Annotated in this window: 51 protein-coding genes, 1 riboswitch and 2 other annotated features (1 of these 54 running past the window's edge); of the genes, 3 read left to right on the plus strand and 48 right to left on the minus strand. The window is 37.8% G+C overall.

The window, feature by feature from the left end; genetic code table 11:
• Positions 1–162: 162 nt before the first annotated feature.
• From racE to DF281_RS04170, 6 genes are all read right to left on the minus strand, one after another.
• Positions 163–957, minus strand: coding sequence for a glutamate racemase (gene racE, locus DF281_RS04145; protein WP_109348984.1), 795 nt, complete (start codon positions 955–957; stop codon positions 163–165).
• A gap of 11 nt (positions 958–968) precedes the next feature.
• Entirely contained in the window at positions 969–1,439 is a 471-nt protein-coding gene (locus DF281_RS04150) for a MarR family winged helix-turn-helix transcriptional regulator (RefSeq protein ID WP_109348985.1), read from the minus strand.
• A 128-nt stretch (positions 1,440–1,567) separates the two neighbouring features.
• Positions 1,568–2,005 carry an acyl-CoA thioesterase gene (locus DF281_RS04155; protein ID WP_109348986.1) on the minus strand — a complete coding sequence of 146 codons (438 nt, stop codon included), beginning with the start codon at positions 2,003–2,005 and terminating at the stop codon, positions 1,568–1,570.
• Positions 2,006–2,413: 408 nt separating this feature from the next.
• On the minus strand, positions 2,414–3,181 hold the full coding sequence (gene sdhB / locus DF281_RS04160; protein ID WP_109348987.1) for a succinate dehydrogenase iron-sulfur subunit: 768 nt from the start codon (positions 3,179–3,181) through the stop codon (positions 2,414–2,416).
• Positions 3,182–3,183: 2 nt separating this feature from the next.
• Positions 3,184–4,935 carry a succinate dehydrogenase flavoprotein subunit gene (sdhA, locus tag DF281_RS04165; protein ID WP_109348988.1) on the minus strand — a complete coding sequence of 584 codons (1,752 nt, stop codon included), beginning with the start codon at positions 4,933–4,935 and terminating at the stop codon, positions 3,184–3,186.
• A gap of 65 nt (positions 4,936–5,000) precedes the next feature.
• Positions 5,001–5,612: a succinate dehydrogenase cytochrome b558 subunit gene (locus DF281_RS04170; protein ID WP_109348989.1), complete on the minus strand. Its 612-nt coding sequence runs from the start codon at positions 5,610–5,612 to the stop codon at positions 5,001–5,003.
• A gap of 270 nt (positions 5,613–5,882) precedes the next feature.
• Here DF281_RS04170 and DF281_RS04175 point away from each other — a divergent pair, with 270 nt between their 5' ends.
• Entirely contained in the window at positions 5,883–6,308 is a 426-nt protein-coding gene (locus DF281_RS04175; RefSeq protein ID WP_109348990.1) for a YslB family protein, read from the plus strand.
• A gap of 156 nt (positions 6,309–6,464) precedes the next feature.
• On the opposite strand, the gene DF281_RS04180 is transcribed toward DF281_RS04175, so the two are convergent.
• The 13 genes from DF281_RS04180 to zapA form a co-directional block, all read right to left on the minus strand.
• Positions 6,465–7,700, minus strand: a complete 1,236-nt coding sequence (locus DF281_RS04180; RefSeq protein WP_109348991.1) for an aspartate kinase — start codon at positions 7,698–7,700, stop codon at positions 6,465–6,467.
• 114 nt (positions 7,701–7,814) lie between these two features.
• Positions 7,815–7,992, minus strand: a riboswitch (Lysine riboswitch).
• Between the two features lie 54 nt (positions 7,993–8,046).
• Positions 8,047–9,822 (minus strand): excinuclease ABC subunit UvrC, encoded by a 1,776-nt coding sequence (uvrC, locus tag DF281_RS04185; protein WP_109348992.1) that lies wholly within the window; start codon positions 9,820–9,822, stop codon positions 8,047–8,049.
• A gap of 129 nt (positions 9,823–9,951) precedes the next feature.
• A complete protein-coding gene (gene trxA, locus DF281_RS04190) occupies positions 9,952–10,266 on the minus strand; it encodes a thioredoxin (RefSeq protein ID WP_109348993.1) in 315 nt (104 codons plus the stop codon).
• Between the two features lie 193 nt (positions 10,267–10,459).
• Positions 10,460–11,437, minus strand: coding sequence for an electron transfer flavoprotein subunit alpha/FixB family protein (locus DF281_RS04195; protein WP_109348994.1), 978 nt, complete (start codon positions 11,435–11,437; stop codon positions 10,460–10,462).
• Between the two features lie 44 nt (positions 11,438–11,481).
• Positions 11,482–12,255 carry an electron transfer flavoprotein subunit beta/FixA family protein gene (locus DF281_RS04200; protein WP_109348995.1) on the minus strand — a complete coding sequence of 258 codons (774 nt, stop codon included), beginning with the start codon at positions 12,253–12,255 and terminating at the stop codon, positions 11,482–11,484.
• 22 nt (positions 12,256–12,277) lie between these two features.
• The gene (locus DF281_RS04205) at positions 12,278–13,042 is read right to left on the minus strand and encodes an enoyl-CoA hydratase (RefSeq protein WP_109348996.1); all 765 of its coding nucleotides are present in this window, start codon (positions 13,040–13,042) and stop codon (positions 12,278–12,280) included.
• Positions 13,043–13,109: 67 nt separating this feature from the next.
• Positions 13,110–13,691 (minus strand): TetR/AcrR family transcriptional regulator, encoded by a 582-nt coding sequence (locus tag DF281_RS04210; protein ID WP_109348997.1) that lies wholly within the window; start codon positions 13,689–13,691, stop codon positions 13,110–13,112.
• A gap of 96 nt (positions 13,692–13,787) precedes the next feature.
• Positions 13,788–15,473, minus strand: coding sequence for a long-chain-fatty-acid--CoA ligase (locus tag DF281_RS04215; protein WP_109348998.1), 1,686 nt, complete (start codon positions 15,471–15,473; stop codon positions 13,788–13,790).
• Positions 15,474–15,914: 441 nt separating this feature from the next.
• A complete protein-coding gene (locus DF281_RS04220; RefSeq protein WP_109348999.1) occupies positions 15,915–16,325 on the minus strand; it encodes a DUF350 domain-containing protein in 411 nt (136 codons plus the stop codon).
• A gap of 21 nt (positions 16,326–16,346) precedes the next feature.
• A complete protein-coding gene (locus tag DF281_RS04225; RefSeq protein ID WP_109349000.1) occupies positions 16,347–18,710 on the minus strand; it encodes an endonuclease MutS2 in 2,364 nt (787 codons plus the stop codon).
• A gap of 13 nt (positions 18,711–18,723) precedes the next feature.
• Positions 18,724–20,430: a DNA polymerase/3'-5' exonuclease PolX gene (gene polX, locus DF281_RS04230; RefSeq protein WP_109349001.1), complete on the minus strand. Its 1,707-nt coding sequence runs from the start codon at positions 20,428–20,430 to the stop codon at positions 18,724–18,726.
• A gap of 74 nt (positions 20,431–20,504) precedes the next feature.
• Positions 20,505–21,044 (minus strand): CvpA family protein, encoded by a 540-nt coding sequence (locus tag DF281_RS04235; RefSeq protein WP_109349002.1) that lies wholly within the window; start codon positions 21,042–21,044, stop codon positions 20,505–20,507.
• Entirely contained in the window at positions 21,037–21,309 is a 273-nt protein-coding gene (gene zapA / locus DF281_RS04240) for a cell division protein ZapA (protein ID WP_109349003.1), read from the minus strand. Before zapA ends, DF281_RS04235 begins: the two co-directional genes overlap by 8 nt.
• Before the next feature lie 88 nt (positions 21,310–21,397).
• Between zapA and rnhC the strand changes: the two genes are divergently transcribed.
• Positions 21,398–22,330 carry a ribonuclease HIII gene (gene rnhC / locus DF281_RS04245; RefSeq protein ID WP_109349004.1) on the plus strand — a complete coding sequence of 311 codons (933 nt, stop codon included), beginning with the start codon at positions 21,398–21,400 and terminating at the stop codon, positions 22,328–22,330.
• A gap of 149 nt (positions 22,331–22,479) precedes the next feature.
• Here the strand turns inward: rnhC and DF281_RS04250 are convergent, their stop codons facing one another.
• From DF281_RS04250 to hmpA, 16 genes are all read right to left on the minus strand, one after another.
• A complete protein-coding gene (locus DF281_RS04250; protein WP_109349005.1) occupies positions 22,480–24,264 on the minus strand; it encodes an oligopeptide ABC transporter substrate-binding protein in 1,785 nt (594 codons plus the stop codon).
• Positions 24,265–24,282: 18 nt separating this feature from the next.
• Positions 24,283–25,188, minus strand: coding sequence for an ABC transporter permease (locus DF281_RS04255; RefSeq protein WP_109349006.1), 906 nt, complete (start codon positions 25,186–25,188; stop codon positions 24,283–24,285).
• A gap of 27 nt (positions 25,189–25,215) precedes the next feature.
• A complete protein-coding gene (gene opp4B, locus DF281_RS04260) occupies positions 25,216–26,181 on the minus strand; it encodes an oligopeptide ABC transporter permease (protein ID WP_109349007.1) in 966 nt (321 codons plus the stop codon).
• Between the two features lies 1 nt (position 26,182).
• Positions 26,183–27,130, minus strand: coding sequence for an ATP-binding cassette domain-containing protein (locus DF281_RS04265; RefSeq protein WP_109349008.1), 948 nt, complete (start codon positions 27,128–27,130; stop codon positions 26,183–26,185).
• The gene (locus tag DF281_RS04270) at positions 27,111–28,139 is read right to left on the minus strand and encodes an ABC transporter ATP-binding protein (RefSeq protein WP_109349009.1); all 1,029 of its coding nucleotides are present in this window, start codon (positions 28,137–28,139) and stop codon (positions 27,111–27,113) included. Before DF281_RS04270 ends, DF281_RS04265 begins: the two co-directional genes overlap by 20 nt.
• A gap of 399 nt (positions 28,140–28,538) precedes the next feature.
• The gene (gene pheT, locus DF281_RS04275; RefSeq protein ID WP_109349010.1) at positions 28,539–30,947 is read right to left on the minus strand and encodes a phenylalanine--tRNA ligase subunit beta; all 2,409 of its coding nucleotides are present in this window, start codon (positions 30,945–30,947) and stop codon (positions 28,539–28,541) included.
• Between the two features lie 12 nt (positions 30,948–30,959).
• Positions 30,960–31,997 (minus strand): phenylalanine--tRNA ligase subunit alpha, encoded by a 1,038-nt coding sequence (gene pheS / locus DF281_RS04280; protein ID WP_109349064.1) that lies wholly within the window; start codon positions 31,995–31,997, stop codon positions 30,960–30,962.
• A gap of 80 nt (positions 31,998–32,077) precedes the next feature.
• Positions 32,078–32,309: a binding site (T-box leader), on the minus strand.
• Between the two features lie 54 nt (positions 32,310–32,363).
• The gene (locus DF281_RS04285; RefSeq protein WP_109349011.1) at positions 32,364–33,122 is read right to left on the minus strand and encodes a TrmH family RNA methyltransferase; all 759 of its coding nucleotides are present in this window, start codon (positions 33,120–33,122) and stop codon (positions 32,364–32,366) included.
• A gap of 17 nt (positions 33,123–33,139) precedes the next feature.
• Positions 33,140–34,117, minus strand: coding sequence for a zinc-binding dehydrogenase (locus DF281_RS04290; RefSeq protein ID WP_109349012.1), 978 nt, complete (start codon positions 34,115–34,117; stop codon positions 33,140–33,142).
• 109 nt (positions 34,118–34,226) lie between these two features.
• Positions 34,227–35,192, minus strand: coding sequence for an ornithine carbamoyltransferase (gene argF / locus DF281_RS04295; RefSeq protein ID WP_109349013.1), 966 nt, complete (start codon positions 35,190–35,192; stop codon positions 34,227–34,229).
• A 342-nt stretch (positions 35,193–35,534) separates the two neighbouring features.
• Complete coding sequence (locus DF281_RS04300; RefSeq protein ID WP_109349014.1) at positions 35,535–36,620, minus strand: M42 family metallopeptidase; 1,086 nt, start codon at positions 36,618–36,620, stop codon at positions 35,535–35,537.
• Positions 36,621–36,665: 45 nt separating this feature from the next.
• Positions 36,666–37,151 (minus strand): dUTP diphosphatase, encoded by a 486-nt coding sequence (locus tag DF281_RS04305; RefSeq protein WP_109349015.1) that lies wholly within the window; start codon positions 37,149–37,151, stop codon positions 36,666–36,668.
• A 13-nt stretch (positions 37,152–37,164) separates the two neighbouring features.
• Entirely contained in the window at positions 37,165–37,419 is a 255-nt protein-coding gene (locus DF281_RS04310) for a DUF1294 domain-containing protein (RefSeq protein WP_109349016.1), read from the minus strand.
• Between the two features lie 100 nt (positions 37,420–37,519).
• Positions 37,520–39,022, minus strand: coding sequence for a DUF5776 domain-containing protein (locus DF281_RS04315; protein WP_166636079.1), 1,503 nt, complete (start codon positions 39,020–39,022; stop codon positions 37,520–37,522).
• A 238-nt stretch (positions 39,023–39,260) separates the two neighbouring features.
• Complete coding sequence (locus DF281_RS04320; protein WP_109349018.1) at positions 39,261–40,748, minus strand: DUF5776 domain-containing protein; 1,488 nt, start codon at positions 40,746–40,748, stop codon at positions 39,261–39,263.
• Between the two features lie 239 nt (positions 40,749–40,987).
• Positions 40,988–42,148 carry an NO-inducible flavohemoprotein gene (gene hmpA, locus DF281_RS04325; protein ID WP_109349065.1) on the minus strand — a complete coding sequence of 387 codons (1,161 nt, stop codon included), beginning with the start codon at positions 42,146–42,148 and terminating at the stop codon, positions 40,988–40,990.
• A gap of 172 nt (positions 42,149–42,320) precedes the next feature.
• Here hmpA and DF281_RS04330 point away from each other — a divergent pair, with 172 nt between their 5' ends.
• Positions 42,321–42,758: an RrF2 family transcriptional regulator gene (locus DF281_RS04330; RefSeq protein ID WP_109349019.1), complete on the plus strand. Its 438-nt coding sequence runs from the start codon at positions 42,321–42,323 to the stop codon at positions 42,756–42,758.
• A 265-nt stretch (positions 42,759–43,023) separates the two neighbouring features.
• On the opposite strand, the gene rplT is transcribed toward DF281_RS04330, so the two are convergent.
• The 13 genes from rplT to pnpS all read right to left on the minus strand — a co-directional run.
• Positions 43,024–43,383, minus strand: coding sequence for a 50S ribosomal protein L20 (gene rplT / locus DF281_RS04335; RefSeq protein ID WP_109349020.1), 360 nt, complete (start codon positions 43,381–43,383; stop codon positions 43,024–43,026).
• A gap of 51 nt (positions 43,384–43,434) precedes the next feature.
• Positions 43,435–43,635 (minus strand): 50S ribosomal protein L35, encoded by a 201-nt coding sequence (gene rpmI / locus DF281_RS04340; protein WP_109349021.1) that lies wholly within the window; start codon positions 43,633–43,635, stop codon positions 43,435–43,437.
• Between the two features lie 35 nt (positions 43,636–43,670).
• Positions 43,671–44,174: a translation initiation factor IF-3 gene (gene infC, locus DF281_RS04345; protein WP_109349022.1), complete on the minus strand. Its 504-nt coding sequence runs from the start codon at positions 44,172–44,174 to the stop codon at positions 43,671–43,673.
• A 297-nt stretch (positions 44,175–44,471) separates the two neighbouring features.
• Positions 44,472–45,245 carry a GH25 family lysozyme gene (locus tag DF281_RS04350; protein WP_166636080.1) on the minus strand — a complete coding sequence of 258 codons (774 nt, stop codon included), beginning with the start codon at positions 45,243–45,245 and terminating at the stop codon, positions 44,472–44,474.
• Between the two features lie 83 nt (positions 45,246–45,328).
• Positions 45,329–47,263 (minus strand): threonine--tRNA ligase, encoded by a 1,935-nt coding sequence (gene thrS, locus DF281_RS04355; protein ID WP_109349024.1) that lies wholly within the window; start codon positions 47,261–47,263, stop codon positions 45,329–45,331.
• A gap of 84 nt (positions 47,264–47,347) precedes the next feature.
• Positions 47,348–47,582, minus strand: a binding site (T-box leader).
• Positions 47,583–47,632: 50 nt separating this feature from the next.
• The gene (dnaI, locus tag DF281_RS04360) at positions 47,633–48,571 is read right to left on the minus strand and encodes a primosomal protein DnaI (protein ID WP_109349025.1); all 939 of its coding nucleotides are present in this window, start codon (positions 48,569–48,571) and stop codon (positions 47,633–47,635) included.
• A gap of 12 nt (positions 48,572–48,583) precedes the next feature.
• The gene (locus DF281_RS04365) at positions 48,584–50,299 is read right to left on the minus strand and encodes a DnaD domain protein (RefSeq protein ID WP_109349026.1); all 1,716 of its coding nucleotides are present in this window, start codon (positions 50,297–50,299) and stop codon (positions 48,584–48,586) included.
• A 33-nt stretch (positions 50,300–50,332) separates the two neighbouring features.
• The gene (gene nrdR, locus DF281_RS04370) at positions 50,333–50,800 is read right to left on the minus strand and encodes a transcriptional regulator NrdR (RefSeq protein WP_109349027.1); all 468 of its coding nucleotides are present in this window, start codon (positions 50,798–50,800) and stop codon (positions 50,333–50,335) included.
• 195 nt (positions 50,801–50,995) lie between these two features.
• Positions 50,996–52,015, minus strand: coding sequence for a glyceraldehyde-3-phosphate dehydrogenase (locus DF281_RS04375; protein ID WP_109349028.1), 1,020 nt, complete (start codon positions 52,013–52,015; stop codon positions 50,996–50,998).
• Between the two features lie 158 nt (positions 52,016–52,173).
• The gene (gene coaE / locus DF281_RS04380) at positions 52,174–52,767 is read right to left on the minus strand and encodes a dephospho-CoA kinase (protein WP_109349029.1); all 594 of its coding nucleotides are present in this window, start codon (positions 52,765–52,767) and stop codon (positions 52,174–52,176) included.
• Positions 52,768–52,778: 11 nt separating this feature from the next.
• Complete coding sequence (gene mutM, locus DF281_RS04385) at positions 52,779–53,651, minus strand: bifunctional DNA-formamidopyrimidine glycosylase/DNA-(apurinic or apyrimidinic site) lyase (RefSeq protein WP_109349030.1); 873 nt, start codon at positions 53,649–53,651, stop codon at positions 52,779–52,781.
• Positions 53,652–53,662: 11 nt separating this feature from the next.
• Positions 53,663–56,290, minus strand: a complete 2,628-nt coding sequence (gene polA, locus DF281_RS04390) for a DNA polymerase I (RefSeq protein ID WP_109349031.1) — start codon at positions 56,288–56,290, stop codon at positions 53,663–53,665.
• Positions 56,291–56,529: 239 nt separating this feature from the next.
• A protein-coding gene (pnpS, locus tag DF281_RS04395; RefSeq protein WP_109349066.1) for a two-component system histidine kinase PnpS crosses the window boundary here: on the minus strand, positions 56,530–57,671 show its 3' portion. 400 nt of this gene lie beyond the right edge of the window; 1,142 of the gene's 1,542 nt are visible here — the last part of the coding sequence; the start codon falls outside the window, past its right edge; the stop codon is at positions 56,530–56,532.

Consider the following 57,671-nt stretch of genomic DNA (forward strand, 5'->3'; position numbering starts at 1 on the left):
TTTATTCTATAGGGAAACTCACTTGTTTTCTATTTTTTTGAATAAAAATAACGTTCATGAAGTTTCCGCACCGATCTGATTAGAGATCGGTGCTTTTTTCTTCACCAACGTTATTTATTGTAGAACCCAAAAAAGAACCTCCAAAATAGGAGATTCTTCATTTTATAAGTTGATTTTTTCTGCCTGAATGTTCGGTAACTCAATCCAATTGGACAGAATTTGTTGGAACATCGGGACGGATCCTGTTGCAAAAAAACGATGCTTTGGTACTTCTTGTTCTGTATTTTCAAGATTGTAGAATTCAAGTAAGTCACGCGCATTCTTCGCAGTTTCTGTTGCGGAAGATACGACGTGAACTCCCTCCCCTACTACCTTTTCAATTAAATCTTGGATGATGGGATAATGTGTACAGCCTAAAATCATCGTATCATATGTAGCCTCTTTTAAAGGAGCTAAAGTTTTCTCAACGAGTTCAAGTGCAAATGGGCCGTCATACTGGCCACTTTCGACCATTGGTACTAGCGCTGGACAAGCCAATGAGTGAATCTTGCTTTTTGAGAAAAGTGAGTAAATCGCTTCCTCATATGCCCCACTCTTAACTGTACCTGCAGTAGCGATGACTGCAATTTCATGTGTCTTAGTCTCTTTAATTGCGGCTGTAGCACCTGCATTGATGACACCAACTACCGGAAAATCACATACCGCTTGCAACGGTTCTAATGCAACCGCAGTAGCCGTATTACACGCAATAACGAGCATTTTAATATTCATACTTGCGAGTTTTTCCGCCATCTCTGTAGTAAAAGTTAATACTTGTTCACCCGTACGTGGACCATAAGGACATCGAGCAGTATCGCCAATATAGTAAATCGTCTCGTTCGGTAAGTAACGCAGCATCTCTTTTACAACGGTTAATCCACCCACGCCAGAATCAATCACTCCGATGGGAGCATTCACATTAACCGCCTCTAATCTTCGTTCATTTCGTCGCTCATACGCACGTAGAGCTTTTGTAAAAGGACTGACAGTGTTTCGATCTCATCCTTCTCAAAATCGCTAACAATGTCTCCTAAATACATTTGTCGCATCTCAATAACTTCTTTAATGATCTTTTTACCTTCCGAAAGAAGATGAATACGTACAACACGTCGATCCTCTTCATCACGAATTCGTTGAACTAAGTTGTTCTTTTCCATACGATCAATTAAATCTGTTGTCGTGCTAAATGCTAAGTACATTTTATTCGATAAATCACCAATTGTCATGTCACCAAGCTCATCTAACCATTGTAAGGCGATGAATTGAGGTGGTGTAATTGTATAATTGTTTAAAATCTCGCGACCCTTTTGTTTAATAATCGCAGAAATATGACGCAGCTCTTTTTCAAGAATTGCAATTTCTGGACGATTAGCATTTGTATTTAACTCTTCTCCTGCCATATCGTATTCACTCCTACTTCGTAAAAAGTCCTTCAATTTACGAATTACTTTAATTAACTAATGTATTAATTATATTGTGAATGTAATTGAACAAATTGGCAAGTATTCTGGCAAAATTCTATGGAAAATTACTGCATTTGAAGGATTTGTGACTCGCTCCACTTAACTGCTTTGCCCGTTTTTGCATCAACTTGAACAAGCGCACCTCGTCCCGTTAATCGCACTTCCCCATTTACAACGCCCATATAATGAATATCCATCGACGAGCTACCGTACTTTGCGACTTTCGCATATAGTTGGATTGTCTCACCGAAGAAAATTTGTCCGAGGAAATCACATTGTAAATCTGCCACAATTGGAATTTTTTCTGAAGTTGTAGATAATCCTGCGCCCATCAATTTTTGATCGTTCATTAAACCGATTCTTGCCTGTTCAAAATATACAAACGGAACGGTATTATTCAAATGCCCAAATAAATCCGTTTCAGAAAAACGAACTTCAATATCGATCGAAAACGAAAAATCATTTTGCCATGCTTCAAAATCTTGAATGTATGCTTCTTTCATGTGATTTCCCCCTAAAAATGAATGATTATTCATATTGTATCAATTTGGAAGAAGAATGGGAAGTGAAAACGATTTCACTTAATAATCACAAGAACTCCTTCAAATAAAGTTTTTGTGAAAATTAGTTATTATTTCTTTCTAAGTTTCTCTTTGAACTTCTCATTCGATCAAAGTAAAGCTACCCCTTTGCTACACAACCTTCATTTGTTTAAGCAATAACGAGGACTCCTGCCGAAAAACAAGTGTGTAGCAATCCTTTATTTCCACCCATAGTGGAAATAAATAGTGCGACACTTGTCGGCGGAAAGCATTCGTTATTGCTCTAAATCACTAATTCTTTAAATCTCTCTGGTTAATCAAAAAACCAGCATTACCTCGGAAGGCAATACTGGTTTGAATTTTGCTTTATTAGTCAACCATGTGGTCAGAACCGAAGAAGTTCTTGAACATTTGAACTGTTGCTGCACGGTTAAGTGAAGCGATTGAAGTTGTTAAAGGAATACCTTTTGGACAAGCTGCAACACAGTTTTGAGAGTTACCACAGTTAGCTAGGCCACCGTCTCCCATGATTGCGTTTAAGCGTTCATCTTTATTCATCGCACCCGTTGGGTGAGTGTTGAATAGACGAACTTGTGATAATGGAGCAGGACCCATAAATGATGAACCTGAGTTTACGTTAGGGCAAGACTCTAAGCAAACACCACAAGTCATACATTTAGAAAGTTCGTAAGCCCATTCGCGTTTGCGTTCTGGCATACGAGGACCTTCACCAAGATCGTAAGAACCATCGATTGGAACCCATGCTTTAACTTTTTTAAGTGAATCGAACATACGAGAACGGTCGATTTGTAAGTCACGGATAACAGGGAAAGTACTCATTGGTTGTAATTTCAATGGTTGTGGTAATTGGTCAACAAGTGATGAACAAGATTGACGCGGACGACCATTAATAACCATTGAACAAGCTCCACATACTTCCTCAAGACAGTTCATGTCCCAAGCTACTGGAGAAGTTTGTTTACCTTCAACAGTTACTGGGTTTTCACGAATCGCCATAAGGACAGAGATTACGTTCATATTTGGACGGTAAGGTACTTGGAATTTCTCCCAGTAAGAAGGAGAATCAGCACTATCTTGACGTTGAACTTCAACGTCTAACATTTTTTGTTCAGCCATGATTAGTGTCCACCTCCTGTATAGTCACGTTTACGTGGTTTAATCATTGAGCAGTCTACTTCTTCATAAGTGATCGTAGGATCGAATGAAGGTGTGAACTGAGCAATTGTTGTTTTTAGGAAGTTGTCATCATCACGTTCTGGGAAGTCTGGTTTGTAGTGAGCACCACGAGACTCATCACGTAATAATGCACCTTTCGTAATAACGTAAGCAAGAGCGATCATATTTTTCAATTGACGAGTGAATTGAACACCTTGGTTAGACCATTTAGTCGTATCGTTAATGTTAATGTTGTTCCAACGTTCTCTGATGTCATCTAGTTTAACTAGAGTTTGTTCAAGACGATCGTTGTGACGTACAACCGTTACGTTTTCAGTCATTAATTCGCCAAGCTCTTTGTGAAGTAAGTAAGCATTTTCAGTACCGTTTAGAGATAGTACTTCATTCCACTTAGCTTGTTCTTCTTTAACAGCGTTGTCGAATAATTCAGTTGAAAGATCTTCAACATGATTATCTAAGTGTTTAATGTATTCAACAGCGTTAGGACCAGCTACTGAACCACCGTAAATTGCAGAAAGTAATGAGTTAGCACCTAGACGGTTACCACCGTGTTGTGAGTAATCACATTCACCGGCAGCGAAACATCCTGGAATAGTTGTTTGTTGATCGTAATCAACCCACAGACCACCCATTGAATAGTGAACCGCTGGGAAAATCTTCATTGGTACTTTATGTGGATCGTCACCAACGAATTTTTGATAAATCTCGATGATACCACCAAGTTTAATATCTAATTCGTGTGGATCTTTGTGTGATAAATCAAGGTAAACTACGTTTTCGCCGTTTACGCCTAATTTTTGGTTGATACATACGTCGAAGATTTCACGAGTCGCAACATCACGTGGTACTAGGTTACCGTACGCAGGATATTTTTCTTCTAGGAAGTACCAAGGTTTACCGTCTTTGTAAGTCCAAATACGGCCACCCTCACCACGAGCAGATTCTGACATTAGACGTAATTTGTCATCGCCAGGAATTGCAGTTGGGTGAATTTGAATGAACTCACCGTTTGCATATTTAGCACCTTGTTGGTAAACAATTGATGCTGCAGAACCAGTGTTGATCATTGAGTTAGTAGATTTACCGAAGATGATACCAGGACCACCTGAAGCCATGATTACAGCATCCGCTGGGAACGCTTTAATTTCATGAGTTGTTAAATCTTGTGCTTTAATACCTTTACATACGCCGTTTTCATCTAAAACTAGACCTAGGAATTCCCAACCTTCGTATTTAGATACTAGACCTTCAACTTCCCATTTACGAACTTGCTCATCAAGTGCGTATAGAAGTTGTTGACCTGTAGTTGCACCAGCAAATGCTGTACGGTGATGTAAAGTACCGCCGAAACGACGGAAATCAAGAAGACCTTCTGGAGTACGACTGAACATAACGCCCATACGGTCAAATAAATGAATGATACCAGGTGCAGCATCACACATTGCTTTTACTGGCGGTTGGTTCGCTAAGAAATCCCCACCGTAAACTGTGTCGTCAAAGTGGATCCAAGGAGAATCCCCTTCACCTTTTGTATTTACTGCACCATTAATTCCGCCTTGCGCACATACTGAATGTGAACGCTTAACAGGAACTAATGAGAATAATTCTACTTCTGTGCCAAGTTCAGCAGCTTTCATTGTAGCCATTAGGCCGGCAAGACCGCCACCAACAACTATAAGTTTGCTTTTCGCCATGTTTTTTCTCACTCCTCGTTCAATTAGTAGTCAAGCGCTTTCATGCATATCGTATTAATGTGATATTAAACGAATGCTAAGATCGCCATCACGCCTACTACTGATAACAATACAAAGAAAATCATTGTAATGTAAGTTGTAACTTTTTGTGATTTTGGAGATTGGATAAGTCCCCAGCTTACTAAGAATGACCAAATACCGTTTGCTAAATGGAATGTTGTAGCAATGATACCAGCGATGTAGAATGCAAGCATTCCTGGATTAGAAACAATATCAGCTACAAGGTTGTAGTCGATTTCAACATCGTTGATTGTTTTTTGCAGACGAGTTTGGAAGATATGCCATGCGATGAAAATCACAAGGAAGATACCTGTAACACGTTGCATCATGAAGAACCAGTTACGTGTTGTACCGAAACGGTTCAAGTTTGGTTTTGCAGTGAACGCAATGTATACACCGTATAATGCATGGAACATTAATGGGATATAGATTACTACCCACTCAACGATTGGTAAGAATGGAATGCTTTCCATTAAACCTGAAGCTTTGTTGAATGACTCTTCACCATTTGTAGCTGAATAGTTGATTAACAAGTGCATCGTAACGAACAGACCTACAGGGATTAGACCTAGTAGTGAGTGCAGACGACGCCAGTAAAACTCTCGATCTTTCGACAAGACTGTTACCCCCCTTAGTACTTAAAGTAGCTCGCGTCAAATTTGTCAGCGGGAAAACGCGTGACGTATTGGACTGTCTACTTTATCATGGTACAATATTATGACAAGTTCAATTGTACTCTCACTGGAAATGAACGTCAAGGTTGCTAACAGTTTGTAAAGTAATAAACTTGCATGAAAATAACAACCCTACGTTTACTTTTAGCTATTTAAAGAACAATTCTTCTTTAAAGGACAAAAAATAGACAAAATTAAGAAAGCAGGATGACGATGACTACTGTTGAAATGAAAAATGTAACCGCTTTTGGTTACGAACTGATGCGAGACCATATCCTATCAGCGATTGTAGGTAAGAACGAAGAAGATATTCTATACTGGTGTGGAAAAGAAATCGCACGTAAATTCCCATTACTGGAGCTTGAAGAAGTCGTTCCGTTTTTCCATGAAGCTTCATGGGGTTCGCTAACTTTAACGAAAACAACTAAATCAGAAGTATTCTACACTTTGACTGGTGATCCAGAAATTTTAAAATTCGACCAAAGATGCTTCCGTTTAGAATCAGGCTACTTAGCTGAGCAACATCAAAAATACAATGGCTTCATGACGGAATGTTTTGAAGAAGTCGATGTAAAAAATAATTGTGTGAATTTCCAAGTAAAATGGGACGCAAAAGATCCAGTGTTGCTTGCAGAGTAAACAATCATACATAACTACTTTTCTATACCCTAAAATCCAAAAGATGAGCGCTGTTCTTTAACAGTCTCATCTTTTTTTATTTTAATAGTACAAAGCCATGATAAAATGAAGAAAACCCTATAGAAATCAGTCAATTTCAATAGGGTCTATTTTACATTACTGTGCTAGTTTTTCTGACATTACACCAAGCTCAAATTGATCATGAAGAGCATTTGCAGCAAGAAACATTTCTTCTTCAGGGACAACAACCGACACTTTAATTTCTGATGTGCTAACCATTTTCACCGGAATGCCCGAACGGAATAAACAGTCGAACATTTCTGCAGCTACCCCTGGATTCGATGCCATGCCCGAACCAACAATGGATACTTTCGCTAAATCGAGTTCATGATCGATATGGTCATAGCCTAAAACTTCTTGATGATCCGCTAGAACTTGCAGCGCTTCTTTCAATTGTTCTTTTTTAACAGAGAAAGATACAGTTGGTGCTGCATTTGGGATCACAGACTGTACAATAATGTCCACATTGATGTGATGTTTCGCCAATGTTGTAAAAATATTCGCTAATGCGCTATTGTAGGTTTCACCAAAATACACCGTTAAACGGACAATCTCCCCTTCAAAAGCTACCCCTCTCACAACTAAATCTTTCTCCATTTGCACTTCCTCCTTTAAAATTGAGCCTTCTGTATAGATCGTACTTGAACGAATAGACATTGGCATTTGATAGTTTTTAGCCAATTCAACCGCTCTTGGATGAATGACACCCGCTCCTAAATGTGCCAACTCCAACATTTCATCAAAGCTAATTTCATCTAATTTCCGCGCATTTTTGACATGGCGAGGGTCGCTCGTAAAGAAACCTTCCACATCTGTGTAAATATCGCATCTCTCCGCTTCTAAAGCAGCTGCAATTGCGACAGCTGTCGTATCGGATCCACCTCTACCTAGTGTCGTAATATTGCCATGTCGATCCACCCCTTGGAAACCGGCGACGACCGCTACTTTCCCTTCCGCTAAACATTTCTTCAATGCTTCTGTATCCACCGTTTCAATTCGCGCATTGCTCGGGATATCCTCCGTCACCATACCTGCTTGCCAACCTGTGAAAGACATCGCGTTAATTTTCAATTGCTGTAAAGCCATCGTTAATAAAGCGATTGTCACTTGCTCACCCGTCGATAAAAGAACATCCATCTCACGTTTCGAAGGTGCTTCAGACAATTCCTTCGCCATCGAAACAAGTTGATCCGTCGTTTTCCCCATCGCAGATACAACGACGACGACTTTATTGCCACATTCCGTTTCACATAATACGCGTTTTGCTACATTTTGAATTAATGCTGGTGTTGCGACGGAAGTTCCGCCGAATTTCATCACATACGTACCCATCCAATCTCTCCCCTACATATTGTTGTATGCGGGTTCTCTCATTAAAAAAAGCAGCACTCCATCTCATAATTGGATGCAGGGCTGCTTGGTCATGTATATTCAAAAAGAACATTCATGTGAGATAGCCCTCCAGAGTTACGAACTCTGACAATCCCACATCTCTTAAATGTAGAACCAGCAAATATACCGTAGAAAGTAAATTTACTTCGGCAGTCTCCCCTTTCACCTTTAATCAATGAGCTTCTACACTCTCTTAAAAGTTACTGATGAAACCTGCGCCTCTATCATCACTATTTCAGTGATTTTCAATTGTTTTTACTTTATCATAAAATTTCCCAAAAGACAATTATTTTTTCTGAAAATACTCAATTGTCGTAATTGCTAGATTTTTCGGCATTCCAGCTTCAATTAATTCATCATAAGTCGCTTCTTTAATTTTCTTCATCGTGCCGAAATGTTTCAATAATTGCTGTTTACGTTTAGGGCCGATTCCTGGAATTTGATCCAATTGTGAGGTTAATGCATTTTTCTCATGCAATTGTCGATGAAATGTAATGGCGAATCGATGCACTTCATCTTGAATTCTTTGCAGTAAATAAAAGGCTTCACTCGTTCTTTTCAACGGAATCACTTCAGGGGGATTGCCGTACAACAGTTGCGACGTTTTATGTCGATCATCTTTCGCAAGTCCCGCAATCGGAAGATCCAAGCCTAATTCATCTTCTAAAATCTCACGCGCTACTTCCATTTGCCCTTTACCACCATCTGTTACTAATAAATCAGGCAATGGTAATCCTTCTTTTAAAACACGTGTATAACGACGTCTCAACACTTCTCGCATCGCACCATAATCATCATGTGCCGCTGCCGTTTGAATTTTGAATTTACGATAATCCTTTTTACGAGGGACACCATCTTCAAATACGACCATCGCGGAAACCGTATCTGCTCCAAAAATATGCGAGTTATCGAATGCTTCAATTCGCAATGGCGTTTGAATATTCATCGCATCGCCTAATTGTTCACATGCACCAATTGTTCGCTGTTCCTGTCTCTCAAGAATATTGAACTTCTCATCAATTTTTTGATGTGCATTTTTCGTCGCTAAATCGAGTAATTCTTTTTTATATCCTCGATGTGGCGTATGAATTTTGATTTTCAAAGCTTCTTGCAATAATTCATGATCCACTTCTTTCGGCACGATGACCTCTTTCGGTGGGATATGGTTGGCCATCTCATAAAATCGCGCTACGAAAGTAAGAAATTCTTCCAACGGATCTGCATAGGTTGGGAAAAGGGATACTTCACGCTCAATCAACTTCCCTTGGCGAACGAAGAACACTTGTACACACATCCAGCCTTTATTCACCGCAAATCCGAAAATATCACGATTCGTAAAGTCCGTTGTTGTGATTTTCTGCTTCGTCATCGTCGTTTCGATATTGGCGATTTGATCGCGGAATTCCTTTGCACGTTCAAAATCAAGCACTTCAGCTGCCGCCATCATTTTTGATTCAAGCTCTGCCTTCACCTTCTCATGCCCGCCATTTAAAAAGGCTGTAATTTCTTGAATAATCGGTTCATAACGAGAAGATTCAATCTCTTTCACACATGGAGCGAGGCACTGACCCATATGATAATACAAGCAAACTCTATTCGGCATAGAATCACATTTACGCAATGGGTAAAGCCTGTCGAGTAGTTTTTTCGTATCATTTGCAGCATACACATTCGGATAAGGCCCAAAGTATTTCGCCTTGTCCTTCTTCACTTTGCGTACCATTAAAAGTCGAGGATGCTTCTCGTTCGTTATCTTCAAATAAGGATACGATGAATCACCTTTCAACATAATATTGTATTTCGGATCATGCTTTTTAATTAGATTTAATTCGAGTAAAAATGCCTCCATATCGGAAGAAGTAATGATATAGTCAAAATCGACAATCTCACTTACTAAGCGAGCCGTCTTCCCTTCATGTGAGCCATTAAAGTAGGAGCGTACACGATTTTTCAATACTTTTGCTTTACCGACATAGATGACGACATTTTGGCGATCCTTCATTAAGTAACAACCCGGTTGATCTGGTAGTACAGCTAGTTTTTGTTTTATTGTGTCATTCATTTTTGTTCTCACCCTCTAAAAAAGAGGTTGGAGCTTCCTCAAAAATGAATCGAACCAACAATAAATGATTGTCTAGGCGATTATTTTGTGGAAAAACTCCAACCTCTATACTATTTTACTAAAGTAAAATTAGATGTGTTTAGCTAATAATTCTGCAAGAGCTTCTTTTGGTTGGAAACCTACAGTTTTATCAACTGGTTGTCCATCTTTAAATACTAATAAAGTTGGAATTGACATGATACCAAATTGAGCTGCTGTTTCTTGGTTTTGGTCTACGTCTACTTTTACAACTTTCGCTTTACCAGCTAAGTCTGCATCTAGTTCTTCAAGAACTGGAGCGATCATTTTACAAGGTCCGCACCAAGTAGCCCAAAAGTCTACTAATACTACGCCTTCTTCGATATCATTTGTGAATGTTGCATCTGTTGAATGTACAATTGCCATGATTAAATTCCTCCTTGTTATCTAAACCATATGTTTGGATTATAGCACGGATATTTAGATATGCGTAAAAATATGCTTACAACTCCCAATTTCATTAGTAAAGTAAAGAAATAAGCGCATTTTTACATTGAAATTGCTATATCTCCATATAAAAAACACTCCGACTGTGCGCACAATCGAAGTGTCCTATTTATTAAACGCTCGCTTTTAAAGCTTTAACTTCTTCAATTAATAGTGGAACGACTTCGAATAAGTCTCCAACAATACCGTAGTCTGCAACTTTGAAAATATTCGCTTCAGGATCTTTGTTGATCGCTACGATTACTTTCGAGTTTGACATACCTGCTAAATGTTGGATTGCTCCTGAAATTCCAGCTGCAATATATAGGTCTGGTGTAAGAACTTTACCTGTTTGACCAATTTGTAATGAATAATCACAGTAATCAGCGTCACATGCACCACGAGATGCACCAACAGCGCCGCCTAATAAATCTGCTAATTCTTTAAGAGGTGCAAAACCTTCTGCACTCTTCACGCCACGACCACCAGACACAACTACTTTCGCTTCTGAAAGATCTACACCGTCTGTCGCTTTACGAATTACATTTTCAACAATTGTACGTAAATTCGTAATATCAACAGATAATGACTCTGCTGAACCTGATTTACCTGCTTGTTGTTCAAGAGGTGCGATGTTATTTGGACGAACCGTTACGAATAAAGGTGTGCTCTCTGATTCGACACGCTCAAATGCTTTACCAGAATAGATTGGACGAACGAATTGAACACCATCGCCTCCACCTTCGATTGCAGTAACATCTGAAATTAAACCAGTTTGTAAACGACTTGCAACTTTTGGAGATAAATCTTTACCAAGAGCTGTGTGACCGATGACAATCGCATCTGGACTTTCTTGTTCAACTACTGCAAGTAAAGCTTGGTTGTATCCATCAGCAGTATAGAATTTCAAATGTGGATGTTCCACAATTACGACACGATCTGCACCGTATTCGAATAGTTCATTCGCTAATGACGATACATCTGTACCGAATAATGCTACGACAACTTCGCCACCATCAGAAATTTGTTTTGCTGCTCCGATTGCTTCGAAAGAAACGTTACGAAGTGTATTTTCTCTAGTTTCTGCAAGTACTACAACTTTTTTAGACATCTTTTTTTCCTCCAATCAATTTCTCGTAATATTCTGACGTTTCACTAAATAACTTTTGCTTCTGAACGTAGTAATGAAATTAATTCTCTCGCTTGATCCGCGATTTCACCTTCAAGAATACGACCAGCTTGTTTTTGCGGCGCTAGGAATACCTCGACAGTTTTGATTTTTGGTTCAACATCATCTTCATCGATGTCTAAATCATCTAATTCTAATTCTTCTAAAGGTTTTTTCTTCGCTTTCATAATCCCTGGTAGAGATGGGTAGCGAGGTTCATTTAACCCTTGTTGTGCTGTTACTAGTAAAGGTGTTGAAGTCGAAATTTCTTCCGAATCCCCTTCTACGTCACGCACGATTTTAATGTCGCTTCCAGAAATCTCGAAGCTCGTAATTGTTGTTACATAATTTATATTTAGTAATTCAGCTAAACGAGGACCTACTTGGCCTGAGCCACCGTCAATCGCTACGTTACCGCCGAAAATTAAGTCTACTTCTTTGTCTTTTAAGTATTCTGCTAAAATTGTTGCAACTGAGAATTGATCTAAGTCATCAACATCTTCTTCAGCATTGATTAATACTGCTTTGTCAGTGCCCATTGCTAGTGCTGTACGCAGTTGTTTCTCAGACTCTTCACCACCAACAGTGATGACAGTCACTTCGCCACCTTCTTGATCGCGAACCTTAATTGCTTCTTCGATGGCATACTCATCATATGGATTGATGATGAATTCTGCCCCGTCTTCTTGAATAGCGCCACCTGAAATAACGATTTTTTCCTCTGTATCAAAAGTTCTTTTAACTAATACGTAGATGTTCATAATGTAAACCTCCTAAATAGTATTATTTTCCTTTAAATACTGCTTGACGTTTTTCAACAAAGGCAGTGATACCTTCTTTAGCATCCTCTGTTGCGAAAACTTGCCCAAAAGTTGCTGCTTCGGCATCAATACCGTCGTAAAAACGTGTTGATTTTGAATAAGCGAGCAGATCGATTGTAGCTTTTAATGCAATTGGTCCTTTTAATGCGATTTTCTTGGCAACTTTTAGCGTTTCTTCTAAAAGGTCTTCTTCTTCAAATGCTGCGTTAGCCAAGCCTAAGTTTACAGCTTCTTCACCAGTTACTGGGTCGCTCGTAAATATCATTTCGGCAGCCTTTGCTGAACCTACATAGCGCGGAAGACGTTGTGTGCCTCCGAAGCCAGGAATTAATCCCAATGAGAGCTCAGGTAATCCAAGCTTAGCCGTTTTAGATACATAGCGCATATGACAGCTCATCGCTAATTCTAATCCTCCACCTAAAGCTGCACCATGGATCGAAGCGATTACAGGTTTTGAGAAACTTTCGATTCGTTCAAATACTGCTTGTGCCTCCGTCGCATGTTGCTGGATGTTTGGGACAGAAAGGAATTCTTTAATATCTGCACCTGCAGAGAAGAATCTTCCATCTCCATGGATTACAACAACCCTCGTTGCTGAATCAGCTTCGATTGATTTAAATGCTTCGTCTATTTCTTTTACAAGTTGTTGACTCATTGCGTTTGCGGGTGGTCGTACAATCGTAATAATCGCGACACCGTCTTCTTGTGATAATTTTAGAAATTCCATGTTGCTCCCCCTTATAACTATGTAGTTGAGATGTGGCTACCTTTCTATAAAGTAGCCTACATCCATTTTAAGCCTTAATACCATTTAATAACAATTGATATACTTTCGACGATTGGGAATTTAAGTCGAACTTGTGATCTTTCATAACCCAAGATGTCGTCACTTCATCAATTGTGCCAAAAATTAGCTGACGCGCTAGACGTAAATCCATGTCTTTTGCAAAGAGTCCCGTCTGCACACCTTCTTCTAAAATCGCATCTAGTTGATCTAGATATTCTTTTAGAACAGCATTTATCTTTAGTCGTATATCTCGGTTCGACTGACGTAACTCAAGTTGTGTAACTCGTGCTAAGTACTTGTCTTTTGAAAGTACGCTAAAGTGGTTCGTAATCATAAATTCAAGTTTTTCTGATGCCGGTGCTTCCTTCACGACGATCTCTTGCAGACCTTCGATAAAGACTGACATCTTCTCTTGGAAAACAGAAATTAATATATCTTCTTTATTTTTAAAATAAAGATAGATCGTACCATCTGCAACCCCTGCTTGCTTAGCTATTTTTGAAACTTGCGCTTGGTGATAGCCATTATCTGCGATTACTACTACAGCCGCATCGATAATCTGCTTATATTTAGGCTTTTCTTTTTTCATTTTGTCACCACCAGTTATCGCATGAAATATGAATGGTCATTCATTCATGATTTTATAATAGTATCCAGCGATTATATTGTCAAGCAATGGATTACATTACGCTTCAATTTGTTTCTGTTTTTCTTCTTCAATCAGCGTCCTTCTTAATATTTTGCCAACCGCTGTCTTCGGAAGTTCTTTTCTAAACTCGTAGATGCGGGGTACTTTGAATGCTGCAAGGTTTTCACGACAGAATTTATTTAGTTCTTTCTCCGTCACGGTTGCGCCTTCTCGTAAAACGATGAATGCTTTTACAGTTTCACCACGATATGGATCAGGTACACCAGCCGCTACACATTCCACAATATCGGGATGCTCATATAATACTTCCTCGACTTCACGTGGATAAATATTGAAGCCACCAGCGATAATAATATCTTTTTTGCGATCTACAACGAAGAAGAATCCATCCTCGTCCACATAGCCTAAGTCGCCTGTTCTAAGCCAGCCGTCTTGTAATGACATCGCCGTTTCTTCTGGGCGATTCCAGTAACCTTTCATTACTTGAGGACCTTTTACTACAATTTCACCAATTTCGCCAACAGGTGTTTCGTGATCAATATCGCCATCAATCACCATTGAATCAGTGTCTGGCCAAGGTATGCCGATCGAATTCTTTTTACGAATATTTTCGTAAACTAAATTCGCATGTGTAACCGGCGATGATTCTGTCAGGCCGTATCCTTCAACTAACTTCCCACCCGTTAATTTCTCAAATTTCTCTTGAACTTCAGCAGGCAGTGAAGCGGAACCACTAATACAAGCTTTGATCGATGATAAATCATAGTTTTCGATATTCGGATTATTAATTAACCCAATATAAATCGTAGGCGCTCCAGGGAATAGTGTTGGCTTTTGCTTCTGAATCGTTTTCAAAGTTGTTTCAGGATCAAATTTCGGTAATAGTACCATTTTATTCCCTTGCATGACTGTCAATAATAAAACAGTTGTCATGCCATACACATGGAAGAATGGTAGAACCCCTAGAATAACGTCATCCGTTGGTGAAGGTTCAATGAGCCAATCCTGACACATCTTCACATTTGAAAGAAGGTTTTTATGCGTCAGCATAACACCTTTCGGAAACCCTGTCGTCCCACCCGTATATTGCAATAGTGCAATATCTTCTTCAAAATCGAACGGAATGTCGAGTGGTGTGGCAGATGCTGTTTTGAAAATTTCCATCAATAGATGACTCACACCACTGTGAGATACTTCTACTTTAAAGCCGTACTCCTTCTTCTGTACCATTGGATAAAGAAGATTTTTAGGAAATGGTAGGAAATCTTTAACGCTTGTAACAATTACATTTTCAAGATTTGTGTTTTTAAAAACTTTCATAATGCGAGGGTATAAAATGTCTAAACTCACAATCACTTTAGCACCAGAGTCTTTCAATTGATATTCAATCTCTCGCTCCGTGTAAAGTGGATTCGTCATAACAACGATTGCTCCAGCATACAGCGCTCCATAGTAGCAAATAACTGTTTGCGGCACATTCGGTAGCATGAGTGCGACACGATCCCCTTTTTCGATTCCCAATTGTTTTAAGTAATTAGCGAATTTCAAAGCGTATTCATGCAACTCAGCGTACTTTACGTCCTTCCCCATAAAATGAATCGCAATCTTGTTCGGTGTGCGCTTTGCAGCATCTGTCAAAAACTGTTGTAACGGTATTTCGTCATATTCCAGATTCGGCTTAATATAATCTGGGTAATGCTTTAACCAAACTTTTTCAGTCATTTTCATCCACCCCTTTTAAAAATTGTTAAATAGTTACCTTTAGTATATAGACTTATGTCAGCGCTTTCAAATACTAAATGAGAAAATGTGTACTTTTACGATAAAATCTGTATCACTATGTACCAAAAACGCGCATTTTTCTATATGGACCTATCTTAACACAAATGAATAACCATTCATATGAATATCAATTCATTTTTCTAATTTATTTCCATTTTTACTATTAAATGCACGAAAATCATTATAGTTGAACGGTTTACGAATCCGTTCAACTGGTTCTCATTTTCTCCAAAATAAAAACACGCCTGTAAAAAAGCGTGTTTTTTGACGATTCATCTGTATTAGAAATTTAGAACAGCATAGACAGTGCCTACAATAATAAAGGCTAGGCAGCAGACGAGTAAAACTTTTGATAATTTCTCCATCTTCTCACCCTCTCCTTTATGAAATGCTCGCACCGATTACGAATGATAATCCGACTGAGATCGTCATAGAAATAAATCCAACTGATAAATTCCCTTTTTCAATTTCTTCATCAATTTTAAAAGTAGGTGTGAAAAATTCATATAGTAAATAAGCGATTATTAATAGGAAGAAACCAAACATTCCCCAACCAATCATCTCAAGCAATGAATTGTGTCTCTCTATTGAATAGCGGAAGATATTGCAAATCCCGAGTATTTTACCACCCGTAGCAAATGCCACCGCCATATTACCATTTTTGATTTCATACCAGTTTTTATAGCGTGTGACTGCTTCAAAAATAGCCATCGCCACAACTAGGCATAGTACGACAACACTGAAATAGCCTGTCATTACTACTGCAGGGTGATGCCAAAACTCATTATTCATCGTATATCTCCTTCTCCTACTTTACTTCAGATCTGCTACTGTAACGCCATATCCGCCTTCACTTGCTGATCCAAAGGCATACGATTTCACACGAGGATGACGTTTTAATAACTCTTGAACACCTTTTCGTAATGCGCCAGTACCTTTACCATGAATAATCGATACACGGTGATAATTAGATAATAATGCGTCATCGATATATTTCTCCGTTAATTGTAGCGCGTCTTCATAACGTTCTCCACGTAAATCCAACTCTAACTTCACCGCTTCACGTCCGCGAACATTCGATACATTCACTGTGTCTTTCAATTTTTCTGGTTTAATATATTCTAAATCCGATTCATCTAACTTCATTTTTAAAATACCAATTTGTACGACCCATTCATTGTTTGAAGCTTTCTCAACAAGCACACCTTTTTGGCCATAACTTGTCACACGTACTTCATCACCTTTTTGAAGTTGTTGTGTACGTGCATTGATTTGTCGTTGTTTTTTCAACACTTTATTTTCAACTGGTGTTGCTTCTTCAAGACGTTTACGCGCTTCAATAATTTCATGTTCTTTGACGATTTTATTAGCGTTTGTTTTCATTTTATGCAATTCATCAATAACTGCTTCCGATTCACGTTTAGCATCTTCAACAATTTTCTTCGCTTTTTCTTTCGCTTTCTTCTCTAAAGATTCTTTTAAATCATCATAATCTTTAAGTTTGGCGTCCAATTCCGCTTGTAATTCCTTCGCTTCTTGTAAAAGATGAGCGCTTTCTTCAGCATCTTTTTCAGATTTCAGTCGAGATTCTTCCAGTGAAGCAATCATTGACTCAACTTCATGCGTTTCCGTACCTGTATATCCTTTTGAAGTTTCAATAATATGATCTGGTAAACCAAGTCGTTTTGAAATTTCAAAGGCATTTGAACGTCCCGGTACACCAATTAATAAACGGTATGTTGGGCTTAATGTCTCGACATCAAACTCTACTGAAGCATTTACAACAGCTGGTCGGTTAAATCCATAAGCCTTCAATTCAGGATAGTGGGTTGTCGCCATAACACGCGCGCCTCTACCATGTACTTCATCTAAAATTGAAATCGCTAGTGCAGCACCTTCTTGTGGATCTGTACCAGCACCTAATTCATCAAATAATACGAGTGAGTTTTCATCGAATTTTTTTAAGATGTCGACAATATTCACCATATGACTTGAGAATGTAGATAAGCTTTGTTCAATTGATTGCTCATCGCCGATATCAGAAAATAACTGATCGAATACAGCTAATTCTGAACCGTCTAATGCAGGGATTGGAATGCCTGATTGAGCCATTAATGTACATAGGCCGACAGTTTTCAAAGTAACTGTCTTACCACCTGTATTTGGACCTGTAATTACGATTGCAGTGAACTCTTTACCGAATTCGATATTATTCGCAACTGCCGTTTCACGATCTAATAGTGGATGTCTAGCTTGTGTAAGCTTCATATAACCTTCTTGGTTCATCTTTGGTTTCGAACATTTATTCGCTTGACCGTATTTCGCTTTGGCTAAAATTACATCAATTTGTCCAAGTACTTGAATCATGACAAATATTTCATGTGCAACTTCTTGCACCATCGCAGAAAGTACGCCTAAAATGCGGTCGATTTCAGCTTTTTCCTTCGTTTTTAAACTATGGATTTCGTTATTTGATTGCACAACTGCATCTGGTTCGATATAAAGTGTTTGACCTGATGAAGATTGATCATGAATAACACCGCCATAATGACTGCGGTATTCTGCTTTGACTGGAATGACAAAACGATCATTTCGGATTGTAATAATAGAATCAGACAGCATTTTCGCCGCATTCGTACCTCTTGTTAGACTCGCTAATTTTTCACGTACTCGTCCTTCTTGCATACGCAATTGTTGGCGAATTGTACGCAATGTAGGGCTAGCAGAATCAGATACATTGGCATTATCATCAATACAGCTATTAATCTCATGCTGTAAACCTGTTAAAATCGGTAAATCTTCTTTTTTCTCAAGGAAATACGGAATTTCAATTTCTTCATCCGCATCTAAATCCTCGATAAATTCGCGGAAAATACGACTTGCTCGAATGGTAGAAGAAATCTCCATCAATTCCATTGGACTTAATACGCCACCAATTTGCGCTCTTTTCGCACTTGGACGAATATCAAAAATCCCACCCATAGGTACATTTTGACGTAGGCGAAGAATTGATAAACCTTCATCCATTTCATCTAATAATTGATTTACTTCTTCTAAAGTCGTTTTGGGTTTTAGTTGTTCGATCGTTGATTTCCCGATCGAGTTCGTACAAAATTGGGAAACTTGATTAATTATTTTATCATATTCTAGTGTTTTCAATGCGCGTTCAGCGATCATTCAAAACACCTCCTCATCTATTCTCTAAAAAGTCCATGAACTTCTCAAATGACCATGTATTGACAATCATATCTTTATAAAGCCATGCTTTTTGTGCGTACTTTGTGCCAGTATCCATATATCGTAATTGTTCAATAGCGTGTGCATCTGTATTAATTGCAACTGGAACACCAGCTTTTGCTGCCATTTCAAGATGTTCTACGCAAAGATCCAATCTGTACGGATTTGCATTTAGTTCTAAAATTTTATTGTATTGCTTCGCCCATGCAATCAGCTGCTCCATATCTGGATTGTAACCATCACGTTGATGGATGACACGACCAGTTGGATGAGCAATCATGTCCACATGTGGATTTTTCAGCGCATTATGCAGTCTTTCCATAATTTGCTCCTGCGGTTGGCTGAAACTAGAGTGAATTGAAGCGATGACGAAATCTAAATTTGCTAATACTTCATCGTCAAAGTCAAGTAAACCATCTGGTAAAATGTCCATCTCTGTTCCTCTAAGTAAATGGAAATCTGTTTGCTTCTTATTAAACGCGTGAATTTCTTCATGCTGCGCTATAAGTCTTTCGGGCGTTAAACCATTCGCTACTTTTAAATATTGCGAGTGATCTGTAATAACCGCGTAATCATAGCCTTTCGCAATTAATGCATTGCCCATTTCTTCAACTGTATGAGCGCCATCTGACCAAGTTGTATGCATATGAAGGTCGGCACGTATATCCTCTATTGTAACAAGGTTTTCGATGTCCGTATAGCGTTCAAATTCAGTTGTACCAACACGTAAAGTCGGTGGGATGAATGGCAAATCAAAATGATTGAAGAAAGCTGCTTCAGATTCAAAAGTTAGCACTGAGCCATCTGCCTGCTCGACACCGTACTCACTAATCTTTTCACCACGATCTTTCGCGATTTGTCGCATGCGAACATTATGTTCCTTCGATCCTGTGAAATGATGTAAGGCAGTCGCATATTGAATCGGTTCAACAATTCGGAAATCGACGTTCGGCGCGTCATCTCCTTGTAAAATGACAGATACCTTTGTATCACCAGAAGCGATGACCTCAACAGCATCAACTTTTTCAAGTAGTGCTTCCTTCACTTTTGCCGCTTCATTTGTCGAAATCATATAGTCGACATCTTTACTCGACTCTTTCACACGTCGATAACTTCCCGCTACTGAAAATTGTTCAATTTCTTCAATTGTATTTAAAATCGTATCTAATTTACGGATAACTTCTTCTAATTGCCATACTGGGTGTGTTTCAGATCGCTTACCGAAAGTTTCTAATTCTTTTAAAATCTTCTCTTCTGTTTTCTTCGCAAATCCCGCAAGTTGTTGTACACGACCTTCTTCACAAGCTGTTTTCAATGCTTCAGCTGAATCAATGCCTAGTTCAGCATACAGTTTTGCAATCTTTTTGCCGCCCAGTCCAGGGATTTTCAATAAAGGAGGTAAGCCAACTGGCACCTCACTTTTCAGTTGTTCTAGTTCACTTGATACACCTGTTTCTAGCAATTCACTAATAACCGCAGCCGTTCCTTTACCAATGCCTTTTAAAGCTGTCACATCTTCAATTTCATCCATACTTCTCGGATCATTTTCTAATGCTGCACCTGCTTTACGGTAGGCAGAGATTTTGAAAGCATTTGCCCCTTGTAACTCTAAATAAATCGCTATTTTTTCTAATATTTGTACTACCTGATTTTTATTCATAAGATTCCTCCGAAAAAAGGGCTACTCAAATGAAATGAGCAGCCCTTCGTTATTTACTCGTCAATATGTAACAGCTACTTCACATACACAAACCAGATTTTTTGGAATACCGATGAAATAATCGGTGTATATTCCAACATTACCTTCGTCAAAATCGAACTTTCCACATGATTTTGAATGGCGTCGATTGGTAATAATGCTAACACATATAAAACGATGAAAATCATAATATATGCTTGCACAAAGCCAAGTAATGCGCCTAAGAAACTATTAAATACGCCCAATACTGGGACTTGGTTTACGAAGTCGAAAATTGTAAAGAAAATGCGTAATACAATTTTGATGCCAAAGAAAATGACCGCAAACGCTAATAGTTGGTAAAAACTCATACTAATATCCAATGAATCATTCGCAAATTTCAGCGCTGTATTTTCAGTTATTGCTGGGTATGGTACCCATAGGAGAAATTTCTCCGAAAGTGGTTTATAGTAAACATATGCCACAATGAATGCAACGATTAGTCCGACAAGATTCAATAATTGCATTAAAAATCCTTTACGATAGCCCGATACTAATGCCGCTATAAAAAGTATTATTATAAGTAAATCAATCATGCACTTCATCCTTTTGTTTTTTCAGTTCTGCCTCTAGGGATTCAAACTTTTGTTGTAATTTCAGTAGGTCGTTTACAGCATTCGCTGCGGTAAGCACAGCTAATTGGGTACTGCCTAACGCTGGGTTTGCGAGTTTAATCGCTCTCATTTGCTCATCTACCGTCACGGCAACAGCACGCATATGCATAGTTGACTCTGGTCCAACCATATTGTATGTTTGACCGTAGATATCAACCGCTATACGATTTTTCGGACGATCTTCCAACAGTATCCCTCCCTTGAAAATCTTAATACAATCATACCATGAAAAGCTTCTAAATGTGAATAACCATACGATGAAAGGTGTTAAAAAAATGTCTAATATTGTCATTCAATTAAATTCTACCGAGCAAGCCAAAGTTCATGCCTATTACGCATCCGATAAAGTTGATCGTAATGCTCCTGGCGTAATTTTCGCCGCGAAATCTAACGGCACATCAATCACTTCTTATAAATCAGGCAAAGTCATGTTCCAAGGTGGCAAAGCGGAAAATGAAGCAAATCGTTGGAGTACACCAAACACTCCTAAAACTAAGACGTCATCGAAAGGTGATACGTTGCCACCAAATTTTGAAAATATGTCGGTAATCGGCTCTGATGAAACTGGAACTGGTGATTATTTCGGACCTATAACGGTTGCTGCAGTATACGTATCATCGGATAAAATCGAACTTGTAAAAGAACTAGGTGTGAAAGATTCAAAAATGTTGTCGGATGATTTCATGCGTAAAATCGCACCAGACTTAATATCTGCCCTTCCGCATTCATTACTCATTCTACATAATCCTAAGTATAATGAAGTACAGGAAAAAGGCTGGTCACAAGGTAAGATTAAAGCGATTTTGCATAACCAAGCATTACGCAAAGTTTTGGAGAAGATTGCGCCTGAAAAACCAGACTACATCTTAATTGACCAATTCGCAGAAAGAAAAGTCTACTACAACCATATGAAGTCACAGCCCGTAATCATTGAAGAAAATGTGCTATTTGCGACAAAAGCCGAGCAACTTCACCTATCTGTTGCTGCCGCTTCAATTATCGCTCGCTACGCTTTCTTACGTGAGATGGACAAACTTTCAAAATCTGTTGGCATTACTTTACCAAAAGGTGCTGGACATCAAGTCGATGAAGTAGCCGCTAAAATCTTACTCGCTCAAGGTGAGGACGAACTTCGCCAAGTGACGAAATGGCATTTCGCAAATACGACGAAAGCTTCTCGCATCGCTTCTAAAAAAAGATTTTTATAAACAAATTCATAATCCCCTCTTTTTTACAATTAAAACCAAATATCAAAAAAAGCCGGTGTCGAGGGGGACACCGGCTTTTTGATTGCCTCAGCAATCAAGCTGTTTTTCTTTGTATATTAACATAATCGAGTGATCTTAGTTCTCTACTATTATTTGATTGGATCTTCAGCAGTAAGTTCTACTTTTTCAACGCCATCTTTAGATAGGTAATCTACAGACCAGTTTTTAACACGTTTGTTAACTGGGATTAGTTCCGTACGGAAGTACATAGGAACTACGTTAGCGTTTTCTGACATAAATTCTTGCCATTTACGGAATGCTTCCCCACGGTGAGCTGGATCTAATGATTCAGCTGAATCGATGTCATTTAATAAACCTTCAAGTTCTGGAGAAGTATAACGACTGTAGTTGAACTCAGCATTTTTAGAGTATAAGCCCATTGGAGATGGGTTTGTACCTGTACCCCATGCAGCCATGTACATGTCGATTTCTTTATCATCAGCTTTTACTTTATCGTAGAATGAGTTGAACTCGATTAAACGACCAGTAGATAATTCAACTTTAAGACCAACATCTTTCCAGTTTTGGATGTAGAATTGAACGATTTTTTCGTCTTTATCTGAACCAGACATACCTGCAAGTTTAATCGTTAATGGTTTACCGTCTTTATCTTCACGGAATCCATCACCATCTTTATCTTTATAGCCAGCTTCTTCTAATAAAGATTCAGCTTTTTTCTTATCGAAATTATAACCTTTTAATGAATCATCATAGAATGATGAGAATACTGGTGGAATTAATGAATTAGCACGCGTACGTAAACCGTCATAGTAAACTTTCGCAACTTCTTCAATATTCATTGCGTAAGCCATAGCTTGACGTAATGATTTATCATTCATTTTAGCATTTTCATCCATTACAACTTCAGATTTCTGCTTATCGTATTTACCTAATTTGAAACCGATGTAAGAGTATGCTAACTCTGGACGACCAAGGATTTCAATGTTTTTGAAGTCTTTGATTGATCCGTAATCATTTGCTGGGTAGTTCGGTACTGCAACATCATATTTACCTGCTTTAAGTGCTGCTGCCATTGAAGCAGAAGGAACAACTTCGATTACAACTTTGTCTAATTTCGGTTGACCTTTGTAGAAGTTTTTGTTCGCTACCATTTCAACTGATTCGCCTTTAACGATTTTGTTAATTACGAATGCGCCAAGTGTAACTGGGTTTTTACGAACTGCTTCTGATTTTTCTAAGTCTTTCACTGCGATATCTTTCAGTTGGTGTTTAGGTGCTGCATAACCCCAAAGACCGTCACCGCCAGAGTAAATCGCTGGAGAGATTTTCTTGAATGAAATTTCTACAGTGTGATCATCGATTTTCTTAATACCTTTAATGTCTTTAGCTTTACCATCGTGGTATTCTTTTGCACCAACGATGTTTTGGAAATCAGTGTCATAACGAACACCAGTATAATCTTTATCACCAATAATATAGTAAGGATAGATTACATCTTCAGAAGTGAATGGTTGATCATCCGACCATTTCACATCTTTTTTAAGTGTAATTTTAACTTTTTTCGCTTTTTCATCTACATCAATTTTAGCAAGACCGTCATCATCTAATAAGAAGTCTTCTTTAGTCGGATATAAAGAGTTAGATGTATAACTTAAAATTTCTGCATCATATGCATCTTCATATACTTCATAAAGGAATAATCCTTTGAATGGAGCATCGGATGAAAGGGCAACTTTTAAAGTTCCACCTTTAATTGCTTCATCTTTATTCGTTACTTCTAATGGGAATTTTGAAGTATCTACTTGCTCTTTTTCTTTCCCCTTTTCGCCGCTCTTGTCGCCGCCGCCACATGCTGCTAATACAAGCATGATCGCCGCAAGAACTGTTAGCAATAGCCAATTTTTCTTGTTCATACTAATTCCTCCCTTTTCCTAACCTAGTCTTTGTTTTGAATCTGCTGCTCGACGTAATGCTTGTCCAACATAATTTATTGCCAGCATCAAAATTAAAATTAACATTGATGCGGGAAACCATACCCACCAGTTATTCTCTAATACAACTGGATTACTTGCCGCTCCTACTAGCGTACCTAAACTCGGTACATCTGGTGGAAGGCCGAAACCTAAGAATGAAAGACCTGTCTCAATCCCAACATTACCTGCAAAGTTAAGTGTTAACTCAACAATTAGTAATGAACTGATATTTGGCAGTATCCCTTTGAACATGATGGCAAAGTTGCCTGTCCCCATCGTTTTCGAGGCGTTGACATAGTCACGATTCCCCTCTGAAAGCACCTTACTTCGAATTAACCTCGCAGTTCCAATCCAAAGGAACGCACTCATAATTAGAACGAAAGTGACAACATTATACTTAGGAATAATCGTTACGAAAACGATGATGATCATCAATGTCGGTAATGTCATATAGAAATCCATTACACGCATAATAATTGCATCTACAATTCCACCAAAATAACCTGCTGCTAAACCAATCGCTACGCCTAATACACCCGTAATAACAGTGATTGCGATGGCGATTGTTAGTGAGTTACGCGCGCCAATAATTAGCTGACCGAGTACATCACTACCACCCTGATCCGCTCCTAAAATGAAGCCATTTGTTCCTGGTTCTGCGAATTCATCATAAAGACTGATCTGCATTAATTCTTCTTTATTTATCATAAATGCCCAAACAAATGTCACGGCGATAATGCCGACAAGTACGATGAGCGAGGCTAACGCTAGTTTATCTTTCTTAAATTCACGCCATACGACTTTCAAACCTGTTGCTGGCGTACCTTCATCTTGAGTAATTAACTTTTCTTCTAATTGTTGCATAACTCTTCACCTCATTTTCTTTGATTATTAGTTATCAATACGGATACGTGGATCTACGATACTCATGACGATATCTGAAATCAGACTTCCAAGTAATGCAAGGAACCCGAATAGCAGAACAAGTGCTGTGATTACTGAGTAATCTCGTTGACCAAGCGATTGGATAAATAATTGGCCCATTCCTGGGTAACCAAAGATTGTTTCGATGAAGATTGATCCGCCTAATAAACCAGTAATTGTGAAACCGATAAATGCAGCGATTGGTAATAATGAGTTACGGAAGATATGCTTCGAATAAATTTTCTTCATTGGCACACCTTTACTTCTTGCAGTTTTAACATAATCCTGCGTTTTCGAATCGATTACTTCTGAACGTAAGTATTGAATAACCGTCGTCGTACCAAGTAATGCGAATGTAATACCAGGTAAAATGAGGTGATACACTTTGTTCCAGAAATAATCCCAGGTTCCGGCTTCGTATTTCACATCTACTGTGCCGCTTGTCGGGAACCAATCTAACTTATATCCGAAGAAGAATAGGAATAGTAGCCCTAATACGAATGTTGGGATTGCGTAACTGATGAAGCTATATAATACAGTTCCTTTATCAAACCAAGTACCTTGATAACGACCTGCATAAATACCTAATGGAATTGCGATTAAATATAATAAGATTACGCTGAATAGAGATAACCATAATGTGTTCAATGCACGATCTCCGATTAAGCTAGACACGCTATCTTTGAATGCATAACTGTCACCGAAATCACCTTGTACAGCTCCTGTAATCCAATGCCAATATTGTACATACCACGGATCATTCAACCCTGCCATCTCACGTAATTCTTCGATACGATGTGGATCAGTTTCAGGTGTAATTAACCCTGTAAATGGATCACCTGGCATTAATTTTGCAAGCCAGAAGATTAGTAAACTTAAAACAATTAACTGAGGAATCATTAGTAATACACGGCGTAATATCGTTTTCCACATATTAGTTCTCCCCTCTCTCTGAGGTCATCATTGCAACTTTATGCGTTGGAGAGAAATCTTTCAGCGGGTAAACTTTTCCGTCCTGATCGTAATATTTCTCAGCATCTGCGCGATATGCAATTTCTACTGCACGGCGTTCTTCTTTACGTTGAGCGCGTGTCGTAGGTTCAATTTTAGGAATTGCTGAAAGCAGTCGGTTCGTATAAACATGTTGAGGATTCGTATAAATATCCTTCTGTGTTCCTTGTTCAACAAATCGGCCCTTATACATAATAGAGATGTGATCGCACATATGTCGTACAACACCTAAATCATGTGAGATGAATAGATAACTTAGACCAAACTCAGTCTGAATATCTTTCATAAAGTTTAAAACCTGTGCTTGAACGGATAAATCAAGTGCTGATACTGGTTCATCCGCAATGATCATCTTCGGGTTACAAGCAACTGCTCGTGCGATTCCAAGACGTTGTTTTTGACCGCCTGAGAATTCATGTGGATATTTTAATAACGCTTCTTCAGACATCCCTACGATTTCTAGTAGTTCAATCATGCGTTTCTTTTCTTCTTTTGGTGATAAATTCATGAAATTGCGAATTGGCTCTGCCAAAACATCTTGAATTCTTTTTCTAGGGTTCATAGCAGAAGTTGAATCTTGGAAAATCATTTGAATATCACGATTGAAAGAACTGTTGCGGTTACGACGTTTATTCGTAACGTCCTCCCCTTCATAAATAACAGATCCAGAAGTGATCTTTTCAAGGCCAATAATGGCTTTACCAGTCGTTGATTTACCAGAACCTGATTCACCTACTAATCCGTATGTTTTGCCTTTTTCAAATTCCATTGTGACACCATCAACTGCATATACATGGTCGACAACTGTATTGAAAAATCCACCGCGAATTGGGTAATGGACGTTTAAGTCTTTAATTTGCATGAAGCTCATGATTTAATCCCCCTTCTTCGTGTTCAAAATGAAAGTCCTTCCAGCAAGTGCATCGAACAAGGTGATCTTGTCCAACTTCATGCAGTTGAGGGTTCGTCTCATGTTTTGATTCATCGATCCAAGGAACACGTGGACCAAAACGACAGCCAGTGCGTGGCATCTTCGTTAAAGTAGGTACCATGCCGTGAATCACTTCAAGGCGATCATTTTCGCTATCAATTTGTGGAATCGAATTTAGTAATGATCTCGTATAAGGATGTTTCGGATTGCCGAATAATTCCTCTACAGGTGCTAATTCAATGATTTGCCCTGCATACATTACTGCTACGCGATCAGCGACTTCTGCTACAACACCTAAATCATGTGTGATTAAAATGATGCCAGCATTCGTTTCTTCCTGTAAATCGCTTAATAAGTCTAAGATTTGCGCTTGAATGGTAACATCCAGTGCTGTCGTAGGCTCATCTGCAATCATAATTTTAGGTTTACAAGCAATGGCAATCGCAATAACAACACGCTGTCTCATACCACCAGATAATTGGTGAGGATATTGACGAGCAACACGCTCTGGCATATTGATTCCTACTTGGTCTAGTAATTCTAATACTCTTTTCGTTCTTTCTTTTTCGCTTAACTTCGTATGGTATTTTAATGTTTCAGCAATTTGATCGCCGATTCTCATTAACGGATTTAATGCTGCTAAAGGATCTTGGAAAATAAAACCGATATCATTTCCTCTGATTTTATTTAACTGGTCTTCTTTTAGTTTCGTAAGATTACGGTCCCCATATGTAATCTCACCCTCAACCTTTGTGTTGCCTTCTGGGTGTAACCCAACGATTGATGTCGCTAATGTACTTTTACCACAACCAGACTCCCCTACAATTGCTAGCACTTCATTTTCATTTAGTGTTAGATTGATATCTTCAATTGCTGCAAAGTACTCGTCTTTAATCCTAAAGCTCGTATGTAGATTTTTGATTTTGAGTAATTCTTTTGATGTATTCAAAATATTTCCCCTTTCCGCTCAATCTTGAATATTAAGAATATTTCAAGTCTTTTGATTGTAATTATACATGAATGTATATATTACGAATACCGAAATAAATAGAGTGTAAAAATTGATTCCAAAGAAGATGAGTGTAAAAGAACATCAATTTTGGAAATAAGTTAAAAGTTTATTTTTTCTTAATATAACACAATTTTTGAAATTATCTATATATTTCGTGAAATTCTTTAAAATATTCTTAATTTTCTAGAGAATTGCGATCAATTTGTAAAAAATGTATTACCTTTATTTCAAATTATAGCATAATTTTTACAACCTAAAAATACTTTTTTTCAAACCAATTAAAAAATAACCTACAGAAAATAGAATTTCCTGTAGGTTATCGAGCATTTATGGTGTTTATCTTAATTCAACAGATAGCTTAGATTGTAAAGCAGTAAGCACTAAATCATGCACCGCTACAACTTCTTCATCCGTTAATGTCTTAGTTGGATCAAAGTATTTTAATGTGAAGGCTAATGATTTTTTACCTTCAGCCATATTACTTCCTTCATACAAGTCAAATACTTGTACTGATTTCAGTAGTTGGCCACCCGCTTCAGTAATAACTGCTTCAATTGTGCCAGCTTCCACTGTTTGATCGACAACTAAAGCGATATCACGAGAAATCGATGGGAAACGAGGAATTGGCGTGCACACTAATGGCTCAACTGATACATTCGCTAATTGTTTGAAGCTCATTTCTGCCACATATGTGTCTTTTAAGCCCATTTCTTTTTGTTCTTTCGGGTGTAATTGGCCTAAGAAACCGACTTTTTCACCATCTAAAAGAATTTCAGCTGTACGACCTGGGTGCATACCTTCTTGTTTAGTAGATGCATATTGAACGCGAGCTGTTAAGCCTAATTTTTCAATTAAACCTTCGATGATTCCTTTAAGAACGAAGAAATCAACTGCTTTATGTTCACCTTGCCAAGCGTGATCAACCCATTTACCAGTCATTACGATTGCTAAATGTTCAACTTCATTTGGCAGTCCGTCTTCACCTTTTCCAAGGAATACAGAACCCGTTTCGTAAAGTGCCACTGATGATACTTGACGCGATACATTGTGTACTGCCGCTTCGATTAAGTGTGGTAATAAACTTTGACGTAAAGTACTGTGATCTTCACTCATAGGCATTAATAGACGCGTTGTTTCTTCTTTTTTCAATGCGTATTTTTGTGAAAGTTCATCAGAAGTTAACGAATAAGTTAATGCTTGATATAAGCCACTACCTTCTAAATGATGACGTGATACACGACGGATTTCTTGATATGGTGTTAAGCCACCTGCGATTGTTTCAGCAACTGGAATTGTTTTTGGAATTTCGTCATAACCGTACATACGTGCGATTTCTTCCACGATATCTTCTTCGATTTTAATATCTTGACGACGTGTTGGTGCATCTACGATTAGTAGACCATTCGCTGTTTCAACATTGAAGCGAAGACGCGTTAAAATAGAAACCATTTCATTTAAAGAAATTTTCATTCCTAAACGAGAGTTGATAAAGTCTGGTGATACGACAACACGTGAAGGTGTTTTATCTAATTCGTCGACTACAACTGTTCCTTCTAATACTGTACCGCCAGCGATTTCAGCCATCATTTTAGCTGCACGATCTGCTGCTGGTAAGATGCGTTCAGGATCGATTCCTTTTTCAAAACGAGCGCTCGCATCACTACGAAGTCCTAAATCTTTAGAAGTGTAACGAACAGATAATCCTTCGAAATAAGCAGATTCAATAACTACTGTCGTTGTTTTCTCTGTTACTTCTGAATCAAATCCACCCATTACGCCTGCTACTGCAACTGGTGCTTTACCATTTGTAATAACAAGGTTTGAAGCTTTAAGTGTACGTTCTTTGCCATCTAAAGTTTTAATGTTTTCGCCTTCATTTGCTAAACGAACAACGATTTCACCTGTTTCAAGTGCATCGTAATCGAATGCGTGTAAAGGTTGGCCATATTCCATTAAGATGTAGTTTGTAATATCGACTACATTGTTCAATGGACGTACGCCTACTGCCATAAGTGATTGTTGTAACCAAAGTGGTGATTCACCAATCGTTACATTTTCAACAACTTTCGCTGCGTATAGAGGATTTTGTTCTTTTGCTTCAACAACTACTTTAATTTTGTCAGCTGCTTTTGCAGAAGAAGTTTCATGAGTTGTTTCTGGTAGTTTGATTTCGCGATCTAAAATAGCTGCGACTTCATAAGCTACGCCTAACATACTCATAGCATCCGAACGGTTTGGTGTAAGACCTAGTTCTAGCACTACATCATTTAAGCCAAGTACTTCTACAGGATCTGCGCCAACTGGTGTTTCAGCAGGAAGTACGTAAATACCTTCAGCGTAAGCTTTTGGTACAACTTTACCTTCTACACCTAATTCTTGTAATGAACAGATCATACCGTGAGATACTTCTCCGCGTAGTTTTGCTTTTTTAATTTTGCCGCCTGGTAAATGAGCGCCTGGACGAGCTACGATTACTTTTTGACCTACAGCTACATTTGGAGCGCCACAAACGATTTGTGATAGCTCCTCTTCACCGAAGTCTACTTGGCAAATATTTAATTTATCTGCTTCAGGATGTTTTGCTTTTTCTTTTACCTCGCCGACCATTAATTTTTTTAGACCTGATGATAAATGTTCAACAGCATCTACTTCAATACCCGCGCGTGTAATTTTCTCTGCTAATTCTTCTGGTTCGAAACCAGAAATATCTACATATTTAGATAACCAATTTAATGAAACGTACATGGATAACTCCTCCTAATCTTCTGCTCTTTGGAATTGTTCTAAGAAACGAACATCATTTGTATAGAAATCACGAATGTCATCTACACCGTAACGTAGCATCGCGATACGTTCTTGCCCCATACCGAATGCGAAACCAGTAACTTTTTTCGGATCGTAGCCTGCTTTTTCAAGAACATTCGGGTGAACCATTCCTGCACCAAGAATTTCGATCCAACCAGTGTTTTTACATACATTACAACCTTTACCTCCACATTTGAAACAAGAAATATCCATTTCAACTGAAGGCTCTGTGAATGGGAAGTAACTTGGGCGTAGACGGATTTCACGCTCATCGCCGAACATTTTCTTCGCGAAAATATCTAAAGTTCCTTTTAAATCACTCATGCGAATGTTTTCGCCAATTACTAAACCTTCAATTTGGTTGAATTGATGTGAGTGCGTTGCATCATCGCTATCACGACGGAATACTTTACCTGGGCAAATAATACGGATTGAAGCGCCGTCTTTTTCCTCCATTGTACGCGCTTGTACTGGTGACGTATGCGTACGCATTAAAATTTCTTCAGAGATGTAGAAAGTATCTTGCATATCACGCGCTGGGTGACCTTTTGGTAAGTTTAATGCTTCAAAGTTGTAGTAATCTTTCTCAACTTCAGGACCTTCCACTACTTCGTAACCCATGCCGATGAATAGATTTTCGATTTCTTCTGTTACACGTGTAAGTGGGTGTGAGTTCCCTACTTTTACAGTGCGTCCTGGAAGTGTTACGTCGATTGTTTCTTTCGCTAATTGTTCTTCCACTGCTTTTTCTTCAAGAGCAGTCATTTTTGTTTCAAGTACTTGTTGAACTTCTCCACGTACTTCATTTACTAGAGCCCCCATTTTTGGACGTTCTTCGTTCGGTAATTTACCCATACCTTTTAATAAGTCCGTGATTGGACCTTTTTTACCTAAATAAGCAACACGTACATCATTTAGTTGCTTCACATCTTGTGCAGCTTCGATTTTCTCAAGAGCTTCTTGCTTTAATACTACTAATTGTTCTGCCATTTCCATGTGAAAAATCCTCCTTTAATTTCGTCCTGATCTTGTCTCAAAGTATTTTTGAACATAAAAAAACCCCGCCCTATAAAAGGGACGAGGATTATTCGCGTTACCACCCTAGTTACTGCATAAATTACATGCAATCACTTCATTGAATTAACGGCTCAGTTGCCGGCGTACCTTTACAGCATATGCTGGTCCCGGTCGCTGCTAGCGGGGCGAACTTCTACAAATATAGTGGCATATATTCACTTTCAGTCTATGGTGAATACTTCCTACATGCATATATTGTATACTTTTCCCGATCAGTGCATTTCATTATTTTGAATACGGTCTTATTATAACCATATTGCTACTATACTTCAAGTGTTTCTATGCTGTAGCAAAGTGATAAAGTACGATCCCAGTTGCTACTGCTACATTTAAAGATTCTGCGCCACCCATAATTGGAATGATGACATTTTGCGTTGTTTGTGCTAATAATTCTTTCGAAATACCGCTACCTTCATTCCCCATAATCAAAGCAAATTTCGGACCTTTCTCCACTTGATTATAAATAACCGAAGTCGCATCTAAAGCCGTACCATAAACAGGGACTTCTTGTTCTTTCAGTTGTTCAACCCACTCAACTAAATCACCACGAAGAACAGGAATATGGAAAATTGAACCCTGTGTCGAACGAATTGTTTTCGGATTGAATGGATCCGCACTTCCTTTTCCAAGAATGACCGCATCAATACCTGCCGCATCTGCTGTGCGAATCATTGTACCGATATTGCCTGGATCTTGTACCGCATCAACTAATAAAAGTTTTTTCCACGTAGGCTTCACTTCAAATTCAGGTTGCTTACAATGAGCGAAAATCCCTTGTGTATGCTCTGTTTCAGCAAGTTCAGCTGCAATTGCATCCGTTACTTCGATTATATAAATATTTTCTACATCCCAATCAGACGGAATTTCTACGCCATCACGGATGATTAAATTCAATACTTCTGTACCATTTAGCGCTTCTTCAACTAGGTGGAACCCTTCAACAAGGAATTCTCCTGATTTATCGCGCTCTTTGCGAGTAGTCGCAAGTTTTTTCCAATACTTCACTAAAGAGTTGGAAGATGATTCGATTCTTTTCATTGTGTGACCGTCCTTTTTTACATCGTTAATACTATTTTGCCAAATTGCTCATTCACTTGCAAACGTTCAAATGCTTTTTGAGCTTCTTCTATATTATATACTACATCAATGATTGGGTGTATGTTATGTTCTGTCATAAATTGAATACATTTTCTAAATTCTTCACGACTTCCAAGTGTAGTCCCTTTCAAATTGTATTGTCCGTAGAAAAATTCTCTTAAATTTATTGAAGTTATGTCAGCTGTAGTCGCACCGAAAGTGACAAAAGTTCCTCCCTTTTTCAATACTTGTAAAGAGCGATTGAACGTTGCTTCCCCGACACTATCGATCACTAAGTCGATTACCTCATCTTTCAAAGCCTCTTGCCAATCCGCTGCTGTATCCAGCGCAAGATCAGCTCCAATCGCTAATGCAGCTTCCCTTTTGGATGCAGATCTAGATGTCACAATCACTCTCGCTCCAACTTTATGCGCTAATTGAATGATAAATGTCGCAACACCACTACCCGCCCCCGGAATAAAGATTGTCTGCCCTTTCTTAATCTCGCCTTTCGTGAATAATGCACGATAACCTGTCAACGGCGCAATGCCAATCGTTGCCGCCTCTTCCCAAGATAGATATGCTGGCTTCTTCTCTAATTGCTCAGCAGAAATGGCGATTTTCTCCGCAAATGTACCATGATCAGGCAAACTTAGAATTTCAAAACCATCAGGTGGTATCAGTGACTCATCAAACCAACGTAATGATGGGTTAATAATCACTTCATCGCCAATATGCCAACTTTTCACATCTTCACTTATTTCTTCAATAATCCCTGCTGCATCAGAACCTAGTATTAACGCTTCTGCTTCATTTCCTAAACGATTCGGCGTATATAAATCCCGGCGATTCACACTTGCACTTTTGATCTTCACAAGTACTTCGCCTTTTTGTAAAGTCGGTTCTTCTTGTTCCCCGACTATTAATCGTCCTTTTTCAAAAAATACTGCTTTCATTTTTACATCTCCCCTTTCGCTTATTTTAGTCTAATGTGCAGTTAATTTTCAAATAAATCAGATAATAAAAAATAGTCCCTCTGTATTTTTCAGAGGAACTCGATGTTTTTTAACCTAAAACCGATACTAACACAGCTTTTTGAGCATGCAGACGATTTTCAGCTTGTTGGAAAATATAGGAGTTGTCGCCATCAATTATTGTTGTCGCTACTTCTTCTTCACGATGAGCAGGTAAGCAGTGCAGGAACATATAATCCGCTTTCGCATTTGCTACAAGCGCTTCAGAAATTTGGAATCCTTCAAAATCTTTTAGACGTTTTGCTGATTCCTCTTCTTGGCCCATTGAAGTCCAAACATCTGTATAAATAACGTCCGCATCTTTCGCAGCTTCAAATGGATCATTCGTAAATGTCACTGTACTACCATTTTGTGTTGCGATTTCCGTAGCAATTTTCATCGCTTCTCCAGAAGGTTCGTAGTTTGTTGGTGAAGCCACAACAACGTCCATTCCAACATGAGCTGCCGCTACAACAAGTGAGTGTGCAACATTATTTCCATCACCAATATAAGCTAGTTTCAACCCTTTAAATTCACCTTTTACTTCTTTGATTGTTTCTAAATCAGCTAATGCCTGACAAGGGTGTGCTAAATCCGTTAATCCGTTAATGACAGGAATTGAAGCATGCTCTGCCAATTCAGCGACCATCGCATGTGAATTCGCTCGAATCATAATACCGTCTACATAACCTGACATGACATGAGCTGTATCGTGGACAGATTCACCACGCCCGATTTGTAAATCACGCGCATTCATAAACATTCCTTTACCACCTAATTGATGCATACCTACTTCGAATGAAATACGTGTACGCGTAGAGTTTTTCTCGAAGATCATCGCTAATGTTTTACCTTCTAATAAAGTTGAGCATTTACCTGCCTTCGTAATCGTTTTTAATTGGATGGCTAAATCAATTAATTGCTGAACTTCTTCACTTGTATAATCAGCAAGTGATAGTAAATCCTTCCCTTTTAAACTATCTACAATTTGTAATTGAACTTCTTCTAATAATTTCATATGAATCTCTCCCTTTATTTGTATGTTTGTATATCCTATTATAGTTATGTATATTTATTCTGTCAAATGCATTTTTATGTTTTTAGGTTTTTTCAACAAATGTATAATTATCAGCATTTAAAAGGATAATCAGCTTGAACCCCATTACCAATTATACATTTATTGAATAAAAAAAGGAATCGCATTCTACTGCGACTCCTTTTCCTATTATACCTTTTGAACTTTTTTTACGACGATTAAAGTAATTATTTTATTCATATAATCACAAATTTAATTTAAACCTTCACAGAAATCATACCTAACTTGGAGGGGGCATTTTATTATAAAACTACCCCCAAAATACTAGTCAAACGTGATTGCATTTACTGTATCTGCATCTAGTTTTTTGATTACTTCGATGACTAATTTTACTGCGTTGTCAAAATCATCGCGATGTAAAACGCCTGCGTGCGAGTGGATATAACGAGTCGCAATACCGATTGAAAGTGCTGGTACACCATTTGCAGTAATATGAATTGAACCTGCATCCGTACCGCCACCAGGAATTGCTTCGTATTGATAAGGGATTCTCGCATCTTCTGCTGTTTGCACAACTAAATCGCGTAATCCTTTATGGCCAACCATTGAACCATCATAAACGATAATTTGTGGACCATCACCCATTTTCGAAGCTGCTTCTGACGGTGAAACTCCTGGCGTATCACCAGCGATGCCAACGTCTACTGCAAAACCGATATCCGGATTGATTTGGTGCGTTGCAGTTTTAGATCCACGAAGACCCACTTCTTCTTGCACTACGCCACAACCATAAACGATATTCGGGTGGTTTTCATTTTCTAATCCTTTTAATACTTCAATCGCAATTGCACAACCGATACGATTATCCCAAGCTTTTGCTAAAAGGAATTTCTCATTTTTCATAACAGTGAATTCAAAATAAGGTGCGATCATGTCGCCAGGACGTACACCCCACTCCATAACTTCTTCTTTAGAAGTTGCACCAATGTCGATGAACATTTGCTTAATATCCGCTGCTTTATTACGTTGCTCAGCAGGTAGAATATGTGGTGGTTTCGAACCGATTACACCCGTAATTGTTTCGCCAGAACGTGTAATAATTTGTACGCGCTGCGCTAACATTACTTGACTCCACCAACCACCAACAGTTTGGAATTTGATAAACCCTTTGTCATCGATTTGTGTAACCATGAATCCAACTTCATCTAGGTGACCCGCTACCATAATTTTCGGACCTTTTTCATCGCCAACTTTTTTAGCGATTAATGAACCTAAACCATCCGTTTCGATTGAATTCGCATATGGTTCAATATATTTCTTCATGACTTCGCGTGCTTCTTTTTCATTACCAGCAATAGCTCTCGCATCCGTTAATTCTTTTAACATTGTTAAAGTAGCATCTAATTGCATACAATAACCCCCTTTGTCATAATCTTCTCTATTATACAATAGAAGTTAGTATCCTGTACGCTGTCTCGCATAATTTTCTTCGTTTTTCGAAATATATGCTTGGATAATACTTTCCTCATCAAATTTTAATGAGCGAGCAATTGCGCCATAGCATTTCCAAATTTCTTCATAGTTTGGTAGCGTAACATCATCTGCAAAGACAATAATTGATTTTTGAGTTTGCAAAAATAGTTCTGTTAATGAATTTTCTCTTGCATCTTTCGGCCACTCTTCTAAGTGCGTGAAGTCACGCATAATGCCTAATGATAAAAGGAAGTGGATCGAATCTACGAATTCCTCTAAAATAACTGCATCTTCCGAAGGTCCTTTTTCACTCCAAAATTTAAAGCAACGTGTTTCATTCGCAAGTTCTCCTAGCTCTACTAATAAAGCTAAAGTTTTTTCACGAAATACATCAAAGTCGATTTTTTTCGTCTCCACAATATACGCATCTAATTGTTCTTGCATTGTAAATAATTTTTGTAAGTTCATTTTTTACATCCTCTCAAATTAGGTCAAAATAGAATGAGCCGTAAATGACGAAATCAATCAGCATTAAAAGTGTGAATCCAACAACGAATTTCATTTTTTTAATTTTGTGCCGGAACACAATCATCCCTAGAAATGCGCCAGGAGCTCCGCCGATTAAGGCTAGTAACCATAGCGATTTCTCTGGTACGCGCCATTCTCTTTTGATTGCTTTTCTTTTATCATAGCCCATCTGAATAAAACTACAAATACTACATATTATAAGCCACATAGTCACCCTTCTTTACTACTATTATTCTAGCATACGGTATGTGTCGAAAGGCAACAAAAAAAGTAGAAATTGCCAACTACTCGCAATCTCTACTCTACTACTATTTAATTTTTACGTACTTCTTATTTGCAGTAATATATTTACCTGAACCTAACTTTAAGCGTGGCGTTCCATTCGAAGACCAGCGAACGCCAGTAACAGTCAATGTTTTACCTTTTGCATAGGCTGTACCTGTTTTCTCTTTAAAGCTCACAGTTGTGTACTCATTCACTTTAGAAGTTGTTACGATTTTTTTAGGATTAATATATAAATAATCCGTTACATTGTTTACAACTTTACGTGTATTCGTTTTTAATGCACTAATATAGTAGCCTGAAATTGTTTTTAATACAGGTGTCCCTTTTGAAGTGTATTTAATATCACTAATTGTGAAAATTGTATTTGGTGAATAAGTCGCCAATTTATTTTTTGCTACAAAGTTCGTTGATTTATATGCACTTTGAGTTGTTTGTAAAATAACTTTCTTCGGCACTACAGTTGTATAATCTTCAATATTAGAACGTGTTTTCACAACATAATCCATATTCGATGTAATATAAGTACCATCGTCTAGTTTAAGTCGTGGCGTTCCACTTTTCGTTAATACAATTTTTTCGACTTCGACAATTTCATTACGATCATATCGACCGATTTTCGTATTGTCATTGAATGTTGTAGAATCATAATTCGCTACAGCTTTTTTAATCGCTACTTTTTTAGGATTCGTTGTATAGTATTTCGGTTTTGAAGGTTCGACAGGTTTTTGGACATCTTTCGTATAGAAACTTAATTCCTTCGTTCCAACCAGTTTGTTCAAATCAACATATCCTGGTACACCGGCAATTCTACCTTTATCAGTATACTGCCAAATATCATGTTTGAAAGCTGGTTTCAAATTACCATAACGTGGAATCCATACAAAATCAGCTTTAGACATATCTAAATTGAATTGATTATATGTATGATGTCCTACGTAAATACCAATTTTTTTATCTGTTAATTTACGTAATTCCGCAATGAATGAACTCGTGATTGCGCGCATTCTTTTCGGATTTTTCTCTGTACTTGTATCTTCTTCTACATCGACAACGTAGAATTTAGCGTCTTTACCTGCTCGTTTGTAGAAATCGCGTGCTTCAACTTTTGCATCTGCTTCATCAGTTGCTAAGAAGTATGCATATACACCATATGGTACGCCGTATTTTGTTGCTTGGCTTTCATATGTTTTATGTTGACGATCTTCAAGAACACTACCATATTGTGTGCGAATAATCGCTAAATCAGCCGCTTTTGAAAATTGAGACCAATTAATATTGCCTTGGTGATGAGAAATATCTACTACTACTGGATCATTCGCAGAAGCTCTTAACATCTTCGGTTGCGGTTTTGTTAAATCTGTGACAAATGGCTTACCTTCCCACTTTGATTTACTATCAGGATTAGCCGGCGCTAATTCTTCAGTGACATCATCATTTGTAGCGGCAGTTGCATTCATACTATGCATACTAAATGTTGCAATAATAAGCATAACGAATGGTAAAGCCCATTTAAAAGCTACTTTCATTTTTTGTATCTCTCCTTTTCTTGTTGACAGTCTCTTCATTCAAATTTCCTATATCTAACTGACTATTACTAGAATACCAAAAAAAACACTATTTTTGTGACATGTTTTAACATCATTTCCTTTTCAAATATTAAAAAAACATTACATTTCTGAAAAACTTGTAATAATAGACCTATAAATATACCTTTTGTAACAATAGACAAAAAAAGCAAATCACAGATTGTGATTTGCTTTTGATTTACTGCTCATACCAAGGGATTTCTTTGTATAAAGTTTTCTTCGCTGAGACATATTTACCATTATCTAATCTAAATCTAGGATAACCAAGCTTATTATATTCAATGCCTACTACTTGGATATTCGTGCCGATTGCCACATCCACCGGTTTATTCTCTGCATTATCATCATTTTCTTCACCAAACATTAATGTTTCATACATTTTCATTTTCTTTTTTGTTTGTAAATGATGCGTTACATCGCGGTAATAGTTTTCGATTGTACTTGGTGCTTCAATTACATCATTTTTACTCGCTGATACAAATTTACCACTTAGAATTTGGAATCTGTTTTGCCCTGAACCATTATAAACTACTTTATTAACATTAAAAATTGTGTATTGAGGGATTTTTTCTGGTTTTCTATTTGAAGTAGAAGAATCATAAATGTATAGCTCTTTCTTAGTAATAATCTTCTTCACTTTGTCATCTGCTGTGTAAAAACCTTCTGCTTTTGCTGCAGTTGTTTTTAATACAAGTGCTTTACTTGCTGTAACGAAAAGGCCATTAGATAATTCTAATCTTGGTGTACCCGCAGATGATTTTGTGATTTTTTCAACTTTTAGGACAGAACCTTCTGCATATGTTTTTTTGTAGTTTTTACTAACTAGGTCACGTTTTTTATATGCTTTTACCTTCTTTTTCAAAATGACATATTTAGGATTCATCACATAGTATTTTTTCACTAGTTCTGAATTTGAAGTTTGTGAAATCTTATTCGTGAAAAATTCTAATTTCGTGCCATTTGCAAGTCTGTTTAAATCTACATTACCGTTAATTCCTGGAACTCGACCACTACTTGTATACTGCCATAGTTGGTGGTTATAAGCTGGTGATGTATAGCCATAACGTGGAATCCATACAAATTCAAATTTCGATGTATCTAAATTAAATGAACTGTATAAATGGTTCGCCACATATAGTCCGATTTTCTTATCTGTTAGTTCACGTAACTCTTTTACATACTCATTCACTACTCTACGCATAGAGTAACCATTTTTATTTGTTTTTACTTCTACATCGAGAACATAGAATTCAGTATTTTTACTTGCGCGGTTGTAGAAAGCTCTCGCTTCTGCTCTTGCTTCCGCTGGTGTTCCCGCTCTTACGAATGAATATACCCCAAAAGGAAGATCTTGACGTTTCGCTGCACTTTCATATGATTTATGCATATAATCTTCTACACTAATTCCGTCCTGTGTTCGGATAATGACTAAATCTAGCGCTGCGGCTGCTTTATCCCAATCAATATTGCCCTGCCATTTTGAAATATCGGCAATCAATGGCGCGTCAGCAGATTGTTTTTGTAATAATTTATTGCTTGGGTATTCCCATGGAACTGTACTCTCAGGTTTTGCAGTATTTTCGTAAGCTTTCGCTTCATTAGTAAAAGCTAGTCCGAAAACAACTGATAATGAAAGTATAAATAAGAGCATTAAAATCTTCTTCATTCTGTCAATCCTTCCTAGTTCTAAAGTCTTTTTATATTATAATCAATTATTCCCATTTTAGCACTCGTATAATACAACAGCAATTCTATTTCATTACTTTTATTACATATTAATGTCATATCGATTGCATTTGGTAATTATTTAGTTTTTTTATCACATTTCTATAGAACCATCTTTTTTCAAAAAAAATACTCCACTTTCGTAAAATTTTCATTTACAAAAGTGAAGTTATTTTTAACTTAAATTGTTAATGCTGGCCCAAAGAATTCATAGTGAACTTGTTCTCTTGATACACCTAACTCATCTAGTTCATTAATGACCATTTGCATAAAGCCGACTGGACCACAAAGGTAGAATTCACCGTTCAAATCAACATTTTCTTTTAAGAATTGTGCAGATATTTTACCAAGTTGGTCCGTTGCAATTGCATTGTATGACGCATTTTCATTTGTCATTGCTACTTGGCTCAATTCACATTCAAATGCTAGCTCATTTAAATGACTTGCACTATGAATAAACTGAACGGAATGATTTCCTTTTGCTGCTTCATGATACATGCTTAGTAGCGGTGTAGCGCCGACTCCACCTGCGATAAATGTGACAGGTTTTTCTGTATTTTCATAAACGAAAGTTCCTGCTGGTACACTAATTGGTAGCGTGTCGCCAACTTGAAGATTTTCACCTAAATAATTTGATACTTTACCATTTGGCGTATTTTTCACATCTTTTTTCACCGAGATACGATAGTTTTCTCCATCAAATGCTTTTGATAAACTGTATTGACGGTTCATCGTATATTCTTCACCTGGGATTGATACTTGAACTGTAATGAACTGGCCAGGTAAGTACTCTGGCAAAGCACTGCCATCTTTTGGTTTTAAATAGAATGATGTGATCAAAGCATTTTCAGCTACACGATTCACAACTTCAAATTCTTTAAATCCTCGGAAACCACCTGATTTATTTTCGGCTTCTGTATAGAGTGCCTCTTCTTCTTGGATGAATACATCTGCGATCACGCCATAAGCTTCGCCCCAAGCTTGAATGATTTCATCCGTTGCAGCATCTCCTAATACTTCTTTGATCGCGCGTAATAAGAACTCCCCTACAATTGGATAATGTTCAGGTAATACACCTAAACTTCTATGTTTTTGAGCAATTTGTTTCACGACTGGGATAATTGCTGGTAAATTTTCAATATGAACTGCAGCCGCATATACTGTATTTGCTAACGCTGTTTGTTGTCTGCCTTGCGCTTGATTTGTATGATTAAAAATATTTAATAGTGCAGGGTGTTCTTCGAATAAATTTTTATAAAAGGTTTTAGTAATTGTAACTCCGTGTACTTCTAATACTGGTGCTGTTGATTTTACGATGTCCATTGTATGTTGTGATAACATATCAATCACCCTCTCATTTTTGTTTACACTCATAGAATAGTCCTCTTTTCGATTTAAAGCAATATGTAAAATACATTTTTAACAGAAAAGACATATTTGAAATACATCTTTAAAATTCACGAAGTTTTCCGTAGACATGGTATAATAGATATCATACTTGGAGGTGAGTCAGGTGAGACTAACTTTATATACTGATTACTCATTACGTGTATTGCTCTATTTAGGTGCTAAGGATCCTGAGGAACTTTCCACTATTCAAAATATTTCTGATTCATACGGTATTTCAAAAAATCATTTAATGAAGGTTACACATGAGCTAGGAAAGATGGGATATATCGAAACGGTTCGAGGTCGTGGCGGTGGTATTCGTTTAGCTGTTGTACCTGAAGAAATTAATATAGGTCAACTCGTTCGAAAAACGGAAGAGGATTTTTATTTAGTGGAATGTTTTAACCCTGAATCAGTCGGCTGTATCATTTCGCCTGTCTGTAGTTTAAAAGGGGCTTTGAATAAAGCTTTACATGCCTATATTGCTGTCCTTGATTCCTATCATTTAAGCGACTTCCTTACTTCAAAAGAAGACTTAGCGGCAATATTATTTAATGACTAACTAATCATGAGATTGAATTCAATCTCATGATTTTATTTTTCAATTGCTTTCAAAAAAGGTTTGTTAGGAGTTAGTTCAATGTTATTGATCGTAATTTATCTAAAATAATGCACATATATTATTTAATGTTTTGGTGCGACTTCTGCGGGAACAGCACGAGCTGAAGTCCTACTCGCAGAAAGCGTCGTCCAATTCGAAAATTACCTAAAATAAAAAAGAGCAAAGTCCGAAGACTCTACTCTTTCAACATGCCTGAATGCATGAATTATTTTGCAATTGCAGTTTTAGCAGTTTCAGCTAATTGTGCGAAAGCAGCTGCATCATTTACAGCTAATTCAGCTAACATTTTACGGTTAACTTCGATTTCAGCAAGTTTTAAACCGTGCATTAGACGGCTGTAAGAAAGACCGTTAATACGTGCTGCTGCGTTGATACGAGTGATCCATAATTTACGGAAATCACGTTTCTTTTGACGACGGTCACGGTATGCATATTGACCAGACTTCATTACTGCTTGGTTCGCTACTTTATAAAGTGTGTGTTTTGAACCGTAATAACCTTTTGCTAATTTTAAAACCTTTTTACGACGCTTGCGCGACACTATTCCGCCTTTTACGCGTGGCATAGTTCATTACCTCCTGTTATTTACCTTGTTGATAAATAATGTATGTTATTCTTATTTCATGTAAGCTAATAAAGATTTGATGCGTTTGTAATCACCAGATGATACTAATGATTGTTTGTTAAGATGACGTTTTGCTTTTGTAGATTTGTTAGCAAATAAGTGAGAGCCGTATGCACGGTCACGTTTTAATTTACCAGTACCAGTTCTTTTAAAGCGTTTTGCAGCGCCACGGTGTGTTTTCATTTTTGGCATTTGGATTTCCTCCTATTACTATAAACTCTATAAAATTATTTCTCGACCTTAGGTGCTAAGAGCAAGAACATACTTCGGCCTTCCATTTTCGCACGCTGTTCAACAGTGGCTACTTCTGAACAAGCCTCAGCAAAGCGATCTAAAACGCGTTGACCGATCTCTTTGTGCGTAATCGCACGACCTTTAAAGCGGATAGATGCCTTAACTTTGTCTCCTTTTTCAAGGAATTTGATTCCGTTACGTAACTTCGTTTGGAAGTCATGTTCATCAATCGTTGGTGAAAGTCGGACTTCTTTAAGTTCAATAATCTTTTGATTTTTTCGAACTTCACGATCTTTCTTTTGTTGTTCAAATTTGAATTTACCGTAATCCATAACACGAGCAACTGGTGGCTTGGCTTGCGGAGCCACAAGGACAAGATCCAAATTTGCACGTTCTGCAAGTTGTAAAGCATCGTTACGAGTTTTAACGCCTAGTTGATCACCATTGTGATCGATTACACGTAATTCACGAGCACGAATACCTTCGTTTACATACATGTCTTTGCTAATAACAATCCACCTCCATGTAGTATTGAAATACTTTGTTTGGGCCAGGAAGCCCTGTCGGAACAGAAATTTCGATGTCCATAGAAAAAGGCGGACATTTGTCGAAATGTCCGCCCGCGTATATGTTGACATGCGAAATTGCATGTTCGATTCATCAATTAACCTGTCAATACCTCTATTGAGGATCGAGACTCAGGTGAGAAGCGGGCAGCCTCTACTTCAACCACAAACTTTTGTATTTGTTAACCTCACTTATATTAACACTATAATGATAAGCTGTCAACCACTTCAGTCTAAATAACTTCGAAAAACATAGGCTTTTTTTGATTTATATTTAGTTTCAGCCCAACCGTTTTCATCTACGCTTAAAACGATTACTTTTCCACTTTTAGAAAGCGTCCCTACTATTTTCCCACTCATCGAAGGTTGCTCCCTAATATTCAAGTGATTTGCCGTCACTCTATACGACTGATCCTCTCCAAGAAACCATTGCAATGATTTCGTCCCTGTCAGTCGATTTAAATCAACCGACCCAGTAATACCCGCAATTTTCCCTCGATCCGTATATTGATGTAAATCACATTTGTATTTTGGTGCAATAAGATCTCGCCCGTTTTGATGATAACGTGGCAACCAAATAAAGTCTGCTGAACTTGTCTTAATATTAAAATCTTCATATTCATGATGCGCGATGTAGATTCCTATTTTCTCCGCTCCTAAAAGTCGCAACTGTTGTAAATAAGCTTCCGCACCAGCTCGCATATTCCCCATTGTCTTCATTTCGACATCAATTACGTAAAATAAAGGCTTCCCATAAACATTCGCTCGAGCATAAAAGTCTTTCGCCTCCACTTTCGCATCTTCTGTAGACGTGAAACGAGCAAAAGCATACACGCCATATGGAATACACATTGACTCGCATCCCTTAGCATGAATGCCATACATCGAATCTTTCACAACGGAACCATCTTGCACACGTAAGATGGCCAAACTGCATTCCTTCCCTAGTTCATTATAATTCACTTTATTTTGCCACTTGGATAAATCGACTATTTTCTTCATGAACATCCCTCCTACCTACTATATAGAAGAAAGTAAAAAAAACAGACCTCATTAATCGAAATTAATAAGGTCTGAATGAAACATTATTTTACAGTAATCTCTTTAATGATTGATGCTACAAACTCATCTAATGATACTGTTTCTGAATCTTTCGAGCCGTAACGACGAACGTTTACGCCATTCGATTCAACTTCTTTATCACCTAATACAAGCATGTAAGGAATTTTTTGCATTTGTGCTTCACGGATTTTGTATCCTAATTTTTCTTCACGGTAATCCATTTCTACACGAACACCAGCAGCAACTAATTTCTCTTCAACTTGTTTTGCATAGTCGAAGTGAACTTCGTTTGATACAGGAATTACTTGTACTTGAACTGGAGCTAACCATGCAGGGAATGCGCCTTTGTATTCTTCAATTAAGAAGGCTACGAAACGTTCCATAGTTGATACAACACCACGGTGAATTACGACTGGACGATGTTGTTTACCATCATCACCAACGAAGTTCAGGTCGAAACGTTCTGGTAATAAGAAGTCTAATTGAACTGTAGATAGAGTTTCTTGTTTACCGATTGCAGTTTTCACTTGAACATCAAGTTTTGGACCGTAGAATGCTGCTTCGCCATCTGCTTCATAGTAATCTAGACCAAGTTCATCCATCGCTTCTTTTAGCATGCGTTGTGCTTTTTCCCACATGTCATCGTCATCGAAGTATTTCTCAGTATCTTCTGGATCACGGTAAGAAAGGCGGAATTCATAATCTTCAAGGTTGAAGTCTTTATAAACTGATTGAACTAATTCAACCACTTTTTTGAATTCTTCTTTGATTTGATCTGGACGTACGAAAAGATGCGCATCATTTAAAGTCATGCCACGTACACGTTGTAATCCTGATACAGCACCAGACATTTCGTAACGGTGCATCGTTCCTAATTCCGCGATACGTAATGGTAGGTCGCGGTATGAACGCATTGCTGATTTATAAACCATCATATGGTGAGGACAGTTCATTGGACGTAATACGAATGTTTCGTGATCTACTTCCATTGGTGGGAACATATCTTCTTGGTAATGATCCCAGTGACCAGAAGTTTCATAAAGTGATTTAGAACCTAGTACTGGAGTATATACATGTTTGTACCCTAGTGCTAATTCTTTATCAACGATGTAGCGCTCGATTGTACGGCGGATCGTCGCACCATTTGGTAACCAAAGTGGAAGACCTTGCCCTACTAATTGGCTGTTTGTAAAGATTTCTAATTCTTTACCAATTTTACGGTGATCACGTTCTTTTGCTTCTTCAAGCATTTGTAGATGATGTTTTAACTCATCTTTCGTGAAGAATGCTGTACCGTAAATACGTTGTAACATTTTATTATCTGAGTTCCCTCTCCAATAAGCACCTGCGATTGAAAGAAGTTTGAACTCTTTAATTTTATTAGTTGAAGGAACGTGTACACCACGGCAAAGGTCGAAGAAATCGCCTTGTTCGTAAATTGATACTTGTTCATCTTCTGGAATTGCTTCTAATAATTCTAATTTATATTCATCATCGATTTCAGCAAAACGACGTTGAGCTTCGGCACGAGAAACATCGTGACGTACTACTTCTACGTTTTCTGCAATGATTTTTTTCATTTCTTTTTCAATTTTAGCGAAATCTTCTGAAGTAATTGGTTCTGGTGCGTCCATATCATAGTAGAATCCACCTTCAATTACTGGACCAATCCCTAATTTAATTCCTGGGAATAGGCGTTTTACAGCTTGTGCTAATAAGTGGGCTGTAGAGTGACGTAACACTTCTAAAGCTTCTGAATCAGCTGGTGTAATAATCGCGATTGTACCGTCTTCGTTTAAAGGTGTTTTAGTATCCACTAATTCTCCGTTAAATTTACCAACGATTGCTTTTTTTCGTAATCCTGGGCTAATTGCTGCTGCAACTGCATCTGTAGTAATACCTTTTTCATACTCTTTTACTGACCCGTCTGGGAAAGTTAATTTGATCATGTCTGCCATAGTTTATTCTCTCCTTTTTATTATTTCGAAAGCTCTGGGCCACAAGTCGGAGATCGTTTTTGAACACAAAAAAGCACCATCCCAAAAAGGGACGATGCGTACGCTCGTGGTTCCACCCTTCTTCCTTCCATGCAAAAATAAACCTCTTGCAAAGACGAAGCTCTCGATCGGCTAACGGGCCGCTACCGTCGACAATTACTAGGATTTCACTGTCGCTGCTCCAAGGTGGTAAATCATTAGCCGTCACTGGAATACTCACACCGCTGTATCCCTCTCTGAAAGTTGTGCTAACCATTATTGTCCTTATCCGTGCATTTAATAGTATGCTTGCAATTATAAACCTAACTTCTTATTGTTGCAACATTCATTTTAATTAAAATCTCTTAAATTAAAGCCTTTTAAGAAAATCGGTTCTGTAATAGCTTTTATTCGTTCCATAATCCGCTTCGCTTTCACCGGATCGAATTCGCCTTTATTCGTTTTAGAAATAGATGCCTCTAATCCATCATAATCTAAGTTTGATGAGATGAAAGTTGGTAACTGCTCTGCCATACGATAATGAAGAATAGAACCTAAAATCTCATCCCTCGTCCATGCGGTAAGCGATTCTGCACCCATATCATCTAGCATCAGGACAGGCGCTTTTTTTGCAAACTCGAATTTCTCTTCAAGTTTTGGAGTCCCAATCGCATTTTTAAGCTCACGAAGGAATTCTGGTACATAAACTAATACGGTCGCTACTTTAAGAGTCGCAAGCTCATTGGCAATGGCTCCGAGTAAAAATGACTTACCAACACCAAAATCACCATATAAATAAAAGCCTTTGCGCGGTAATTCTCCAGTCGTTTTCACTTCTTCAACAAATGCACGCGCTTTTTCAGCCAAATCAGATCGTTCTTCACTATAAATTCGAATATCATCCAACGTCGCCTTTAAGACATCTTTCGGCATATGCATACTTGAAATCATATTCTCCGTTTTACGGCGCTCATCTTCTACTAGTTTTTGTTGGCAAGGCGAATACTCAATATCAATAAGCCCTCGTGTTAATGACAATTTAGGTACAAAACCACCGATTGTATTAACGCACTCTTTTACCGAAGGGCATTCTGCGCAATCATGTTGCTGATTTTTAAACTCATATAATTTCCCTAAGCCTTTTTCAATTGTTTCGCTTGTTACTTCTTTATTCTCTTGAACAAATTTTTGGATTTGAGGATCGGCTAACAATTCTTCTTGAATTGATTGAAATCTCTCTTGGAATTGAGCATCCATTTTCTTATTCAGTTCATTTTGAATTGGTTTCATATACGCCACCTCCTACTTATTTTTTTTGAACTGTCTTTCAAGTTCTTCTAGTTGAGCTAGGTTACTCGGCTTTTCGGAAGAATTAATCCATTTTGGCAATTCTTTCTTCGCGCCACCTGAATAACTTGTCTTCCCATATTTTTGAGCATTTGACTTCCGTTGATTCGACGCGACTTTGATCGCTTCTTCAACAGTTTTCACTTCATTTTTACGCCAAGTGCTTGCGATCGCTTCTAAGAAAGGTGCATTTAAACTACCTTCACTAATGAAGTACGCATAATGCAGTAATGTGTTTAAAACGGGATTTTCAAATTCATATTTAGCCGCAAAGTCTTTGACGATTTTTATGTCTTTTGAAAAAGGTTCTTTGCCGTCAGACAACAGATTTAACATAGTAATCGGTTCTGTTTTGCTTACTAGTTGAATGAAATCTGCTTCTAGATGCTCAAAGGTTTTAATTTTCTGCTTGTTCGCAACTTCCGTTTGATAAAAATTATGTGCTGCTGATTGTAATAGCAAGAATTTCTGATGTGTATTTTCGATTGGATTCTTTTTCGTAGTTGGCGATTTTTTATCGATGAAATCTCTCGCTTCTCTCATAGCTTGAGCTGCTGTCGAAATCTCCTTTTTACGCCAATTGGCAGCGATTGTTTGGACGAATTTCTTGTTCATCCCTAAATCACTACTCAAATAAACATAATGAATTAACACATTGACAACAGGGACTTCCATTTCATATTTACCGACTAGGTCCGCAAATAATTCAATATCCTGTTCGAATGGCTCTTGATCATTATTTACACCTTTAAGAACTTCAATCATGCTTGTTTTTTCAAAATACTCTACAAGCTCCTCGTAACGATTTCCCCACCCTTTATTCTCATCGAATTTCTCTTCTGATGGATTCATCATGGCGATTTCTGGTGGTGTTTTCGAAACATTTAATTTATAAAATTCACTTGCTGCTTTTCTGATGGCACTTGGTGACACCGTATCATCATCTTGAATCGCTAAAATCAATACATTTTTCATATCTAAAGCATTGAAATTGTAGGTGAAAGCTGTTTTCGCAATACATTCTTTGATTTCTGGTGTCAAATAACGATGCGGAATCATCGCCTCACTCAAACTAGTGAATAATAAATTAAAGTCGAATTCTCTGTATTCGAAAGGAATATCGATTGGTTTCTCAATAATCGGCTGTTCGAAATCATTCGCTGGCATATGTTGTTGAATCGGTTTGTACACATCTGTAAATTGACGTGACACTTCTTCCATACCCTCTTTTGATACACCTTTAGGTAAAAAGCGTTGACGCAATGAACGGTATGTTTTTTCGCCAATTTTACTAAAAAGGAACATAGATAATAGAGGATCATCAAAAAAGCGACGAGCCTCTAGTGGTGGCATGACATCATACGCGAAATAGCGAAATTGGTCATCCTCTTTTTTATATGTACGAATCAAACCAATCGCCTCTAATGCAATTCGAGCTTTAAAAATGGCATGAATCGACATCCCTAAACTATTCATCAAATGGTAGTGGGAATAATTAACTTCTTCTCGGTCCTCTCCCTCAGCCCAAAGTTGAAAGTACAAGCTAATTGGTTCTGGTCCAATCAAAGGTTGGTACAGCAAAGTAACGAGTTTTCTTTCATAGCTGGAAAGAGGGAACGGGATTTGAGTAATAAATCGATCTACTGGACGTAATTCATTTAATAATTGCAAAGCGTTCCCCTCCTTCTACTAATTTAAGTAGTTTTATATTTCATCTTCTTGGCGTTCAATTAATTCTCTCAACTCATCGATAAATACGTTGATATCTTTAAATTGACGATATACTGAAGCAAAACGAACATATGAAACTTCATCGATTTTTGCTAGGCGATCCATTAATTTCTCACCTACATCTTCAGATTTCACTTCGCCGTTACCAGCTCTACGTAAATCTTGTTCAATTGCAAAAACAACTTCCTCTAGTTCGTTTAGTGCTACCGGGCGTTTTTCGCAAGCACGAATTAAACCTCTCAATACTTTCTCGCGGCTGAACTCTTCACGAGAGCCATCTTTCTTCACGACAATTAGAGGCATTTCTTCTACTTTTTCAAATGTTGTATAACGATAACCACATGATTCACATTCACGACGACGACGAATCGCTTTGTTGTCATCAACTGGGCGACTATCAATTACTTTTGTTCCATTATATTGACAAGAAGGACATCTCATATTTTTTCTCTCCTGAATTAAATACTATTTAGTTTATCTATTATAACAAATAATCCTATTTAATATCGAATATTCGTCGTTTTTTCCGACAATTTCATATGAAACAGAACTTTTTATACAAAAAAACCTCGATTTAGTACGCTGTACGAATATGTACGAGCGTATAAACCGAGGATTCATTTGAAAAGTTAGCGATTAAGCTTCAACAGAATTTAATTCACGTGCAACTTTTTGAGTTAAATCTACAACGCGAGTTGAGTAACCCCACTCGTTATCGTACCAAGCAAGAACTTTCACTTTACGAGTGCCCATAACCATAGTAGTTAAGCCATCAATAGTAGCTGATGCTGGGTTCGTGTTGAAGTCGATTGATACTAATGGTTCCATTGTGAAATCAAGGATTCCTTTTAATGGACCTTCAGAAGCTTTGATGAATGCAGCATTCACTTCTTCAACTGTAACGTCTTGGTTTAAATCGACAACTAAGTCAACTAAAGAAACGTTTGGAGTTGGTACGCGAAGAGCCATTCCGTGTAGTTTACCTTTTAATTCAGGTAGCACTAATGTTAATGCTTTTGCTGCACCTGTAGAAGTAGGGATGATTGATGCTGCACACGCACGAGCGCGACGTAAGTCTTTGTGTGGGTTATCAATGTTTTTTTGGTCATTTGTATATGAGTGAACAGTCGTCATTAGACCATTATCAATACCAAATGTATCGTTTAATACTTTCGCTACAGGAGCAAGGCAGTTTGTTGTACATGAAGCGTTAGAAATAACATCGTGTTTCGCTAAATCTAATTGCTCATCATTTACGCCCATTACTACTGTAATATCTTCGTTTTTACCAGGTGCTGTTAAAATAACTTTTTTAGCGCCTGCTTCTAGATGTAGAGCTGCTTTGTCGCGATCGTTAAATTTACCAGTTGCTTCGATTACGATGTCAACACCAAGTTCTGTCCAAGGTAAGTTAAGTGGATCACGTTCTGAAACGATTTTTACACGTTTACCGTTAACGATTAAAGCGCCTTCAGCTGCTTCAACTGTACCTGCGAATTGACCATGGTTAGTATCGTATTTTACTAAGTGAGCTAAAGTCTCCGATGGATAACTAGCGTTAATAGCAACAACATTTAAATCATCTTGAAGTATCGCCTGACGGAACACCATACGTCCGATACGGCCAAATCCGTTAATAGCAATAGAAACTGTCATGAAAATATCCTCCTGTTTTAAAAGAAATTCTTTTAATATGTTTTATGTGAATTAGTATAACACATTAAACTCAAAGTCGAACAGAATTCACGTTAAAATCAAAAGTTTTTATTTTCTGACTATTCCTACATGCGATTACTGCGTCAAAAAATTACCAATTATTGAATGCCCCATTCTTTTAAAATATAGCGTAATTGTTCCTTCGTTTTTTCGACTGAATCGTTGTTATAAATGACTGCATCTGCTCCATCTTCTTTCACCGAAAGTGGTAATTGAGAGCTGATTCTCGCTTTCGCATCTTCTTCAGAAAGCTGATTTCTCTCCATCAATCTTGTCAATTGTGTGTCTTCCTTAACCGAAACAACTAAGATCTTTTCAACAAAGTGTTGTAGCTTACTTTCAAATAATAACGGGATATCCATGACGACCACTTCCGCACCTTGCTCTACCCAGCAATCCCTTTGTGCCAACATTTCTTTGCGAATAGCTGGATGCATGATGTCATTCAAAACCGTTCTTTTTGATGGATCATGAAAGATAATACTGCCTAATTTTTGACGGTTCAATTGACCATCTTCAAGTAAAATATCCTCGCCGAATTGTTCTACAATTTCTTGAAGAGCTTGTTTTCCAGGTTCGACTACGACACGTGCAACTTGATCTGCATCGACGATTGGAAAATTCATTTCTTCAAGCATTTTCGCAACTGTACTTTTCCCACTTGCGATACTTCCTGTTAATCCAATAATCATAATTTCACCCTCTATTTTTGACAATTAGGACAGTAATAAGAATTCCGTCCTGCGATTGTTTTTTGTTTTGTATTAGTATGACACATTGGGCAAATATTCATCCCATACATTTTCAATCGGTCCTGCATCCCACCAGCTTCACCATTAATATTTCGATAATCTGAAATAGAAGAGCCACCAAACGCAATACTTTCAAGCAATACAGCAACAATCGTGTCGAATAACTGCTCTTTCTTCGTCCCACTTATAAGGGATGTTTTCCGTCCTGGTCTAATCCCTGCACGGAACAATGCTTCAGTCGCATATATATTGCCGCAGCCACAAAGCACTTGGCCATCCATAATGACCGCTTTTATTTCTTTATTTTTATACTTTGGTAAGTTACAGCAATCAAGAAAATATTGCTTCGCATCTGCATCGAATGGTTCAGGTGCTAATTTGAGAATTGGTGGGAATTGAGCTAAATTTTCAACTAATCTCACTTCTCCAAATCGGCGAATATCCGCATATACTAGCGTTTGATCCCCATCTAATTGTAACTCTACATGGCGATGATTTTGAAATTTACCTTCTTGAATTTCTTCAGCATTCTTCAAATCAAACCAACCACCCGACATACCAAGGTGATTGATCATTTTAAATTGCTGACCGTCTCTTTCTAAATCAAATAGAATGTATTTTGAACGTCTCGTAATTTTTACAATTTTCATCCCTTCAAGGTGTTCAATCAATTGTTCAGGCGTTGTACCTTTGACAATACTTTGCTTCCCCACTTCATGACTTGCCTTAACAGTTGGTGATATTTGCACACTTTGAATCGTCTTGCCTTCAACAACAGGTTTCAACGATCGAACGACACCTTCTACTTCTGGTAATTCAGGCATTTTTCCACTTCCTATTTCGCATCGTACCAAGTGTTCCCAGCAGAATAATCTGCAAGTAATGGTACATCTAATTTAACTGTATTCGCCATTACTTCTGGCACTAATTTTTCTAAGATTGCAATTTCCTCAACAGGTGCTTCGAAAATTAATTCATCATGTACTTGTAATAGCATTTTCGCTTGCAGCTTATGCTCTTTTAAAGCTAAATCCATATCGATCATCGCTTTTTTAATAATATCAGCTGCGCTACCTTGGATTGGCGTATTCATAGCAGTACGTTCTGCAAAACTACGTAAATTGAAGTTACTTGAATTTAAGTCTGGTAAATAGCGACGGCGGTTTAATAATGTCGTGACATAACCTTGTGATTTCGCTTCTTTTACGATGTCTTCCATATAGGTTTTGACACCTGGGAAACTTTCGAAATAACGTTCGATAAATTCAGCTGCTTCTTTACGGCTAATGTCTAAGTTTTGAGAAAGTCCATAATCACTAATTCCGTATACAATACCGAAGTTAACCGCTTTTGCTGCGCGTCTCATATTCGAAGTTACAGCATCTTCTTCCACGTGGAATACTTTCATTGCTGTATTCGTATGAATATCTAAACCGTGTAAGAAAGCTTGCATCAAGTTTTCATCTTGTGACATATGCGCAAGTACACGCAATTCGATTTGAGAATAATCGGCTGCGAATAACTGCCATCCTTCTTTCTCAGGAATGAATGCTTGGCGAATTTTACGACCTTCTTCCAATCGAATCGGGATATTTTGTAGATTTGGATCCGTTGAACTTAAGCGCCCTGTCGCCGTTAATGCTTGCTGGTATCTCGTATGGATTTTATGATCATCCGCATGAATTTCCTTCGTCAAACCTTCGATATATGTTGATTGTAATTTACCAAGTTGGCGATATTGTAAAATATGTTCGATAATATCGTGTTCTGGCTTTAATTTATCTAATACATCAGCCGCTGTTGAGTAGCCTGTTTTCGTTTTTTTGATTACCGGAAGCCCAAGTGTTTCGAACAATACGACGCCTAGTTGTTTTGGCGAATTAATATTGAATTTCTCACCTGCTGCAGCATAAATATTCGCTTCGATTTCTGCTAAACGTGCTTTTATTTCCACACCCATTTCCTCAAGAGTAGATGCTTCCACACGAATCCCTTCAATCTCCATACCTGCTAGTACTTTCGCTAGAGGAAGTTCGATTTCATTGTATAAATCAAATTGTTCATTTTCATGTAATTTCTTCAAAACACGATCACGTACTGTAAAGACCGCTAACGCTTGGCGACATGCATGCTCAGCAAGTGCTTCACCTTCTGGATTTGTACGTTTTGCGCCCTTACCATACACGACTTCATTAGATTGGATATCCGAATAATGATAGTGATTTGACACTGCCGCTACATCATCTGAAGCGAATGCAGGATCATCAATATACGCCGCTAACAATAGGTCGAACTCAATCCCTTGTAGTTTGATGCCATCTCTCGCAAACGCAGCTTGATGTTTTTTCAAATCAAAAACATATTTCACTTTTTGCTCATCTTCTAAATAATTTTTGATTGATTCACTTTTAAGTACATTTTCATACGTTACAAAATAGGCCTGTTCTTCATTTACAAATGCTACACCTAGTTGTAGCGCGGTATGATAATGTTCATTTTCGATTTCTAAGTGAATCGCTAAGCCTGTCACTAGTTCTTTATCAGTTAAATCATCCACAATTTTATAATCCAATTCCATTGTTTCATGTTCTTCTGATTCATATTCACTTTTCTCAATCAATGTTTTAAAGTCTAGCTCTTTCCAAAGTGTGAAAAGTTCATCCACATTTGGGCCATCCCATTTCAAATCGTCAACCTTCACTTCGATTGGTGCTTCCAGTAAGATCGTCGCTAATTCCTTACTCATCAGTGCTTGTTCTTTATTTGCTACAAGCTTTTCTTTCATTTTAGAAGCTTTCATCGCATCGATATTTTCATAAACTTCCTCTACTGACGGATGTTCTTTTAATAGTTTAATGGCTGTTTTTTCTCCAACGCCAGGTACGCCTGGAATATTATCCGAAGCATCGCCCATTAACCCTTTCATATCAATGATTTGAAGTGGTTTCAGGCCATATTTTTCCTCGATATGAGCCGGAGTGTAATGCTCGATATCTGTCATACCTTTTCTCGTAATATAAACCGTCGTATTGTCAGTCGCCAATTGCGTTAAATCCTTATCTCCAGAAATAACAACAACTGGTAATCCTCGGCTTTCAGCTTGACGTGCAAGTGTACCGATAATATCATCCGCTTCATAATTTTCAAGTTCATAACGCTTCATATTATAAGCTTCTACTAGTTTACGTAAATACGGGAACTGCTCCGATAATTCTGGTGGTGTCTTCTGTCTTCCACCTTTATATTCTGTATATGTGCTATGGCGAAATGTCGTTTTACCTGCATCAAATGCAACTAAAATATGTGTAGGTTGTTCTTCTTCCAATATTTTTTGAAGCATCGTTGTAAATCCATACACAGAGTTCGTATGAATCCCTTGGCTATTCGTTAATGGTGGTAAAGCAAAAAATGCGCGGTACGCTAGACTATTTCCGTCCAGTAATAATAATTTTTCCTGCGTCATTTCATCACACTCCTGTTCGTATATTCATCTACTCTATTCTACCACGCGACTGTTCAAATAAGAAAACGACAAGCAAAAAGAGTAAGAAAACACGCGAAATGTAAACTTCACGTAAGTTTCCTTACTCTTGATCAATTATTCTGTAATTAGGGGATATTCATGTATGAAGGGGGCTTCATACACACAGTATATCAAGCGGATGTGAATGTATTATTTGCATTTTGTAAAGGGAATGTAAATTATCGAGCTAATGGGATTAAGACACGCATTGTCGTCCCAACACCCTCTTCACTTTTCACGACAATTTTACCTTCATGCGCTTCTACTAAATGTTTTACAATCGCAAGTCCTAGACCTGTTCCACCTGAGTTACGACTTCTCGCACGATCAACACGATAGAATCGTTCAAATACGCGCGGAATCTCAGATTTTTGAATACCGATCCCTTGGTCACGAATCTCTACAGCTCCATAATTACCTTGAATTGAAACAGTAATATCAATCTGTTTTTGAGGTTTCGAATAAGTTACCGCATTAACAAGAAGGTTGACGACTACTTGTGTTAATCGATTTGTATCACCTAAAACTTGCACTTCCTCATCTTTTTGTTTCAGATTAATCGTCATTTCTTTTTCTTCGATTTGAATTTTCGCCATCTCAACACTGCTATTAACGATTTCAGTTAATGAAGTTTTCACTAAATCTACTGTGAATCCTTCCTTCTCAATCTTAGATAGTTCTAGTAAATCTTGAACAAGGGATTGCAGTCGATTACTCTCTTTATACATAATATCCAAAAATGATAATAATGTTTCTTCATCTTTATAAGCGCCGTCAATTAATGTTTCAGAAAAACCTTTAATGGACGTAATCGGCGTACGCAGTTCATGCGATACATTCGCCACGAAATCTTTACGCACTTGCTCCAATTTCTTCAATTCCGTAATATCATGCATGACGATGACGACACCTAGCCAATGACCATGTTCCCCGATCACAGGTGCGCCATACACTTCCATATGACGAATTTGATTATTAATGACAAGTAGAATTTGTTTACGATACGGTGTTTCCGTCATAAAGACATAATCGACAAATTCTTCTAAGCTTTGATCGACACCTATTTCGCGAAATACATGATGTTGAACGTCTTCATATTCACGATTGAATACAGATAGGAAACTATTATTCACGACCGAAATTTCGCCTTCTCGCCCAATCATAACAAGTGCACTTCCCATATTATCAATAAGCGTTTTGAGTCGCTCTTGCTCCACTTCACGCGTTAACATGATGTCTTGCAAATTACGCGCTAAGACATTGATTGATTTACTTAATTGAGTTGTTGCGCCATCATTCGTTTCAAATGCTCTCGCTCGAT

The sequence above is a fragment of the Kurthia zopfii genome (assembly GCF_003143955.1).
GTDB classification, from domain to species: Bacteria; Bacillota; Bacilli; order Bacillales_A; family Planococcaceae; genus Kurthia; species Kurthia zopfii.

Excerpts from the sequence above, each read along its gene's own strand:
- mutM (WP_109349030.1), bottom strand. The coding sequence starts at position 53,651 with ATGCCTGAATTACCAGAAGTAGAAGGTGTCGTTCGATCGTTGAAACCT.
- DF281_RS04150 (WP_109348985.1), bottom strand. The coding sequence starts at position 1,439 with ATGGCAGGAGAAGAGTTAAATACAAATGCTAATCGTCCAGAAATTGCA.
- hmpA (WP_109349065.1), bottom strand. The coding sequence starts at position 42,148 with ATGTTATCACAACATACAATGGACATCGTAAAATCAACAGCACCAGTA.
- DF281_RS04300 (WP_109349014.1), bottom strand. The coding sequence starts at position 36,620 with ATGCAATTAGATGCTACTTTAACAATGTTAAAAGAATTAACGGATGCG.
- DF281_RS04195 (WP_109348994.1), bottom strand. The coding sequence starts at position 11,437 with ATGTCTAAAAAAGTTGTAGTACTTGCAGAAACTAGAGAAAATACACTT.
- DF281_RS04255 (WP_109349006.1), bottom strand. The coding sequence starts at position 25,188 with ATGCAACAATTAGAAGAAAAGTTAATTACTCAAGATGAAGGTACGCCA.
- DF281_RS04235 (WP_109349002.1), bottom strand. The coding sequence starts at position 21,044 with ATGATTGATTTACTTATAATAATACTTTTTATAGCGGCATTAGTATCG.
- polX (WP_109349001.1), bottom strand. The coding sequence starts at position 20,430 with ATGAATAAAAATCAGGTAGTACAAATATTAGAAAAAATAGCGATTTAT.
- DF281_RS04305 (WP_109349015.1), bottom strand. The coding sequence starts at position 37,151 with ATGAACTTACAAAAATTATTTACAATGCAAGAACAATTAGATGCGTAT.
- DF281_RS04320 (WP_109349018.1), bottom strand. The coding sequence starts at position 40,748 with ATGAAGAAGATTTTAATGCTCTTATTTATACTTTCATTATCAGTTGTT.
- dnaI (WP_109349025.1), bottom strand. The coding sequence starts at position 48,571 with ATGAAACCAATTCAAAATGAACTGAATAAGAAAATGGATGCTCAATTC.
- DF281_RS04285 (WP_109349011.1), bottom strand. The coding sequence starts at position 33,122 with ATGAAAAGAATCGAATCATCTTCCAACTCTTTAGTGAAGTATTGGAAA.
- argF (WP_109349013.1), bottom strand. The coding sequence starts at position 35,192 with ATGAAATTATTAGAAGAAGTTCAATTACAAATTGTAGATAGTTTAAAA.
- uvrC (WP_109348992.1), bottom strand. The coding sequence starts at position 9,822 with ATGAATGACACAATAAAACAAAAACTAGCTGTACTACCAGATCAACCG.
- DF281_RS04175 (WP_109348990.1), top strand. The coding sequence starts at position 5,883 with ATGACTACTGTTGAAATGAAAAATGTAACCGCTTTTGGTTACGAACTG.
- DF281_RS04205 (WP_109348996.1), bottom strand. The coding sequence starts at position 13,042 with ATGGAATTTCTAAAATTATCACAAGAAGACGGTGTCGCGATTATTACG.
- rnhC (WP_109349004.1), top strand. The coding sequence starts at position 21,398 with ATGTCTAATATTGTCATTCAATTAAATTCTACCGAGCAAGCCAAAGTT.
- pheS (WP_109349064.1), bottom strand. The coding sequence starts at position 31,997 with ATGGCAGAACAATTAGTAGTATTAAAGCAAGAAGCTCTTGAGAAAATC.
- opp4B (WP_109349007.1), bottom strand. The coding sequence starts at position 26,181 with ATGTGGAAAACGATATTACGCCGTGTATTACTAATGATTCCTCAGTTA.
- DF281_RS04215 (WP_109348998.1), bottom strand. The coding sequence starts at position 15,473 with ATGACTGAAAAAGTTTGGTTAAAGCATTACCCAGATTATATTAAGCCG.
- trxA (WP_109348993.1), bottom strand. The coding sequence starts at position 10,266 with ATGGCAATTGTACATTCAACAGATGCAACATTCACAAATGATATCGAA.
- sdhA (WP_109348988.1), bottom strand. The coding sequence starts at position 4,935 with ATGGCGAAAAGCAAACTTATAGTTGTTGGTGGCGGTCTTGCCGGCCTA.
- DF281_RS04315 (WP_166636079.1), bottom strand. The coding sequence starts at position 39,022 with ATGAAAGTAGCTTTTAAATGGGCTTTACCATTCGTTATGCTTATTATT.
- DF281_RS04155 (WP_109348986.1), bottom strand. The coding sequence starts at position 2,005 with ATGAAAGAAGCATACATTCAAGATTTTGAAGCATGGCAAAATGATTTT.
- DF281_RS04210 (WP_109348997.1), bottom strand. The coding sequence starts at position 13,691 with ATGAAAAAAGAAAAGCCTAAATATAAGCAGATTATCGATGCGGCTGTA.
- sdhB (WP_109348987.1), bottom strand. The coding sequence starts at position 3,181 with ATGGCTGAACAAAAAATGTTAGACGTTGAAGTTCAACGTCAAGATAGT.
- DF281_RS04310 (WP_109349016.1), bottom strand. The coding sequence starts at position 37,419 with ATGTGGCTTATAATATGTAGTATTTGTAGTTTTATTCAGATGGGCTAT.
- coaE (WP_109349029.1), bottom strand. The coding sequence starts at position 52,767 with ATGATTATTGGATTAACAGGAAGTATCGCAAGTGGGAAAAGTACAGTT.
- DF281_RS04225 (WP_109349000.1), bottom strand. The coding sequence starts at position 18,710 with ATGATCGCTGAACGCGCATTGAAAACACTAGAATATGATAAAATAATT.
- polA (WP_109349031.1), bottom strand. The coding sequence starts at position 56,290 with ATGACGCAGGAAAAATTATTATTACTGGACGGAAATAGTCTAGCGTAC.
- nrdR (WP_109349027.1), bottom strand. The coding sequence starts at position 50,800 with ATGAGATGTCCTTCTTGTCAATATAATGGAACAAAAGTAATTGATAGT.
- DF281_RS04375 (WP_109349028.1), bottom strand. The coding sequence starts at position 52,015 with ATGACAGTTTCTATTGCTATTAACGGATTTGGCCGTATCGGACGTATG.
- DF281_RS04200 (WP_109348995.1), bottom strand. The coding sequence starts at position 12,255 with ATGAACATCTACGTATTAGTTAAAAGAACTTTTGATACAGAGGAAAAA.
- DF281_RS04290 (WP_109349012.1), bottom strand. The coding sequence starts at position 34,117 with ATGAAAGCAGTATTTTTTGAAAAAGGACGATTAATAGTCGGGGAACAA.
- DF281_RS04265 (WP_109349008.1), bottom strand. The coding sequence starts at position 27,130 with ATGAGCTTCATGCAAATTAAAGACTTAAACGTCCATTACCCAATTCGC.
- thrS (WP_109349024.1), bottom strand. The coding sequence starts at position 47,263 with ATGGCAGACATGATCAAATTAACTTTCCCAGACGGGTCAGTAAAAGAG.
- DF281_RS04220 (WP_109348999.1), bottom strand. The coding sequence starts at position 16,325 with ATGAATAATGAGTTTTGGCATCACCCTGCAGTAGTAATGACAGGCTAT.
- DF281_RS04250 (WP_109349005.1), bottom strand. The coding sequence starts at position 24,264 with ATGAACAAGAAAAATTGGCTATTGCTAACAGTTCTTGCGGCGATCATG.
- infC (WP_109349022.1), bottom strand. The coding sequence starts at position 44,174 with ATGTATGTAAACGAAGGTATTCGTGCTCGTGAATTACGTGTAATCGAT.
- rplT (WP_109349020.1), bottom strand. The coding sequence starts at position 43,383 with ATGCCACGCGTAAAAGGCGGAATAGTGTCGCGCAAGCGTCGTAAAAAG.
- rpmI (WP_109349021.1), bottom strand. The coding sequence starts at position 43,635 with ATGCCAAAAATGAAAACACACCGTGGCGCTGCAAAACGCTTTAAAAGA.
- DF281_RS04350 (WP_166636080.1), bottom strand. The coding sequence starts at position 45,245 with ATGAAGAAAATAGTCGATTTATCCAAGTGGCAAAATAAAGTGAATTAT.
- DF281_RS04180 (WP_109348991.1), bottom strand. The coding sequence starts at position 7,700 with ATGGGTACGTATGTGATGAAATTCGGCGGAACTTCCGTCGCAACACCA.
- pheT (WP_109349010.1), bottom strand. The coding sequence starts at position 30,947 with ATGTACGTTTCATTAAATTGGTTATCTAAATATGTAGATATTTCTGGT.